Source organism: Olsenella sp. DNF00959 (assembly GCF_001553055.1).
Taxonomy (GTDB): domain Bacteria; phylum Actinomycetota; class Coriobacteriia; order Coriobacteriales; family Atopobiaceae; genus Olsenella_I; species Olsenella_I phocaeensis.
Genome location: NZ_KQ960128.1, coordinates 168876 through 225670, shown reverse-complemented (window position 1 = coordinate 225670; position 56795 = coordinate 168876). Strand labels below are relative to the sequence as shown.

Sequence of the window (56795 nt, the reverse complement as noted above, 5' to 3'; positions counted from 1 at the left end):
TTTGTAAGGGCCGGCCACGGTGGTCGGCAAGACGAAAGGAACGCACATGGGTGTCAACCTCAGCGGCCGCAGCTTCCTGAAGCTCCTCGACTTCTCCTCCGACGAGATCAGGTACCTCCTCAAGCTCTCTGCCAACTTCAAGGACATGAAGCGCGCCGGCGTGCCCCACCGCTACCTCGAGGGCAAGAACATCGTCCTCCTGTTCCAGAAGACCTCCACGCGCACCCGTTGCGCCTTCGAGGTCGGCGCCTCCGACCTCGGCATGGGCGTGACCTACCTCGATCCCAACTCCTCCCAGATGGGCCACAAGGAGTCCACCGAGGACACCGCACGCGTCCTCGGCCGCATGTTCGATGGCATCGAGTACCGTGGCTTCAGCCAGGCCCAGGTCGAGGAGATCGCCGAGAAGAGCGGCGTCCCCACCTGGAACGGCCTCACCGACGACTTCCACCCCACGCAGATGCTCGCCGACATCCTCACCGCGCAGGAGGAGTTCGGCCAGGACCTCCGCGGCCGCAAGCTGACCTTCTTCGGCGACTGCCGCAACAACGTGGCCAACTCCCTCATGGTCGTCTGCGCCAAGCTCGGCATCAACTTCTGCGCCTGCGGCCCCAAGGAGCGCATGCCGGAGGACGAGCTCGTCAAGACCTGCCGTGAGATTGCCGCCCAGAACCACAGCGAGGTCGTCCTGACCGAGGATCCCCACGAGGGCGCCAAGGACTGCGACGTCCTCTACACCGACATCTGGGTCTCGATGGGCGAGTCCTACGACCTCTTCGGCGAGCGCATCAAGATGCTGTCCCCCTACCGCGTGACCAAGGAGCTCATGGCCGAGGCTAAGCCCACCGCCATCTTCGAGCACTGCCTGCCCTCCTTCCACGACACCAACACCACCCACGGCAAGGAGGTCGCCGAGGAGTTTGGCATCACCGAGATGGAGGTCACCGACGAGGTCTTCGAGGGGCCGCAGTCCCGCGTCTTCGACGAGGCCGAGAACCGCATGCACACCATCAAGGCCGTCATGTACGCGACCCTGAAGTAGCAGCTTCGCACCTGCCTCCCCGCCAGATGGGCGGGGAGGTTTTTTTCTGGTGGGGGAGAAGGTCCCCTCCCTTACTTTTTTGCAGTCGTCCTATCAGTTTTTCTTTGCGATGCGACGTTTAGATTCACGAATATATGCAGTTTATTGATTGTGGAGCATATGTGGATACAGAAGCGTCGCTTGTCTTTCACTTTTGGTCAGAGCAAGGTCCTTACCCCGTCCAAACTGCGACTTTGTTGCCTTAAGTCCAGTAGTCCATGAGCTTGAAAGGGTGTGAAATTTGGCAAAGGGTTCTTGTTAAAGATGACTGGCAGCGTCATACCATTCGGGGACTATTGAATAACGCTCACCCTTTGTCGATTTGCCCCCACATTCAAGATTTGTACAATCTTAGGAGAACTTGCGGGATTTCTGTTCAGTTTTGGTTTCGTAAGGTTTTCTGTTCCATACGACAGGCGTCTTGGACGCCGAAAGGAGTTGCGGTCATGTCAGATTCGACAGCGCAGCCTAAGAAGAAGAGGGAGATGCTCTCGTCCTTCTCCATCATCTTCATCCTCCTGGCGGTCGTGGCCGTCATCACGGTCATCCTCTCCGGGTCGACCGACGCCGTGACCGGCGCCACCCTGGCGGACTTCGTCATGGCTCCCGTCAAGGGCTTCGGCGACGCCATTGACGTCTGCCTCTTCGTCATCGTCCTGGGAGGCTTCCTCGGCATCGTGAACAAGACCGAGGCCCTCACCACCGGCATCAACGCGCTTGTGCGCAAGATGAACGGCAACGAGCTCAAGCTCATCCCCATCCTCATGCTGCTCTTCGCCGTCCTGGGCTCCACCTACGGCTTCTGCGAGGAGACCGTCGGCTTCTACGCCCTGCTCTCCGCGACCATGATGGCCGCCGGCTATGACTCCCTGACGGGCGCAATGATGATCCTGCTCGGCGCCGGCGTCGGCTGCCTCGGCTCGACCGTCAACCCCTTCGCCACCGGCATCGCCTCCTCCGCGCTGGTCGACATGGGCATCGCCGTCGACCAGGCCGTGGTCATCGGCCTTGGCCTCGTCCTCATGCTCGTCACCTGGGCCATCGCCGTCTTCTTCGTCCTGCAGTACGCCAAGTCCGTCAAGGCCGATCCCTCCCGCACCCTCATGAGCTCCTCCGAGCTCGCCTCCGCCGAGGAGTCCTATGGCACGGGCGAGGGCGAGGCTGTCAAGGCCGAGCTCACCGGCAAGCAGAAGGGCGTCCTGGTCTTCTTCGCCGCCGCGTTCCTCGTGATGATCATCGGCTTCGTGCCCTGGGAGGACCTCGGCGTCGACGCCTTCGTGGCCGGCTCCGCCTCTCACGACGAGACCACCGAGGTCACCGCCGACGACATCGTCAAGCAGTACAGCAGCGACAAGCTCGGTGACCTGACGCTCAGCCCCGAGTCCGTCACCGGCGAGCTCAGCTCCTCCGTCACCGACAATGCCGGTTGGTCCGCCTTCCTGACCGGCACTCCGCTCGGCCAGTGGTACTTCGCCGAGTCCACCACCTGGTTCCTGCTCCTCGCCATCATCATCGGCATCGTGGGCGGCCTCTCCGAGCACGAGATCGTCAACGAGTTCATGGCCGGCGCCGGCGACATGATGTCCGTCGTCCTGATCATCGCCGTCTCCCGTGGCGTCTCCGTCCTCATGAGCTCCACCGGTCTCTCGGACTACTTCCTGAACGCCGCCGCCGAGGGCCTCTCCGGAACCTCCGGAATCGTCTTCACCATCGGCTCCTACCTGCTCTACTTCGTCCTGTCCTTCCTCATCCCCTCGACCTCCGGCATGGCGACCGTCTCCATGCCCATCATGGGGCCCCTGGCCGTCAAGCTCGGCTTCAACCCCGCGGTCATGATCATGATCTTCTCCGCCGCCTCCGGCGCGGTGAACCTGATCACCCCGACCAACGGCGCGATCATGGGTGGCCTGGCCCTCTCGCGCATCGAGTACGGCACCTGGGTCAAGTTCGCGATCAAGGTCGTCGCGACCATCGCCGTGGCCTCCATGGTCATCCTCGCCATCGCGATGCTGGCCATCCCCGCGGCCGCGTAGGTCAGACCCACATCGTGCTTCGGCTGGGAGGGCGTCCTTCGGGGCGCCCTCCCTCTTCTTGTGCGCGGGCCTCCCAGAGGCCTAAGATGCAAGAGGGGAAGCCCCGTCCTCGTGGGCGGAGGCAGGGAGGAGCTGGCATGACTGGCGAGGAGCTCTACAGGGTGGCCCTTGACAGCGCGCTCGAGCTGCCTGGGAGCGTGGCGGGCTGCTTCTCTGACGGATGGGAGGACGTGCGCGTCTGCGGCAAGTGGTTCGCCCTCCTGACCGACCACGGCGGACAGCTCGTGAACCTCAAGGCTGAGCCGGACGACGTGCTCGAGCTCACGCATGCCTACCCCTCGATCACGCCCGGCTACCACATGAACAAGAGGCACTGGGTGAGCCTGCGCGCGGGGGACGACTTGGACGACGCGCTGGTGGGGAGGCTGGTCACGGAGTCCTACCTCCTCGTGGTGTCGAAGCTTCCCCGGAGGCTGCGCCCCGTCGACCCCGCTTCGTTTCCGCGCGGGTGACCCGGGGACTCGGGCATCTAAGCACAAGCAAGCAGACCGAACGAGAGGGGACACGACATGGACAAGGAACTCTTCGACTACACGGCCCAGAAGGTGGACGAGCTGCTCGCCGCCTCGTCGAGCTCCGAGGGCACGATCAAGGCCGCACGGGCCTGGAAGGACGCCGTTGCGGGCGGACTCGACGACGTCGCGCTCGAGGCGCAGACCAAGCAGCTTCTCGACGCGCTGGACGAGCACCACACCACGATAGACGAGGTCATCTCGTTTGCCGAGGGCCCCGCGCGCGAGCTCCTCGGCGAGGAGGCGGCCTCCCAGCTCCTCGTCCACCAGCAGGAGCGCAAGGCCGAGGGCGCCCACTACTGCGACTGCGCTGCTTGCACGGCCGCCCAGGAGCTCCTGGCGCGCCACGGCCGCCCCGTCCTGTAGGCCGCCTGTTGCCCATGGCCTGACGCCCAGGCAACTGGACGACACGAGGGGTATCTCGCTCGAGCGTGCTGGGGCGGGGTACCCCTCGGTTTCTATGGCCCTTGCCGCCCTACGTGAGGCTAGGCGGGCCGAAGCTGCACCTCGGCCCCCAAGGGCTTGAGGTGGCCCCTCCGCACGAAGTAGCGGCCGTCCTCGAAGAAGACGGTGCGCCTCGCGCCTCTGCGCCCCAGCACGAGCTCCCAAGCCCGGAAGGGGCGCACCCCCGGTCGTGGCGCGGGCGAGACCTCCCTCGTGGAAGTCACCTGCAGGCTGCAGGCGTGGGGTTGGTAGGGCCAGTGGAGGGCCGTGAACTCCTGGTTCCCGTTGGTGTCCACGAAGAACGAGACCGCCACGTAGGCGCGGTCCTCCTCGTGGGGTGGCGTCACGTACACGGCTCCTGTGCCCCTCTCCACAGATACGAACATCTGTACTGCAACTGACCCTTAGGCTAGCAGCGGGGTGGGACGGGAACACCTGCACGTCGCGGGTGGGGGAGTCGCACAGAAAAAAGTCCCGCCCCGCGCCGATGTCCGAGGACTGGTGCGGGGCGGGAGGGTTGCCGGCGCGTGGGGATGCGAGGTCCTAATAGACCATGCCCATGGCCTCGCGCACCTCGTCGAGGGTCTGGTCGGCGATGGCATTGGCGCGGGCGTTGCCGTCGCGCAGCACGTCCCTCACGTAGTCCAGGTCCTGCTCGAAGGCGTGCCTTCGCTCGCGGATGGGGGCGAAGTAGTCGTTGACGGCCTGGGTCACGTACTTCTTGAGCTGGCCGGAGCCGCCCATGCCAATCTCGTCGGCTATCTCCTTGGGGTCGCGGCCCGTGCAGATGCCCGCGGTGGTGAGCAGCGCCGCCACGCCGGGGCGCGCCTCGGGGTCGAAGGTGATGTTGCGCTCCGAGTCGGTCTTGGACTTCTTGATGAGCCGCGCGGTCTCGTCCGCGCTCATGCTGAGCGAGATCGCGTTGCCATAGCTCTTGCTCATCTTGCGACCATCCAGGCCCGGGAGCAGGGGGGTGGAGGTGAGGAGTCCCGCCACGCTGGGGAACACCTTGCCATAGCGCTCGTTGAAGCGGCGGGCGATCTTGTTGGTGACCTCGATGTGGGGGAGCTGGTCGCGGCCCACAGGGACGACGTTGCCCTTGCAGAAGAGGATGTCGCAGGCCTGGTGCACGGGGTAGGTGAGGAGGAGCCCGGTGAGCGCGTGGCCCGAGGCCTCCTGCTCGGCCTTGACGGTGGGGTTGCGCTCCATCTCGGCCTCGGTCACCAGCGAGAGGAAGGGCAGCATGAGCTGGTTGGCGGCGGGGACGGCGGAGTGCGCGAAGATCATGGTCCTCTGGGGGTCGATACCGCAGGCCAGGTAGTCCATGACCATGTTGAAGACGTTGTCCTGGATGTGCTCCGTGCTGTCGCGGTCGGTGATCACCTGGTAGTCGGCGATGATGATGTTGGTGCGCACGCCCATGTCCTGCAGGCGCACGCGCTCGCGGATGGTGCCGAAGTAGTGGCCCAGGTGGAGCCTGCCGGTGGGCCGGTCGCCCGTGAGCATGTTGTAGCTCTGGGGGTGGACCTCGAGGTCCTCCTGTATCTGGTCGCTGCGCCTGAGCGCGGCCTCATAGCTTCCCTCGTTGGGCATGGGTGCTCCCTCGCGTCGTGTCTGCAAACCCCCCTATGGTACGGCAAGGCCCCAGGCCGGCGCCAGCGGGACGCGAGGGGGGCCGTCGCGTCCCGACCTGCTGCCGACGTGCGGCGGCTAGCGCATGGGCGGGCTCTCCCTGAGGGCGGCGTGTGCCTCGGGCCAGCCGGGGCACCAGCGGTCCATGAGGGCGTAGAAGCGCGCGCCATGGCTGGGCTCGAGGAGGTGGCAGAGCTCGTGGCACACGACGGCGTCGAGGCAGGCCTCGGGCCGCAGGGCCAGCTCGGCGTTGAGGGTTATGGCGCCCGTGCGCACGTTGCAGGAGCCCCAGCGGCTGCTCATCCAGCGCACGCGGAGCTGGCTGCAGCGGACGCCCATCTCCTCCTGACGTCGCTCCAGGAGGGGAAGGGCCGCCTTTACGAGCTCGTCCTTGAGCCAGGGAAGGAGGAGCTGGCGCAGCTCCTCGCCGGCGGGCCGCCAATCGGCGAGGCCAGGCTTGCCCAGGCCGTCCGGCCGAGGCGCGTGCGGACGGACGACGAGCTCGCCCGCGACCCTCTCGACCTGGGTGTGCCGTCCGGCCGCCGGCTCCACCCTGAGGGAGACCCGCTCGCCCAGGAGGTCGAGCGCGCCGCCGTCTTGCCAGTGCTCCCGCTCGGCCCTGTCCCTGAGTCCGTTGCGCTCCAGACAACCGTCCACCCAGGCCCGATGGGCACGGACAAAGCGGGCGAGCTCGTCCGCCGGCACCCGCGACGGGGCGCTCAGGCGCACGCTGCCGTCGGGCCTCACCCTGAGGTTGACGCGACGCACGTCTCCCCGGACGAGCTCGACCTCCAGCCCGTCCACCTCGAGCGTTCTGCTGGTGGACACATGCCCCCTTCGGTTTCCATGGCGCTTCGCATGCGCATCAGGTTGCGCGATGTGCCAATATTGTAGTGTTGGCAGGCGAGAGGGGAGCACCATGGCGAGCAGTTACGGCGAGGATGCCAGCAAGAGCGCTCTGAGGGAGGGCTACCTGGCGATTCGTGACCGGATTGCGCCAAGCCATCGCGAGCGCCTGGACGCTGAGATACGAGCCCACCTCCTGGCCCTTCCCACCTATGCCGAGGCGCAGCTCCTGCTCTCGTACGTTCCCTTCAGGGACGAGATAGACACCCGCCCGATCATGGAGCGCGCCTGGGCGGACGGGAAGCGCGTCGCCCTGCCGCGATGCGTGCCCGGGTCGGTGTCGCTCCAGTTCTTCGAGGTGACGAGCCTCGACGGGCTTCGCCCCGGAGCGCGCGGCGCCCTCGAGCCGCCGGCGGAGGGGGAGCCCCTCACGACCCGGCAGATGCTGGGCTCCGTCTGCCTCGTTCCCGGTCTCGTGTTCGACGCGGACGGATACCGGATCGGCTACGGCGCGGGCTACTACGACAACTTCCTCGCCGTGTACCCGGGCACGAAGGTGGGGCTCGCCCACAGCATGCAGGTGAGCGGGAACCCCCTTCCCGCAGACGAGCACGACATAGCCGTCGACGTGCTGGTGAGTGACGCCGCGGTCTGGAGCTGCCGGCGCTGGTAGGGAGGGCGCGGGAGACGCGAGCCGGGCGCGACCGAGAGGGGCGCGCCCCTTGGCCAGACCTCCTTGCCCCGGCCGTCCCGCGGCTAGCCGCGGGTGATGCCCAGGTGGTCGGCAAGGATGCGGATGGCCTCGCGATATCCCCCTATCCCCATGCCCGAGACCGTCTCGATGCAGGCGGCGCGCACGTAGGAGCGCTGGCGGAAGTCCTCGCGCTCCTCGAGCCTCGAGATGTGGACCTCGACCGCGGGGATGCCGACCGTCTTGAGCGCGTCGAGCAGGGCGATCGAGGTGTGGGTGTAGGCCGCGGGGTTGATGACGATGCCGTCCGCGCTCCCGTAGGCGTCCTGGATGGCGTCGACGAGGTCGCCCTCGTGGTTTGACTGGTAGCAGTCGCAGTGGGCGAACCCCTCCTCGCGAGCCGCGTCCGCGCAGAGCTCGAGGAGGGCGGCGAAGTCCTCCCGGCCATAGATGCCCGGCTCCCTGATGCCCAGCATGTTGATGTTGGGCCCGTTGATGACCAGGAGGTGGGGGCCGTCCTCGTCCTCGTAGCCGTCGAAGTCATCCGCCTGGGTCGCGTCGTCCATGCCGCTCAGGAGCGCCTCGATCTCATCGGCGCCCTCGGCCTGGTGGCTGTGGAAGGCCGGGTCGCTGAAGCTGGGGCGGGAGTGACGCTCGCCGACGGCAGCCTCGACCTGACGGGGGACGGGGTCCGCCGCGGGCGTGGCCACGTCGGGGTGGGAGGAGCGCCTACTGGGGGTGAAGCTCACCTGCAGGGGGCTCCCGCCATGGCTGAGGTCCGCGAAGGGGGTCTCGTAGCTCGCGGGCAGCCCGGTGAGTTCTGCGAAGGACTCGAAGACCTGGCCCACCGAGTTGGGCCCGAAGACCACCTCGATGCCGTCGCTGCCGCGTCCCACGATGCCTAGGACGCCCTCGACCTTGCAGAGCGCATTCTTGTCGACGAGGGACGGGTCCCTCACGACGAGGCGCAGGCGCGTCATGCACAGCGTGTTTGCCGTCACGTTGGGGGTGCCCCCCACGAGGTCGAGGACCTCAGACGCCGTCTCCCTGCTGGTCATGCGCGAACCTCCCTGATCCTTCGTCCGATGGCGGCAGGGCGCTCGCCGTCGGACGGTGCGACATACAGACTTTAGCCCACAAGGGAAGGGTGCCGTGGCACCTTGCGCGCGAGCGGGGCTAGGGGGCGGTGGGCGGAAGCAGCCCCAGCAGGCGGGCGACGAGGCGCGCGTCCCCCGCCGCGCTGCCAGTGCAGCGGATGGAGAGGTCCGCCCACTGGCGGTAGAGGGGGTCGCGCTCCCGGGCGAGCGCCTCGACCCCCCGCGCGCCCGAGAGGGGACGGCCCGCGCTCGAGAGCTGGTCGAGGGGGCGCTCCAGCAGCACGATGCTCGCGTTCTGGTGCAGGAGCCCGTAGTTTTGCTCCCTCGTGACGATGCCGCCCCCGCAGGCGATGACCAGGCCGGAGCGCCTTCCATAGCTGCGCGCGACCTTGGTCTCCTCCTCCCGGAACGCCTCCTCGCCCCTGAGCGAGATGAGCTCCGCGGCGGACATGCCCAGCTCGATCCTGAGGGCGTCGTCCAGGTCGACGAAGGGCCGTTCGAGGAGGCGCGCGAGCGCCCGGCCGGCCGTGGTCTTCCCCGCACCCGGCATGCCGATGAGGCAGACGTTGGCGCTCGCGCGCATGACCTCGCCCTCCACGGCGCGTGCGAGCCCCTCGTCGATCGGCCTTCCCTGGAAGAGCTCGGAGGAACGCAGCGCCTGGCCCACGAGCATGGGGAGCCCGGTGGCACAGGGCAGCCCCAGGCGCTCGGCGGCAAGGCAGATGCCCGTCCTGAGGGGGTTGTAGACGACGTCGAGCACGCCCCTGAGCCCCGGCATCCGCCCGAGCTCTCCCCCGTCCAGCGGGCTTGCGGGGCAGTCGGGATACATTCCGACGGGCGTGGCGTTCACCACGAGCGCGGCGTCTGGGTGCCTCCCGGCGAGACCGTCGTAGCGCTCCTCTCCCGTGCGCGAGACGACCACCGCCTTGGCGCCGGCGTCGGCGAGGGCGGCCTGCACGGCCTGGCTCGCACCCCCGGACCCGAGCACCAGCGCCTCGCGGCCGCCGATGACCCCCTCGGGCTCGCCTCCCAGCCGCTCCAGGCAGAAGCGTCGGAGCATCCAGGCGAAGCCGGCGAGGTCGGTGTTGTGGGCAAGGATGCGCCTGCCCCTCCTCACGAGGGTGTTTGCCACGCCCAGCCGTCGCGCCTCGGGCGTGGCGTCGTCGGCGAGCTCGAAGGCCCGTCTCTTGTAGGGGATGGTCACGTTGAGGCCCTGCCAGCCACCGAGGAGGAGGAAGTCGTCGAGCTCCTCGGGCTCCCGCTCGAAGAGCTCGTAGGAGGGGAGCCCCAGCGCCGCGTGGATCGTGGGCGACCAGCTGTGGCCGAGCCTCCTACCCAGGAGGCCGAAGCGACCGCCCGACCCGGCCGCCACCTACACCACCTCCGAGTAGCTTCCCAGGTAGCGGACCTCGTCGCAAACGTCGCCCAGGGTCAGGAGGAGCCGGCGGAGCTCGGGCGCCCCGACGGGGCACTCGACGTCGAAGTAGAACATGAACTCGAAGTCGCGGTCGGGGATGGGCCGGCTCTCGAGCTTGAGGATGTTGATGTCAAGCGCATGGAGCTTCGAGAGCACGCGGTAGAGGGAGCCGGGCTCGTGGCTCACGACCAGCATGAGGGAGCTGCGGTCCGCGCCGGGGTAGATGCGCAGGTCCCTCGTGATGCAGGCGAAGCGCGTGTAGTTGTTGTCACGGTCCTGGACGCTGCGAGCGAGCGTGTCGAGCCCATACAGCTCGGCGCAGGAGCGCGAGGCGAGGGCGGCCACGTCGTCGCGCTCCGACTCGGCGACCATCCTCGAGGCGATGGCCGTGTTCTCCACCACGTGGGTGCGGACCCCATGGAGGGACGAGAGGAAGCCCTCGCACTGGCTGAGCGCCTGCTCGTGGCTGTAGACGTCAGAGATCGACTCGAGGCCGCAGCCCGGCTTGGCGAGTAGGTTGTGGTCGATCTTGAGCCGGCAGCTCCGCACCACCTTGAAGTCATGGCGCATCATGAGGTCGTAGACCTGGTTGACCGAGCCGGCGGTGCTGTTCTCGACGGGGAGCACGCCGAACTCGCAGTAGCCCTCCTCCACGGCGCGGAAGACCGCATCGAAGCTGTCGAAGAAGCTGATGTCGGCGTGCTTGAAGAGGCGGTCGCAGGCCATCTGGGAGAAGGCTCCCTCGACGCCCTGGCAGGCGACGTAGGCGTCCTGGGGGAAGTAGCCCGGGCCGTCCTTGAGCGCGGCGTCGACGCGGTCCAGGATGGGGCCGGTGTCGTAGTTGCGCTCCCCCTGCCGCATGCGCGACGCCTCCATGAGGAGCTGCATGAGCACCTCGGCGTATGACTTCAGCTCGGGTGGCACCTCGGCCGCGGCGGAGGCGACCACCCTGCGCTCGCGCGAGCGGTCGAGGATGGGAAGGCCCCTCTCCCTCTTGTAGGCGGCCACGCCCTCGGCGCAGTCCATGCGCTCTTGGAAGAGCGCGAGCATCTGGTGGTCTATGGCGTCGATGCGCTCGCGCAGGCGGGCGAGGTCCTCCATGGTCTAGTCCCTTCCCTCGCCAAGCGAGAACTGCGCGCCCTCGGGGGGGAAGGCGAGCCATGAGTCGAGCAGCGCCAAGGCGCAGACGGCCTCGGCGACGGGCACCGCGCGCGGGGCGATGCACGGGTCGTGGCGTCCCCTCACGCCGAGGCGCGCGGGCTCGCCCGAGACGAGGTCGACGGAGTCCTGGGGGCGGCCGATGCTCGAGGTGGGCTTGACGGCGAGGCGGAAGAGCACGGCCGCCCCGGTGGAGAGGCCCCCGAGCGCCCCACCGGCGTTGTTGGTGGAGGGAACGGGCCGTCCCCCCTCGAGGCGATACGGGTCGTTGTCCTCGCTCCCGCGCAGGCGGGCGGCGCCGAAGCCCCGGCCGAACTCTATGCCTTTGACGGCGGGGATGCCGAAGGCCGCGCGCGCGATGGAGTTCTCGAGCCCGTCGAACATGGGCGAGCCCATCCCCGCGGGGAGCCCCGTGGCCACGCACTCCACCACGCCTCCCACGGAGTCGAGGCCGCGCCGCGCTGCATCGATGGCGGCGAGCATGGCCCCCTCGGCCGAGTCGTCTATCACGGGCAGCCCGCGCCTGCCCTCGAGGCGGTCCATCTGCCGCTGCAGCCTCGCGCGGGCGTCGGGGGAGTTGTCGAGCGCCTCGAAGGGCTCGTCCCTGATGCCCGCGACCTCGGCAAGGTGGGCGCGTACGCGCACCCCGCGCGTGGCGAGGGCCTGCAGGGCGATGCCGCCCGCGGCGCAGAGGGGGGCCGTGAGGCGTCCGGAGAAGTGGCCGCCTCCCGGGACGTCCTGGTTGCCGTGCCACTTTAGCTGGGCCGGCAGGTCGGCATGCCCCGGACGGGGGACGCGGCGCAGCTCGTCGTAGTCCCCCGAGCGCGTGTTGGTGTTCTCTATGACGAGGGCGAGGGGCGCCCCGCAGGTCGCGCCGTCGGCGTTGAGGCCGGACACGATGCGGGGGAGGTCGGCCTCCTTGCGCGGCGTCGCCCAGGGCCCCTGGCCAGGCGCGCGGCGGGCCATGAGGCGGCCCAGTGCGTCCATGTCGACCAAGAGCCCCGAGGGGAGCCCCTCGACCACGCAGCCGATGGCCTCGGAATGCGACTGGCCGAAGACGCTCACCCTGAGCGCGCTGCCAAAGCTCGAAGGCATCCCTCAGCCCTCCCTCTTCTCCGCAACGCCGCCCAGGGCGGCGAAGTCCTCCCAGAAGCCCGGGTACGACTTTGACACGCACTCCGCCCCGCGGATGGTGGTAGGCCCCTCCGCGGCGCTCGCGGCGACGGCGGCCATCATGGCGATGCGGTGGTCGTTGTGGCTCTCCACGACCCCGCCGCGCAGGGCGGGGGCTCCCTCGACGACCAGGTTGTCACCCTCCGTCCGAACCCGTGCGCCCATCGACCGGAGCGCGTCACCCACGCTCTCCAGGCGGTCGGACTCCTTGAGCCTGAGCCTGCCCGCGCCCGCGAAGCGCGTCTCTCCCGTCGCGTAGGCCGCGACGGCGGCGAGCGGCGGGACGAGGTCGGGTATGTCCGCCACGCCGACCGTCCTGCCCAGGAGAGCGTCGTGGCTGCAGCAGGCCTCGGAGCCCGCGCGGCGGATCCTCGCCCCCATGGCCGCCAGCGCCGCGAGCACCGCGCGGTCGCCCTGGCAGCTTCCCAGGTCGAGGCCCCTCACGCAGGTGCCGCCCCCAAGCGCCCCGGCGGCGAGCCAGAAGGCGGCGTTGGACCAGTCGCCCTCGACCGCGAGCGTCCCGGGGGAGCGCAGGCGCGAGCCGGCGGGGACGCGGAGGCTCGTGAGCGCATGCCCCCCCTCCTCGACGCGCTGCGAGAGCACGCGCACGCCGAAGGCGGAGAGGGCCTGGATGGTCATGTCCACGTAGGACCTGGACTCGAAGGGGTCCTCCACCAGCACGCAGACGCCCTCGTCGAGGAGGGGGGCCGCCATGAGGAGCCCGCTCACGTACTGGGACGAGACGTCGCCCGGGAGCCTGAACTCTCCGCCCGCCAGGCCGCCGCTCACGAGTGCGGGGAGGCGCCCCCCTCCCTCGAGCCGGGCACCGTGGGCCACCAGTTGCTCCCAGAGGGGGGAGAGGGGCCTCTCGGCCAGTCGTCCTGCCCCCACCATCCGGTAGCTGCCGCCCAGGGCGCAGGCCACGGGCAGGAGGAAGCGCAGGGTCGAGCCTGACTCGCCGCAGTCGAGGGTGGTGGGGGAGCCCGTCCCTGTGGCGGCCCGCACGGCGTCCCTCGCCAGGGGGGAGACGCGAAACCCCAATCGGGTGCGGGCGACTTTCGCCCCAAGCGCCCTCGCGCAGGTCACGGTGGCGTCGATGTCGCGCGAGCTCGTGGCGCAGTCTATATCGCTTCGACCCTCGGCGAGCGAGGCGAGGACGAGCATCCGATGCGCCACGGACTTCGACGCCACGGCGTCGACGCGCCCCTCGAGGGGACGTGGGTTTATGGTGACGTCCAAGCTCTTCTCACCTAGTCCCTTCCGCAGCCGAGCTCGATGAGCTCGCGCAGCCCGTCGAGGCCCACGGCCCTGACCTCGACCTTGCCTGGGGCGAGGGGGACGACTACGTTCACGGAGTCGGCGTGCCTCTTCTTGTCGTGCGCCGCGAAGCGCATGAGGTCGTCCGTCGGCACGTCGGTGCCCGTGGGCAGCCCGTGCGCCCGCACCGCCCCCTCGACGAGCGCGGCAAGCCCCTGCTCGCTCCAGCCCTTGCGCTCGCAGGCGCGGGCCATGCAGCAGAGGCCTGCGGCGACGGAGCTGCCATGTCCCAGGGCGAAGCCGCTCGCCGCCTCGATGGCGTGCCCGATGGTGTGTCCCAGGTTGAGCGTCTGCCTGAGGCCGCGCTCGCGCTCGTCGTCGGCGACCACGTCGCGCTTGATCCTCACGTTGCGTGCCACCAGGGCCGTCATCCTCCCGGGCTCCAGCGACTCGTTGGCGGGGTGCTCGGTCAGGTCCCGGAGCATCTGGGGGCCGTCCAGGACGGCATGCTTCACGACCTCCCCACAGGAGTCGCGCAGCAGCCCGGCGGAGAGGCTCTTGAGGCAGTCCACGTCGGCGAGGACCAGCGAGGGCTGGAGGAAGGCGCCGGCGAGGTTCTTGCCCGCCTCGAGGTCGATGGCGGTCTTGCCGCCCACGGAGGAGTCGACCATGGCGAGGAGCGAGGTGGGCACCTGCACGACCTGGCAGCCGCGCAGGTAGAGGGCGGCTGCGAGTCCCGCCATGTCGCCCGTGACGCCGCCTCCCAGCGCCACTACCACGTCGTCGCGGGTGAGCCCCAGCCCGGCGATGCCCTCGAGGAGCGCCGAGAGAGTGCGGACGTTCTTCGACGCCTCGCCTGCGGGGAAGGTGAGGAGGCCGGCCTCGTAGCCAGCAGCGCGCAGGCTCCCGAGCGCCGCCTCGGCATAGAGGGGGGCGACGTTCGAGTCCGAGACGACGCAGGCCCTTTGGCCGCCGCAGGCGGCGCGGGCGAGCCGTCCGAGCCGTCCGAGCACCCCGCTCCCCACGGTGACCTGGTAGGAGCGGGAGGGCGTGTCCACCGCTATGGAGACGGCGTCGCTCATCGCCTCTCAGCCTCCCTCTTGAGCCGGTCGCCCTCGGCGAGGAGGGCCTCGAGCCGCTCGCCGTCCCTGGCGTCCAGGGCGTCCTTGTACTGCTGCAGGCTCCGGACGATGCGGCCTATCTCCTCCGAGAGGTGGTCGGCGTCGTCGAGGAAGAGCTCCCGCCACATGGGGGCGTTGAGGCGGGCCACGCGCGTCAGGTCCTTGTAGGACCCGGCCGAGAAGCCCCTGTGGTCCTGTGCCGTGGGGCTCTTCACGTAGGCGTTGGACACCACGTGCGCCAGCTGGGAGGTGAAGGCGATCACCTCGTCGTGGTGGTCGGCCGTCGAGAGCGTGTAGGAGCCGAAGCCGCAGGGCTCGAGGAGGTCCTGGAGGCGCTCGAGCACGTCGAGGCGGGCGAAGTCGTCCATCGGCGGCGGCACCACGACCATGGGGGCGCCGCGGAACATGTTGGCCCTGCTGTGGGCGAAGCCCGAGTGCTGGGTGCCTGCCATGGGGTGGCAGCCCACGAAGGTGAAGGGGCGGCCTTCTGCGATGGCGAAGCAGCGCTCGCAGATGACGCGCTTGACGCCCACCGTGTCTATGACGATGGCCCCGGGCGAGACGAGCGCGGCCTTCTCCTGCAGCCAGTCGATGGCGGCCTGGGGGTAGCCGGCGAGCACGATGAGCTCGCAGCTTCCGATGGAGTCGTCGTCCAGGACGGCGTCGATGGTCTCGATGAGGGCGAGCTCGGTGGTGGAGCTCGTCCGGTTCCAGCCGAGCACCTCGCGCCCCGCGGCGTGCATGGCCTTGGCGAAGGAGCCGCCCATGAGGCCGAGCCCCACGACCCCCACGCGCCCGGGGACGAAGCGCGCCCCGCCCGCGCCCGTCACTCGTCCCCCTCGCCGAGGTCGGCGCAGACCGCATTGCGGATGAGGGCAATCCTCCTCATGGCGTCGCGGAACTGCGTGGGCGTGAGCGCCTGGGCCCCGTCCGACCAGGCCTTCGAGGGCTGGTCATGGACCTCTATCTCGAGGCCGTCGGCCCCTGCCGCGCAGGCGGCATAGGCGATGGGCCTCACGTAGCGAGTGTGGCCCGTGGCGTGGCTGGGGTCTCCCACCACCGGGAGGTGCGAGAGCCGGTGCAGCACGGGGATGGCGTTCACGTCGAAGGTGTTGCGGGTCCGGGTCTCGAAGCTGCGGATGCCGCGCTCGCAGAGGATCACGTTGGGGTTGCCCTCGCTCATGACGTACTCCGCGGCCATGAGGAGCTCGTCGATGGTGCCGGAGATGCCGCGCTTGAGGAGGATGGGCACCTGGGTCTTGCCCACCTCGCGCAGGAGGGGGAAGTTCTGGGAGTTGCGGGCGCCGATCTGCATGACGTCGATGCCCTTGTCCAGGAAGAGCTGGACGTCGCGGGGGTCCATCACCTCGGTCACGACGGGGAGGTCGAGCTCGCCTCCTGCCTCCATGAGGAGGTTGAGGCCCCTCTCGCCCATGCCCTGGTACGAGTAGGGGCTGGTGCGGGGCTTGTAGGCGCCGCCGCGCAGGAGCCCCGCGCCGGCCGACTTGACGGCGCGGGCGATGTCCATGAGGTTCGCGCCCTCGACTGAGCAGGGGCCGGCGATGACCTGGAAGTTGCCCCCGCCCAGGAGCACCCCGTGGCCGCAGTCGACGACCGTGTCGGCGGGGTGGAACTTGCGGTTCGCCTTCTTGAAGGGCTCGGACACGCGCCTGACCTGATCGATGATGTCCATCGACTCGAGGAGGAAGGGGTCGATCCGCGTCGTGTCGCCGATGATCCCCACGATCGTCTCGTTCTCTCCGTGCGAGACGTTGGTCCTGAAGCCGCGGTCCTCTATCCAGCTCACGAAGTGGTCGAGCTGCTCGGGGGTGGCGCTTTCCTTGACGATTGCAATCATGTGCGGGCCTTTCCGGGCCAGGGCCCAGCGAGTTTTTCATCGATGCTACTACAGCGGGCCGATGGCCCCGGCGCCTTATCCAAAGCGTTACACCGGCGGGGGAGGCGGGCCTGTGGAGCTTTTGGTCTTGCGCGCGCATCCGCCTGCTTGGTCTATACTTCCGTGCCATGGCCCCGTAGCTCAGTGGATCAGAGCGTTCGCCTCCGGAGCGAAAGGCCGTGGGTTCGAGCCCCACCGGGGTCACCAAGCAAGCTCGAAGGGCCGATGGCGCAAGCCGGCGGCCTTTTTCATGCCCAGAGCCTTGGGACAAGCCGTCCGGGAGGTCGAGTGACGACGAACCAGAGCAACGGGGTGCCCCGCGCGGGCGCCGGTGCGGAGCGGGGGCTGAGCTGGGAGGAGGCCCGTCGGCTCGAGGCGCAAGGCAAGTCCAACGCCGGCACCGCCGTCCGCACGAGGTCCGTGCGGCAGATCGTGACGGAGCACCTCCTCACCACCTTCAACTGCATCAACCTGATCATGGCCCTGCTCGTCGCCGTCACGTGTGAGTGGCGCAACCTGCTCTTCATGGGCGTCGTGCTGTCCAACCTCGCCATCGGCATCCTGCAGGAGCTCAGGGCAAAGCGCATGGTCGACCACCTCTCAATCCTCACCGACCAGCCCGCAAGGATCCTGCGCGACGGCGAGGAGGCCAGGGTTCCCAGGGAGGGAATCGTGCTCGGTGACGTCGTCCTCGTCTCTCACGGGGACCAGGTCCCCGCAGACTCGACCGTGCTCTGGGGCGCGGCGAGCGTCGACGAGTCGCTGCTCACGGGCGAGAGCCGCCTCGTTCCCAAGGCGGCGGGCGACGAGCTCGTCGGCGGCAGCTTCGTCGTCTCGGGCTCCCTCGGGGCGCGCGTGCGCGTCGTGGGGGCGGAGGGCTTCGCCGCGCGGCTCGCCCGCGAGGCATGCCACGCGGGCCCCGCCCGCTCCGAGATAGTAGACTCGATCGACCTCATCGTGCGCTGCGCGACGACCGTGCTCGTGCCCATGGGAATCCTGCTCTTCGCGCGGATGTACCTCCTCGGCGAATCGAGCCTCGACGAGGCCATCCTCTCCACCATCGCGGCGGTCAACGGCATGATCCCCCAAGGGCTCGTCCTGCTCGTCTCGAGCGTCATGGCCATCGCGGCGACGCGGCTCGCCCGGCGCGAGGTGCTCGTCCAGCGCTCCCGCTGCGTTGAGACCCTCGCGCGCGTGGACACCCTCTGCCTCGACAAGACGGGGACGCTCACCACCGGCTCGATGGAGCTGGCGCGCGTCGCCGGCGCGCCAGGCGTCCCGGAGGGGCTCGCAAGGCGCGCCGCCGCTGCGGTCGCCCGCTCGAACTCTGGCGACCAGAACGCGACCAGCGCTGCCGTCTGCGCCTGGGCGGACGCCGAGAGGGTCGCGGAGGAGCAAGTCGCGCGCTCGGTCCCCTTCGACTCGTCCCGCAAGCTCTCGGGCTGCGTCCTCAAGGGCGGCGAGGCCTTCGTGTTGGGCGCGGCCCCCTTCGTGCTCGGCCGGGAGCGCGCTGCCGCGCTCGATGACGTGCGGGCCGACCCCATGGAGCGCGTGCTCGTCGTGTGCTCTTGCGACGGCTTCGACGTGCGGGGGCTTCCCGTCGGCGAGCCGCGCCTCCTGGGTCAGGTCGTCCTGCGCGACGAGCTCAGGCCCTCCGCGGCCGACACCATGTCCTACTTCGCCGCGCAGGGGGTCGAGCTGATCGTCATCTCGGGAGACGATGCGGCGACCGCCTCCGCCATCGCTGCGAGGGCGGGAGTGCCCCGGGCGGGGGCCGCCGTGGACGCCTCTGGCCTCGGCGACGAGGCGCTCGCGCGCAGCGTGCGGTCGGGGCGGGTCTTCGGCCGCGTCACGCCGGAGCAGAAGCGCACGCTGGTGCGCGCCCTCCAGGCGGAGGGCGGGACCGTCGCGATGACGGGCGACGGCGTCAACGACATCCTCGCCCTGCGCGCGGCGGACTGCTCCGTTTCCTTCGCCTGCGCCTCCGACGCCGCTCGAAACGTCTCTGACCTCGTCCTCGCGGATGACGACTTCTCTCACATGCCCGAGGTGGTGGCCGAGGGCAGGCGCTCCATCAACAACCTCCAGCGCTCCGCGTCGCTCTTCCTCGTGAAGACGGTCTTCTCCACCGTCGTGGCGGCGCTCTGCGTGGTGCTCCCGCCGTACCCCTTCATACCCGTGCAGATGTCGCTCGTCTCCACGGCGGTCATCGGCATCCCCTCCTTCGTGCTCGCCCTCGAGTCCAACCACGACCGCGTCTCGGGCCGCTTCCTCGACAACGTGCTCAGGAGGTCGCTGCCCGCCGCGGCGGTCATCTCGCTGGGCCTCCTCGTCGCGCTCCTCTCGCGCGGCATAGACCAGATGAGCTTCTCCGAGTCCTCGGCCATGTGCATGGCCATCGTCAGCGTGGTGGGCTTCGCGCTGGTCTGGCGCATCTGCCATCCGCTCAACGGGCTGAGGGTCGCGCTCCTCGCGTTGGTCGTCGTCGTGGTCGCGGGCGGAAGCCTCGCGTTTCCGGACTTTTACAGGCTTTCTCCGCCAAGTCCTGCCATGCTTATAGTGTTGGGCGCGATTTCGCTGGCGTCATGGAGGCTCTTCGGCCGGCTCTTCGAGCGCTCGTGCTCGGACGGCCGCGTGGCGGGGGCGGTCGTGCGCCTGATGGACAGGATGACTGGAGGCAGCTCTCATGGGTTTGCAGAAGATTGACGCAGCCGCGTTCGAGGCGGCGGTGGCGGAGGCTCGCGTGCCGAAGGCGCTGGCGGCTGGTGGCGTGGAGCGCAGCTACATCGACGTCTCGGGGATCCCCGGCGCGCGCCAGATTCCCCGCGCCCTGGTCGTCCTCCTCGAGAACTGCGTGAGGAGGGCCGCGAGCGACGAGGACGCCGTGAGGCTCGCGCGTCGCGTGGTCGAGGCGGGCCTTGCCGGCACCCAGGGCGAGGAGATTGACTTCATGCCCTCCCGCGTGCTCTTCCAGGACTTCACCGGCGTGCCGGTCTTCGTCGACTTCGCCGCCATGCGCGACGCCATGGCCGAGCGCGGGGGAGACCCCGCCGCCGTGAGCCCGCAGATTCCCTGCACCCTGGTCGTGGACCACTCCGTCATCGCCGACCACACGGGCGCGGAGGGGTGCGTCGCCCAGAACCAGGAGCTCGAGGCACGGCGCAACCACGAGCGCTTCTCCTTCCTCAAGTGGGCCGCCGGCTCCTTCGACAACGTCCGCATCGTCCCGCCCGGACGCGGCATCTGCCACCAGCTCAACATCGAACGCTTCTGCGAAGTCGTCTCGCGCGACGCCCAGGCGCCGGCGGGGTCGCAGATGGCCTGCTTCGACACGCTCGTCGGCACGGACTCGCACACCACGACCGCGAACGGGCTCGGCGTCCTCGGTTGGGGGGTGGGTGGCATCGAGGCGGAGGCCGCCGCGCTCGGCCAGCCCATCTCGATGCTGGTCCCTCCCGTGGTCGAGCTCAGGCTGCGGGGCCACCTCCCGGACGGGGTGAGCGGCATGGACCTCGCCCTCACCGTGGCGCAGCGCCTGCGCGCCGAGGGCGTCGTGGGCTGCCTCGTGGAGGTGACGGGGGAGGGCGCGGCGACCCTCAGCGCCACGCAGCGTGCCTGCGTGGCCAACATGACCCCCGAGTACGGCGCCACGACGACCCTCTTCCCCGTGGACGAGGCGGCCATGGACTACCTCGTCCTCACCGGCCGCGACGAGGGCGAGCTCGCCTTCGCACGGGCCTTCCTGGAGCGGGAGGGCGTCTTCGGCGGCTCCGAGGGCAGGCGCTACTCCCGCAGCGTCGAGCTCGACCTGACTGAGGTCGAGCTGAGCCTTGCCGGTCCCTCCCGCCCGCACGACCGTCTGGTGCCCTCCGAGCTGCGCACGCGCTTCCGTGCCTCGCTGGCGGAGCACGGCCGCGAACCGGGCCTGGCCAGGAAGGTGACCGTGGGCGACCGCGAGTTCGAGCTCGGGCACGGGACCATGGCGATCGCCGCCATCACCAGCTGCACCACCGCGACCGACCCGGCGATGATGGTCGCCGCGGGCATACTTGCGCGCAAGGCGAGGGGGAGGGGGCTCTCCGCCAAGCCCTGGGTCAAGCGGATCCTGGCGCCGGGCAGCCACGCCACGACGCTTTTGCTCGAGCGCGCGCAGCTCCTCGCCCCCCTTGCCGAGCTCGGCTTCGCCACCTGCGGGTACGGCTGCATGAGCTGCATCGGCAACTCGGGCGACATCCTGCCCGGGCTGCATGCCGTCGCGGACGAGCTGGAGCTCGCGAGCGTGCTCTCGGGCAACCGTAACTTCGAGGGGCGCATCTCTCCCGACGTCGCCCAGAACTACCTCTGCCAGCCCGCCCTCGTCGTCGCCTACGCGCTCGTGGGCAGCGTGGACGTCGACCTCTCGCGCGAGCCCGTGGCCGTCGGCCCCGACGGGCCGGTCATGCTCTCCGAGCTCCTTCCCACCCAGGCCGAGATAGACAACGCCCTGGCCTCCGCCCTCGACGGGAGCCTCTTCGCGGAGGGGGGCCGCCGCCTCTTCGAGGGCGACGCCTCCTGGGCGCGCATCGACTCCGGCTCGTCCGACACCTTCCCCTGGGACCCGGACTCCACCTACGTCCGGAGGGCCCCCTACTTCGACGCGGACCAGCGCGGCGGCACGCCCGCCATCAGGGGCGCGCGCTGCCTCGCCCTGCTCGGCGACTTCGTGACCACCGACCACATCTCTCCCGCCGGCTCCATCGCGCCGGATTCTCCCGCCGCCCGCTATCTGGGCGAGAGGGGCGTGGCCCCCGAGGACTTCAACAGCTACGGGAGCCGTCGGGGCAACCATGAGGTCATGATGCGCGGGACCTTCGCCAACGTCAGGCTGAGGAACGCCCTCGCGGGCGGGAGGAGCGGAGGCTGGACTCGCGACCTGCTCGACGGCGAGGTCAAGAGCATATACGACGCCTCCTGCCACTACAGGGCCCAGGGCGTGCCCCTGGTCGTCCTCGCAGGCAAGCTCTATGGCTCCGGCTCCAGCCGCGACTGGGCGGGCAAGGGTCCGGCCCTCCTGGGCGTGCGTGCGGTGCTGGCGCAGAGCTTCGAGCGCATCCACCGCTCCAACCTGGTGCAGATGGGCGTGCTGCCCCTCCAGTTCCATGAGGGGGAGGGCGTCGCGGAGCTCGGCCTGGACGGCAGCGAGTCGTTCGACGTCGAGGCGATCGACTTCTCCCGGGGGCTCCCCAACGAGCGCGACTGCGAGGTGGTGGCGCGTCGGGCGGACGGCAGCGAGCTGCGCTTCTCCTGCGTCGCGAGGGTCGACACCCCGCTCGAGGCGCGCTTCATGACTGCCGGTGGCATACTGCCCTACGTCCTCGACAGCCTCTCGTAGGCCGCCTCGCCCGGAAGAGCCAAGGAGTTCCGCCATGATCTGTCCCAACTGCGGGTCCAACGTGCCTGACGGCTCGGCGGTCTGTCCCGCCTGCAGGGCCGACCTCGGCATGACGGTCTCGATGCCGCGCCAGGAGGGCCGCTGGTGTCCCAACTGCGGGGCGCTCGTGGGCGAGGGGGACGAGGTCTGCCCCTCCTGCGGGATGCCGCAGGAGCCGGCGTGTGGCGACGGCGCGAGGGCGGTGGACGGGCTCGCCCCCCGTGAGGCCCGCGGCGAGGAGTCCCCTCTGGGCGAGACCCACTCCATACCCCGCATAGAGAGCGCCATCCCCTCGGAGGAGGAGCTCGCCCTGCCCTCCGCCCAGATGGACCGACTCCCCAGGCTGCGCGTGCTCGTGCTCGCCGTGGCATGCGCCCTAGTCGTGGTGGGCGGGGGAGTGGTGCTGATAACGCATCCCTGGGACCCCGCTGCCAACGACATCCGCGCCAAGGAGGACGCAGACACCTCCATGGCCGGCTTCCCCGGCCTGGTCAAGCAGCTCCAGGGGCAGGACGCGGGGAGTGGCTCGGCTAGCGGCTCCATAGAGAGCGGGGACGAGCGCACCCTGAGGCTGCTTGGTGACGCCTGGGGGCAGCTCGGGGAGCTCTCGGAGAGGCTCGACCAGAGCCAGGACGAGCTCGTCTCGGGCTACGCGAGCTCGTCATCGGACGAGCTCCTGGCCGGAAAGGCCCGCGCCGACCAGCTCTCCATCGACATCAGCAACCTCATATCGTCCCTGTCCGAGATAGACGTGACCTCGGGGACCTACGCCGAGGACAAGCAGAACCTCACCACCTTGGGCAACTGGCTTCGCAACCGCATGGACGCAGTGTCGTCCGGCTGGGCGAAGGCTGTCTCGTTCCAGGACCCCTCCCAGCACGCGGACGAGATCCTCTCGACCGTGAGCGCCGACGGGGGCTCGCCGGCCGAGTCCTTCAAGGCACTCTTCGACCAGGGCTATGCCCAGTGGGAGCCCAAGGAACGCCCGTCGCGCCCCTGACCGCGCTTCTCTGCCGAATGTGTGAAAGGGACCCCCTGCTGGTAGAATCAGCAGATGGTCCGCACGCTCCGTCGAGCCCGACCAAAGCCCGAATCATCTGCGTCCCAGGAGGTTGAAGCCATGGGATTCTTCTCTGACCCGCTCTATACGCCCAGCTACGAGCTCGAGGGGGGCGAGGTCGCCGTCCTCACCACCAGCAAGGGCACGATTCGCGTCGCCCTCGACGGCGAGGGGGCGCCCGTCCACGTCGCCAACTTCTGCGAGCTCGCCAGCTCGGGCTTCTACGATGGCCTCAAGTTCCATCGCTACGTGCCGGGCTTCGTGATTCAGGGCGGCTGCCCCAACACCCGCGACATGACCCCCGAGCAGGTCGCCTCGGGCATGCCCGGCCCCTCCGGCATGCCCGGGACCGGCGGACCCGGCTACCGCATCCGCCAGGAGTACAGCACCAACCCCCGCAACAGCCACGTCGACGGCGCCCTCGCCATGGCGCGTTCCCAGGACCCCGACTCCGCAGGCTCGCAGTTCTACTTCTGCCTGGGCGCGCAGCACATGCTCGACTCGGGATACACTGTGTTCGGCACGACTCTGGAGGGCATGGACGTCATCTCGGCCCTCCGAGCGGGTGACGTGATCGAGTCGGTGCGCATCGAGGTCGAGGACAACTAGGCGCCTTGCGCGCGGCGATAAGGAGCGAAACGTGAACCAGCAGGCTTTCGAGGCAGGGAAGAGCGCCTACAAGCAGGGCAACCTCGTGGAGGCCCTCGCCCAACTCTCTTCGGCCAAGGGACCAGGCGAGGTCTCCGGGACCATCGACCACCTCAGGGGCAACTGCCTCATGCGCCTCGGGCGCTATGCGGAGGCGGCCCAGGCCTACGCGGACGCCCTGGGCGACGCCTCGTACGGCCATGCCGGCGCACTCGCCTGCAACAGGGGCCGCGCCCTCCTCGCCGCGAACCGCCCCCAGGAGGCCGTGGCCTCCCTCACCCTGGCAACCCAGGACGAGCAGTACTCGACCCCCTACAAGGCCTACGTGGCCCTGGGCAACGCCTACAAGCGCCTGGGCAACGTCCGCGAGGCCGGCGTCGCGTACCGCAGCGCCGCCATTGACGAGGCCAACCCCGACCCCTCCTCGAGCCTGCGCGAGCTGGGCGGCTGCTTCATGCAGATGGGCCGTGCGGTCGACGCGGTCGAGGCCTATCGCACCGCGCTTGACTTCTCGACCCCGCTCGCGAGCCAGAGCGCCATCTACGGCGACCTGGGTCTTGCCTACGTGGCGGCCAACCGCATGGCGGAGGCGGTCGACGCCTTCGGGCATGCCACGGCAGACGGCTCCCACACCCTGAGCCCCGAGGCCAACGCCGCCTTCGAGGCCGCGAAGCGCGCCGTCGCGGCCATCGCCGGCAGCGGCCCCTCCGAGACGGACGCCTTCCTCGCGGCCGCGGGCTATGGCAGCGCCGGCTACGACCCCCTCGACCCGACGGGCTCCAGCGGCGAGTTCATGCCCTCGCCCGAGGACACCGGCTTCTTCTCGGTCAGCGAAGAGGACCTGGTGCAGCAGGAGCGCAAGGTGCGCCGCAAGCGCAGGCACCCCTTCCTCCGCTTCCTGCTTGCCCTCCTCGTCGTCGCCCTCATCCTCTGCGCCGGCGGTGGCTACGCGTACTGGCGCGGCTACGGCTGGCCCACCCAGGAGTCCGTGGTGAAGGAGCTCTTCTCCACGGGCGTGACGGGCGGCGACGTGGCGTCGTACCTCTCCGGCTCGGTCTCGGACGAGGCACGTGCCCAGATCAAGGCCGTGCTGCCGGGTTCCGTGAGCTCGCTCAGCATAGACGGGGTGGACCAGTCCATGGCCGCCTCCAAGGTCCTCGCCACCGCCACGCTCCCCGCGGGCGGCCAGCAGAGCTACACCGTCGAGCTCGTGCGCGACGGCATCGGCTGGAAGGTGAGCGGCGTGAGCGCGTCCTACGCCTCCCAGCGGGGGACGGCTGCCACCACCAGCGCCTCGAGCGACGCCGCGGCCACGGCTGCAGGTTCTGCGGGCGAGCCCGCGACGAGCGGTGACGCTGCGGGGACCTCCACCGGCAGCATCGCGACCGACTAGCGTCACCTTGGGACCGTCACGGTAACCATTCGATAGGAACAGGAAGACAATGCCGATTCTCGACTCACTCTTCGGCGAATATGACGGCGACCTCGCCATCGACCTCGGCACGGCCAACACCCTGGTGGCGGCACGCGGGCAGGGCATCGTCCTGAACGAGCCCTCCGTCGTCGCCATCGACCAGAGCGCCGACCGCGTCCTGGCCGTGGGCGCCGACGCGAAGCGCATGATCGGCCGCACCCCCGGCTCCATCATCGCCGAGCGCCCCCTCAAGGACGGCGTCATCGCCGACTTCGACGTCACCGAGGTCATGCTGCGCTACTTCATCGAGAAGGCGCGCGGCACGCGTCGCTATCCCTGGTCGCCCAGGCCCCGCGTGGTCGTCTGCGTCCCCTCCGGCGTCACGTCCGTGGAGAAGCGCGCCGTCTTCGAGGCCACGATCTCTGCCGGCGCGCGCCAGGCCTACCTCATCGAGGAGCCCATGGCTGCCGCGATCGGCGCGGACCTCCCCATCGAGGACCCGACGGGCTCCATGGTCGTGGACATCGGCGGCGGCACCACGGAGGTCGCCGTGATCGCCATGGGCGGCATCGTCGTCTCGCAGTCCATCCGCACCGCCGGTGACGAGTTCGACCAGACGATCCTCGAGCACGTCCGCGACGCCTACAACCTCTCGATCGGCGAGCGCACTGCGGAGGACATCAAGATCAAGGTCGGCTCCGCCGCGCCCCTGGCGGAGGAGCTTGACGTCGAGGTCAACGGACGGGACGTCATGAGCGGCCTGCCCAAGACCGTGCGCATCGAGTCCGAGGAGATCCGCCGCGCCCTGGACAAGCCCCTCGACGAGGTGACCAAGGCCGTCAAGGACGCCCTCGACGTCACCCCGCCCGACCTCGCCAGCGACCTCATGTACTACGGCGTCCTCCTCACGGGCGGCGGCGGCCTGCTCCGTGGGCTCGACCAGCGCCTGCGCGACGAGACGGGCGTGCCCGTCAACGTGAGCCCGACTGCGCTCGAGAACGTCGTCAACGGTTGCGCGAAGGTCCTCGAGGCCAATGCGCTCTCGGGCGGCTTCGTCCAGAGCGCGGGGCTGTAGGCGACCATGCAGCTCAAGGGGGGCGGCCTGAAGGGCGCGCCCGGCATACGGCGAAACGAGCCCGAGTCCGGCATGCGTCTCATGGTGGCGCTCGTCGCCCTCTCGCTGGTCATGTTCACGGTGAGCGCGCGCGAGTCGGGCGGCGGCTTCTTCACCACCCTGCGCGGCGGCTTCTCGACCATCGCCATGCCCATCCGCTACCTCGGCTCCGCCGTCACCGTGCCCTTCCAGGGCCTGGGCAACGTGTTCGCCAACCTCACCGCGGACCAGGCGACCCTCCAGGAGCTCCGCGAGCAGAACGAGCAGCTCACCACCCGCAACGCCGAGCTCGAGGAGGCGGAGAAGACCGCGACGCGCCTCCAGGACCTCCTCGCCCTCAAGAGCAGCTACAAGCTGCAGTCGACGGCGGCCCGCATCATCGCGGGGTCCACGGACTCCTGGAGCCGCACGGTGACCATCGACAAGGGCAGCGCGTCCGGGCTCGCCGTGGGCATGCCTGTGACCAACTCCTCCGGCGCCATAGGGCAGATCATCGAGTGCGGGGCGACCTCCTCGACGGTCCGCCTCGTCAGCGACGAGAACTCGTCCGTCTCGGCCATGGTTCAGTCGAGCAGGGCCCAGGGCATACTCAGGGGCTCTCCCGACGGGTCCCTCCGCCTCACCCTCATCGCTACCGACCAGACCGTCGCCGTGGGGGACACCGTCGTCACGAGCGGCCTCGGCGGCGTGTTTCCCAAGGGGCTCCCCCTGGGGAAGGTCATAAGCGTCAACAAGACGGAGGGAGCCCTCTACTACGAGATCGCGGTGGAGGGGACCGGTGCCGCGGAGGGCTTCGAGGAGGTCCTCGTCGTCACCTCGCTCACCGAGGACCAGGAGGCGACGGCGGAGGACATCAAGGCCGCGGACGAGCAGGACAGCTCGGCCACGGCTGTGGCGGCCGAGAAGGCCGGCTCGGCCAAGGACGGTGACGCCGGCACCTCGGCCGATGGCTCGGACGCGGCGTCGAGCGACGGGGAGTGAGGGGGCGAGCATGCAGGTAAACGACAGCAACAGGAACCGCAGGAGCATCGCCCTGCTCGCGCTGGGGTGCCTCGTCCTCCAGCTCGCGCTGGCACCCAACCTCGCCCTCGGCAACGGGCGCATCAACTTCGCCCTCGTGTTCGCGGCCTACATGGCACTGACGATCGGGGGGCGCACCGGCGTCGCCTGCGGCTTCCTCGCGGGCCTCGCCTTCGACCTCTGCACCACCGGACCCGTGGGGCTCATGTCCCTCCTGCTCACCGTGGCCTCCTTCGCCATGGGCATGGAGGAGCGGAACCGCCTCGCGGAGGACCCCTCGGGTTCGGTCGTCCTCTTCCTGCTCGCTGCCGCGGCCACCACCCTCGCCTACCACCTGGCCATGTTCCTCGTCGGGCAGGCGAGCTCGCTCTTCGACGTGCTGTTCCTGAGGACCCTTCCCACGCTCCTCCTGAGCGCCGTCGCCTTCCTGCCCTTCGCCTACGTGGGCTCGCGCTCCAGCGGCTCGCCCCTCTCGCTCGGTGGCGGCTCGCGCGGCCTCCACGGCCGCAAGGGCAAGGGCGGCGGCCGCTTCGACCTCGGAAGCCTGTAGGCGCCACCTTGAGTCCCATCCTCGTCGTCATAGTCATCCTGTCTCTGGTCCTGGTGGCCCTCCTCGTCAGCTTCTTCCTCGTGGGTAGGGGAGAGGCGCGCTTCACCTTCGACATCGGCGGAGCCTCGCCCAAGGCCTCGGGCGGCTCGGACACCTCCTCCGAGACGGGCTTCAAGACCCGCTTCTTCGGGCTCGGCGTCTTCTCGGGGTCCATCATCGCGGTCCTCCTCGCCCGGCTCTGGTCGATGCAGCTCATATCGAGCGACGACTACGCCTCCCAGGCGGAGTCGAACCGCACGCGCACCATCTCGGTCGCCGCCCCGCGCGGGCGCATCCTCGACCGCAACGGCGAGGAGCTCGTCACCAACCGGGCGAGCCTCACCGTGGTCGCGAAGGGCGACGTGGCGGACGACGACGTCGAGGTCCGCCTGCTCGCCAACCTCATCGGCATGCCCGCCATGGCGGTGAGGCGCAAGATCCAGAACAGCTCCGCCGGCGCCCAGAACCTCAGGACGGTCGCGGTGGACGTCTCGCGCCGCGTGGTCGCCTACATCGACGAGCATCCCTACCTCTTCGAGGGCGTGAGCGTCGAGCAGCGCACCCAGCGCCTCTATCCCAAGGGGAGCCTCGCCGCCCACGTCCTGGGCTACACGGGCTCCATCACCGCCGAGCAGGCGGAGCAGCTCGACTCCAACGCCACCGAGGGCTCGATAGACTACGAGCTTGGCGACACGGTGGGGCAGGCGGGCGTGGAGTACCAGTACGAGTCGGTGCTCCAGGGCGTCAAGGGCGAGCAGAAGGTCTACGTCGACGCGGACGGCAAAGTCCTCTCGTACTCGAGCGCCGTCGAGGCGCGGAGTGGCTCGGACGTCATCCTCACCCTGGACGCGGGCGTCCAGCAGGTCGCCGAGGAGTCCCTCGCGCGCAACATCAAGGCGCGGCGTGACGCGGGGTGCTCCGAGTGCTACGGCGGCTGCGCCATCGCCATGGACGTCACCAACGGAGAGATCATCGCCCTGGCCAGCGAGCCGACCTTCTCGCCCAACGTCTTCGTGGGCGGCATCTCGACCGACGACTGGGACAAGCTCTCGTCCGAGACCTCCTACAACCCGCTCGTCAACCGCGCCATCGCGGGGCAGTACCCCTCCGCCTCGACCATCAAGCCCCTCTCGACCTTCGCCGCGCTCGACTACGGCATCGCCACCATGGGCTCGCACTTCAACTGCGAGGGCTACTGGACGGGGTTCGGCAAAGACTACGGCCAGTACTGCTGGAACCACGACGGCCACGGCGACATGACGCTCCAGACGGGCATCACCTATTCCTGTGACGTCGTGTTCTACGAGATCGGCAAGGGCTTCTTCTACTCCAACGACAAGAACGGGCTCCAAGACACGTTCAGGAAGTGGGGCCTGGGCTCGAACGAGGGCATAGACCTGCCCGGCGAGACGGCGGGGCGCGTTCCCGACGCCGACTGGAAGTGGGAGTACTATAGCTACGCCGACGACGATGCGCGCTCCTGGCAGGGCGGAGACAACACCAACCTCGTCATCGGCCAGGGCGACCTCCTGGTGACCCCGCTGCAGATGCTCTGCGCCTATGCCGGCGTTTCCACGCGCGGCAAGGTCTGGCAGCCGCACGTTCTCAAGGCGGTCAAGTCCTCGGTGGGCACCGGCTCGGTGGTCGACTACAAGCCCAGCGTGCTGCGCGAGGTGCAGGAGGACCCCTCCTACATGGACCTCGTGCATGCCGGCCTCGTGGGGGTCATCTACGAGGAGTCCGAGGCCCAGGCCTCGCACTTCACCAACCTCTCGCACAAGGTGGCCGGCAAGACGGGGACGGCCGAGACCTCGCGCTCCAACCCCACCGGCTGGTTCGTCGCCTACGCGCCGGCCGACGACCCCAAGTACGTCGTCGCCTCGCTCATCGAGTACGGAGGCTACGGCTCGGAGGGCGCCATGTACGTGGTCCGCGACATCCTGGGCCAGATCTACGGGGAGCCCGACTCCTCGACCGCCGTCGACTCGTCCGGCGTGCGCTAGGGAGGAGGAAGGATGCCCCAGCCGCTTTCCGCACAGCAGCCCCAGGGCCTCTTGGCCCAGCTCCAGGCCCTCATACCCCGTGGCATGCGCCAGCCGGTGAGGGGAGGTCGGTTCTACCTGCCGCAGCTCCTCTCGGCCCTCGCCCTGGTGGCCTTTGGTGCGGTGGTGATCTGGTCGGCGTCCCTCACCATCGCCAACGCGTCGTTCGCGCGGCACCTCGTCGGCATCGCCATCGGCCTCTTGGGGGCCTACGGCATGTACCGCTATGACTACCGCGCCCTCGCAAACATGTCGAAGGCCCTGCTCGTCGCCGACGTCATCCTCATGCTCATGCCCAGCGTCCCCGGCCTCGGCGTGTCCGCCCTGGGCATGACGGGATGGGTCAAGGTCCCCCTCATCCCCCTGCGCTTTCAGCCCTCCGAGCCGGCGAAGCTGGTCACCATCTTCCTCATGGCCTCCCTCGGCGCGGAGTACAACGGCAAAATCGAGTCCCTGCGAGACTACCTCAAGCTCTGCGGGATACTGACCATCCCCTTCGTGCTCATCCTCACCCAGCCCGACCTCGGGACGGGCCTCATCATCCTGGTCACGGGCGCGTCGGTGATCATCTGCTCCGGTGCCCGCCGCACTTGGGTCATCGCCACCATCGCGGGCATCGTGGCCATGGCGTCGCTCGTGGTCGCCACCTCGATGACGCCAGGACTCCCGCACGTCCTGAAGGACTACCAGCTCAACAGACTCATAGTGTTCGTGGACTCGTCGGTCGACCCCTCCGGCAACGGCTACAACCTCCAACAGGCGAAGATCGCCGTCGGGTCGGGGGGCCTCCTGGGCAAGGGCGTCGGCAACGCCAGCCAGGCCGCCGGGGGCTTCCTCCCCGAGGCCCACACGGACTTCGTCTTCGCCCTCCTCGCCGAGGAGTTCGGCTTCGTGGGGTCGGTCGCCCTCCTGGCCCTCTTCGGCGTCACGATCCTCTCCACCATCCTCCTCGCCCAGAAGGTCGAGAACCCCTTCGGCAAGCTCATCCTGGCGGGCGTGGCCACCATGTGGTCGTTCCAGCTGCTGCAGAACGTGGGCATGTGCATCGGCATCATGCCCATCACGGGCATCCCCCTGCCCTTCATCAGCTTTGGCTCGTCCTCCATGGTCTCCCAGCTCGTCTCGGTGGGCATGGTGCAGTCCGTGTGGCACCATCGGACCAAGGTGAGCTAGCCTTCCGGAGGGGTCGACTCGTCGGGGCACTTGGCAGTACGTCAAATTCCGAGCACGGGAGCGTGGGCATGGCGGGCAAGAAGCGGGTCAGCGTCGGCGACGTCGCCGACATCCTGGGGGCGGGCAGGCAGAGCGAGCGCAAGCGCTCGGAGGGCGTGCGCGTCGGCGTCGTGGTCGCCCGCGACGCCCCGCCGTCCGTGGTCTCCTGCGTGCGCAGCCGCTTCGTCCCGGAGCTTCCCGGCGGCCACGTGGAGGTCCTTCCCCTGGGGGAGGAGCCTGCCCCCGGGACCGACTGCGCCCTCGTGCTCGCCGGCGCGGACGCCCCTGCGGCGCTCGCCGCCGCCAGGCGCATCGCGGGGCGCGGCGTGCCCGTCGCGATCGCCGTGGAGTCGGTGCTCGACCGGGCCGAGGGGGCCATGGAGCCGACGGACCTCGTGAGCTACGTAGCGGGCGCCAACGACGACGCCCTGGGCGACGCCATCGCCGCGTGGGCCGTCGGGGCCTGCGGGGAGAAGGGCATCGCCCTCGCCGCCAACTTCCCCTTCTGTCGCGCTGCCAAGGTGAGGGAGCTCGTGCGCGCCTGCGCCCTGGGCAACGCCGCCGTCGGGGCGGTGGGGATCCTCCCCGGCGCCGACCTCCCGGTGATGACGGCGAGCCAGGCCAAGCTCGCCCTGGACATCGCCGCCGCCTGCGGCCGTCCCCTGCGCCTCGAGCGTGTGGCCGACCTCGCGGGCGTCCTGGGGGCGGGCTTCCTCTACCGCGCCATCGCGCGAGCCCTCGTGGGGCTCGTCCCCGGCATGGGCTGGGCCCTCAAGGCCGGCGTGGGGTACGCGGGCACCGTCGCCACGGCACGGGCGATGGAGCTTCGCCTGGGCGCCCGGGAGCTCCCTCCCTCCTCCGCCCGCGCTCGCGTCGGCCAGGCGTTGGAGGGGCTCCGCGACATCGCGCGCGAGCGCCTCTCACGTCCCGCGCGGGCCGGCGTCGTCGACGGCGATGCCGAAGACCGTTACCTGACCCTCCGACAGGGGCGCGCATGAGACTTCCCAGACAGGACCTCTACCACCGCATCGAGCCCCTGCTCGCACGCGTGGAGAAGCCGACCCGCTACCTCGATCACGAGTGGGGCGCCTGCGAGGACCAGGAGGGCCCCTTCCACGCCTGTCTGATCTATCCGGACGTGTACGAGGTGGGGCAGCCCAACCTGGGGCTCGCGATCCTCTATCGTTGCCTCAACGCCCAGGAGGGCATGTCGTGCGAGAGGTCCTACCTCCCCTGGGTTGACATGTCCGCCCTCATGCGCGAGTCGGGAGTTCCCCTGCTCTCCCTGGAGTCCTCCGCGCCCGTCGCCTCCTTCGACGTGGTGGGCTTCACGCTCGCCCACGAGATGGCCTGCACCAACATCGTCGAGGCGCTCGACCTCGCGGGCGTGGCGGTCAGGGCAGCGGAGCGGGACGAGGACGACCCCGTCGTCATCGCCGGCGGGCCCTCGGTCTGGAACTGCGAGCCCGTCTCGCCCATGTTCGACGCGATCATCCTGGGCGACGGCGAGGACGCCATCGTCGAGGTCTGCGCCTGCGTGCGAGACTGCCGGGCGCGAGGCCTCGCCAGGAGGGAACTGCTGCTCGAGCTCTCCCGCATCCCCGGCGTGTACGTGCCGTCGCTCTATGACGTCGTTGTGGACGAGGGCTCGACGCGCTGGGGCTACGCCGTCCCCAAGCCCGGGAGCGGCGCGCCCCAGGTGGTCACCAAACGCTGCGTCGCCGACTTCGCGGCGACCGACCCCCTTCCGCAGACCATCGTCCCCTACATGGGCATCGTCCAGGATCGCCTTGCCGTCGAGGTGCTCAGGGGCTGCGCACGGGGCTGCCGCTTCTGCCAGGCGGGCATGACCTACCGCCCCGTGCGCGAGCGGCCCCGGGCGCAGGTCGTCGAGGCCGCCGAGAGGGGGCTTGCGATGACGGGCTATGACGAGGTCTCCCTGACCTCCCTCTCCACCACCGACCACTCCGGCTGCGCGGCGATCCTTCACCAGCTGAACGCAGACCTCGCCGGCAGCGGCGTGCGCGTCTCGATCCCCTCGCAGCGACTCGACTCCTTCGGCGTCGAGATGGCGGCGGAGGTGGGTGGCACCCGGAGGGGAGGGCTCACCTTCGCCCCCGAGGCAGGCAGCCAGCGCCTGCGCGACGTCATCAACAAGAACGTGAGCGAGGAGGACATCGAGCTCGCCGCCCGCAACGCCTTCGAGGCCGGCTGGAGGCGGATGAAGCTCTACTTCATGATGGGGCTTCCCACCGAGACCGACGAGGACGTCGTGGGCATAGCCTCCGTCGCCCAGCGCGTCCTCGACATCGGTCGCGAGGTGGTGGGCAGGGGCTACAAGAGCGGGGTCTCGGTCTCCATCTCGGTCGCGGTATTCGTCCCCAAGGCGCACACGCCCTTCCAATGGTCCGCGCAGCTCGGCCGTGACGAGGTGATCCGCCGCCAGCGGCTCCTCCTCGCCTCCACGCACGACAGGGACATCAAGGTCTCGTACCACGACGCCGACGTCTCCCTCGTGGAGGCGGTTCTCTCGAAGATGGGACGCGCCGGCTTCGACCTGGTCATGGCCGCCTGGAGGCATGGCTGCCGCTTCGACGCGTGGACCGACCAGTTCGACTTCCAGCGCTGGCTCGACGCGGGTCGGGAGGTCGGCGTCTCGCTCGAGGGCGTCGCCTCGGCCCCGATGTCGCTCGACCAGCGCCTGCCATGGGACCACACCTCTCCTGCCGTCTCGAAGGGCTTCCTCAAGAGGGAGTGGAGGCGCGCCGCCGCGGGCGTCACCACGGCCGACTGCACCATGGAGAGCTGCACGGGTTGTGGGGTCTGTCCCACGTTGGCGGTCTCGAACCGCATCGAGGGGGTCCGCGATGGCAAGTAGGGCAGAGCAGCACAGGCTGCGCGTCCGCTACGGCAAGGACGGCCGCCTCGCCTACCTGGGCCACCTGGAGGTCCTGGCGACGATCAACCGCTCCGTCAGGCGCTCCGGCCTGCCCTTTGCCGTGGGCAACGGCTTCGCGCGTCGCATCCGGCTGCAGTTCTCGCAGGCGCTGCCGGTGGGGGCGTCGTCAAGGGGCGAGTACTTCGACCTCTTGCTCACGGATCGCGTGGGGGAGGGGGAGGCGCTCACGGCGCTGCGTGCCGCGACCCCCGCCGGCCTCGCCCCGCAGGCGCTCTGCTACGTGCCGCACCGGCTTCCCGCGCTCGAGGCATGGCTGTCCGACTCGCTCTGGAGGGTGGAGCTCCTGGGGGAGGCGGTGCCGGCGCAGCTCGGCGACGCGATTGTCGAGCTGCGGTCCAGGGGGAGCCTCGAGTACCTCAGGGGGGAGAGGCGCAAGGTCGTCGACCTTGGCAGCGCCCTCAGGGACTGGGATGTCGACGCGGGCGGCCGCGAGCTCGCCATCGTCACGCATGCGACCAACGAGGCGTCGCTCAGGCCTGCCGTCCTGCTCGACGCCGCCTTCCGCCTCATGGGGCTCCGCCCTCCCTCGCTCAGGGTCTCCCGGGAGGCCCAGTGGCACGTGGGCGACGACGGCTCGAAGCTGGACGCGCTGGGCCCCTGGGAGTAGGCATTGCAGGCGTGGCCCTCTCGCCCCGCTCCGCCATCCATACGCCAACGCGTTCTCTGCATGTTGCCCACGCGCCAACGCACGCGCTGCAAGTCCCGCACGCTCTTGCGCACAGGCGGGCCGCTGCCCAACTGGGCAAACGCAAGCACGGCCGTGCGTTGGAGCGTGCCTGCCGGAGAAGGCGTGCGAAACGGCGTGCGCGATGGGGTGGCGGCGCCTCGGGGCTGGACGCGCCGGGTCCCGGGGAGTAAGCTTCGCGCAGGCGGGGGCCGCTGTCGTGGTTGGCGTGTGAACCCATACTTTCTGTTGACCGAGCAGGTATTCGCTAGTAAAATGTACGACTGTTGCACTAGGACCAGTATGAAGGGCTAACACATGTACGCAATCGTTACCACTGGTGGCAAGCAGTATAAGGTTGCCAAGGGCGACATCATCGATGTCGAGAAGCTTGACGCGCAGCCTGGCGACAAGGTCGAGCTGGATGTCCTCATGATCAATGACGGCACCAAGACCATCGTTGACGCTGCCACCCTCGAGGGCCAGAAGGTCACCGCCGAGGTCGTCGACCAGTTCAAGGACAAGAAGGTCATCGTCTTCAAGCTCCACAAGCGCAAGCGCTACCACCGCACCAAGGGTCACCGCCAGAACCTCACCAAGCTCCAGGTCGTCGCCATCCCCGGCGAGGCCGGCGAGGCTGCCAAGTCGGCCTCCACTGAGGAGTAGCCACCCCGGCACACAGTTTCTCTCCCTTGACTAGATAGGCAGGTATCACAATGGCTCACAAGAAGGGTCTGGGCTCTTCCAGGAACGGTCGCGACTCCCACGCGCAGCGACTCGGCACCAAGATCTATGGCGGCCAGGCCATCAAGACTGGCCAGATCATCGTCCGCCAGCGCGGCACCCACATCACCCCCGGCGAGAACGTCGGTCGCGGCAAGGACGACACCCTGTTCGCGCTCGCCGACGGCACCGTCGAGTTCACCAAGGGCGCGAAGCACTACGTGCACGTCCGCACCGCCTAGCACCGCATCCCTCGGGACCCTTCGGGGTCCCTTCTTTGTTTCGGCATTGAAACGGCATCGCAGCCGTGTGTCCCCGCGCGCAAGGGCTGCGATAGGGTTGCATCCAGCAGTCCAGACCAAGCGATGGGAGGAAGCCATGTCCAGCAGCAAGCAGAGCGTCGTTCGCAGGAACTGGTGGTGGCAGGCCCTCGTCTCGTCCGGTCGACTCTGAGTCGCGTCACTGCCGCATAGCAACCGAGCAGGGACCCCCGGGTTGACCGGGGGTCCCTTTTTCCGTTCCAGCAAAGAAGCAAAGTCAGAAGGAGAGAACACCATGTCCACTCAGAACCCCGAGGTCAGGACCGTACGCCCCATCGCCAGTGGGGCTGGTCTCGACATCTCCTCCCTCATGCTTCTCGCCACGCTCCTCGCCGCCGCGTTCATCCTCAACATGACCCTGGGCAACGCCCTTGCAATCGTCGGCATCAAGCCCCAGTTCATCATCGCTGCCTACTGCCTCGCCATCGTCGCTACCAGGCCCAGCCACCCCCAGGCGGTCGTGCTCGGGCTGCTCTCGGCCGTCGTGTGCCAGGTCACGACCTCCATCCCCGGCCTCAACTTCGTGACGGAGTCGATGGGCGCGCTCGCCATGTCCTTGCTCGCGGGCAGCGCGCTTTCCAAGGGCAGAGCGATGCCCCTCATCGCAGCCTTCGTCGCCACGCTCGTCTCGGGACTGCTGTTTGCTACGCTGGGCAACGTGGTCATGGGGGCGAGCATGGCGACCACCCTCGTCAAGCTCCCCATCGTCGTGGGCACCGCCGCCTTCAACGCCATCGTCGTCCAGCTCCTCGCTCCCGTCGTCACGCGCGCGTCGCACCGCCGGTAGCCGCGCGGAACCAGGCCATCCCAACAAGAGAAAGGCTCACGAGACCATGCCAGAGAACAACAACGCACCCCGCACCTTCGTCAGCAGCGCACAGGACAAGGCCGGCAAGCTCGACGTGGCGTCCCTCGTCCTCCTCGCCGTCCTCATGGCGGCGGGCTTCGTGCTCAACATCACCGTGGGCAAGGCGCTCGCGATCACGGGCATCCAGCCGGAGTTCGTCATCTCTGCCTACTGCCTCGCCATCCTCATCCTGAGGCCCAGCCTTCCCCAGTCGGTGCTCATCGGCGTCCTGGCGGCCACCGTCATCCAGCTCACGACGTCCGTCCCCGGCCTCGAGTACCTCTGCGACATCCCTGGCGGTGCCATCATGTTCCTGTTCGCGCAGGCCGTGGCGCGACGTGGGTCCGCGGGCGTCCTTCCCCTCGTGGGTGCCTTCGTGACCACCACGGTCTCCGGCCTCATCTTCGCCACGGTCGCAACTGTCGTCGTGCTGGGTGCGGCGCCCTCGTCCGTCGTCGCCATGCTTCCCGTCGTGTTCGGCACCGCGCTTGCGAACTGCGTCATCGTGCAGGTACTGTATCTCCCGCTCAAGAAGGCGGCCAAGCGCTAGTCGCCCGATCGTCACCATCGCCCGAGCGCCCGCCAGCGCCCGGGCGCAGTCATGCAGGCGAAGCCGGCTCTGGAGGTAGCGTGTCTCAGCAAGGTCCCACAAATCCCCTCGTCAGCCTGGACAGGGTCTCGTTCACCTACGAGGGGGGAGGCTCCCCGGCGGTGGACGACCTCTGCCTGGACATCGCCCCGGGCGACTTCCTGGGCGTCATCGGGCCCTCCGGCGCGGGCAAGACCACCCTCTGCTCGGTCCTCTCCGGTGCCGTTCCGCATCACTTCGCCGGCGAGTTCAGGGGGGTGGCGACGGTCTGCGGGATGGACAGCTGCGAAGTGGGGCTCACCGACGTCTCGCGCAAGGTGGGCTCCGTCCTGCAGGACATCGACGCCCAGATGGTCGCCTCGAGCGTCGAGGACGAGATGCTCTATGGCCTCGAGAACTTCGGCGTGCCCCACGATCAGATTCCCGGCCGCATAGGCGAGGCGCTCGCCACCTGCGGCATCTCCGGGCTCCTCCACCGAGAGGTCGCCACGCTCTCGGGCGGCCAGAAGCAGAAGCTCGCCATCGCAGCCATCCTGGCCATACGTCCCTCGGTGATGGTGCTCGACGAGCCCACCGCGGCCCTTGACCCCGCCTCCTCCCTCATGGTGTTCCAGACCCTGCGCGAGCTCAACCGGCGCGAGGGCATCACCGTCGTGGTTGTCGAGCAGAAGGTGGCCCTGCTCTGCGAGTTCTGTCGTCACGTCGCCGTCCTCAGGGAGGGGAGGCTCGCCCTCCTCGGCACGCCGCGCGAGGTCTTCTCCCACTCCGAGGAGCTCAGGAGCATGGGGGTCGACAGCCCGCGCGTCACGCGCGTGTCCAACCTCCTGAGGAGCCGCGGACTCGCCCGCGAGGGGGACGTGAGCCTCACGGTGGGCGAGGCGGCGGCGCTCGTCTCGCGCGTGGTGGGGGAGAGGGGCTCCCTGGCGTGGGCGGCCACTCGGCCTCCCCTGCGCCTTGAGGGGGGTCGCAGGCACGGCGAGCCCACGGCCCTCGAGCTCGCGAGCGACCCCATGCTCACGTTCGACCACGTCGGCTTCAGCTACCCGGGTGGGACGGCGTCCGTCGAGGACGTCTCGCTCGAGCTGCGTCCGGGGGAGCTCGTGGCCGTGGTGGGGCAGAACGGTGCCGGCAAGACGACCGTGACCAAGCTCATGAACGGCCTCCTCAAGCCCTCCTCCGGACGCGTTACCATCGCCGGGCTCGACACCTCCCGTGCCCGCACCAGCCAGATCGCGCAGCACGTCTCGACCCTCTTCCAGGACCCCGACCGCCAGATCTGCAAGGAGACGGTGGTCGAGGAGGTCGCCTTCAGCCTCCAGCTCCTCGGAACGCCCGACGCCGAGGCGCTCTCCCGCGCGCGCGACTGTGTCGAGCACTTCGGGCTTCCCGCCGAGGCCGCCCCGTTCTCGCTGGGACGTGGGCAGAGGCAGATCGTCGCCCTGGCCTCCGTTGTTGTCACCAACCCCGAGGTGCTCATCCTGGACGAACCCACGAGCGGGCTCGACTACCGCGAGTGCATGACCGTCATGGAGGCGGTCGAGGTGGCCCGCTCGAGGGGCTGCGCGGTGGCCATGGTCTGCCATGACATGGAGGTCGTCTCCGACTTCGCGACCCGGGTCGTGGTCATGGCGGACGGGCGGGTGCTCGCCGACGGCCTCCCGGGCGAGGTCTTCGCCGACGAGGGCCTGCTCGCGCGCGCGTGCGTCGCGGCCCCGCAGGTGACCCAGCTCGCCCGCAGGCTCTCGGCCGACGTCTCTCGCGGGTACGAGGGCGTCACCGAGGTCCATGACATCGTCGCCGTGACGGAAGGGCTGGTGGGCTAGATGGCGTCCGTGCTGGACTACTCCGAGGGCACGACCCTGCTGCATCGCGCGAACCCCGTGACCAAGGTTGTCCTCGCCGTCTGCGTCTGCGTGGCGACCTTCCTGGCGCAAGGCTACGGCATGCTCCTCGGGGTGCTGCTCTTCCTGGTCGTCCTGGGGGCCTACGCGGGCATCCTGAGGCGCACCCTCGCGCTCCTCGCCGGCTTCCTCTCGCTCGGCGCGCTCATGCTCCTCGTGCAGACCGTGGTGGTGCGCTCCGGCACCCCGCTCTTCCTCTGGGTCACCGACCAGGGCCTCGACCGCGGTGCGCACGTGGCCCTGCGCCTGGTCGCCTTCGCCCTCCCGCTGGTCATGATGCTCTCGCTCACGAGGCTCACCGACCTCGCCAATGCCACCGTCGAGGTCCTGCACGTGCCCTACCGCTATGCCTTCACCATCACCACGGCCCTGCGCTTCGTGCCGATCTTCTCCCAGCAGATGGCCAAGATCGTGGAGGCCCAGACCGCGCGCGGCGTGGACTTCGACACGCCCAACCCCCTCCGCAGGCTCCGCCTCATGCTCCCGCTCGCGGCCCCCCTGCTCATCTCCTCGGTCGCCCGCGCGGACGACACGGCGCTCGCCGCGGAGGAGAGGGGCTTCTACCTCAGGGGCAGGGAGTCCTCCTACAAGCGCTATCCCTTCTCGGCCGTGGACCTCGCCTGCCTGCTTCCCGGCGTGGCGCTCGTGGCGTTGGGTGCGCTCTTCTAGCGTCCCCACGTCCCGATGCTCTACCATGGCATGACCTTACGAAAGAGAGAACCATGCCCACCAACACCTTCACGGACCTCTGCCGCATCAACGTCAAGGGCGGCGACGGCGGTGCCGGCTGCATGTCGTTCCGCCGCGAGGCCTTCGTCCCCAAGGGAGGGCCCGACGGCGGCGACGGCGGCAACGGCGGGAGCGTCGTCCTCGTCACCGACCCGCAGCTCTCCTCGCTCATCGACTATCGCTACAAGCACCACTTCAAGGCCGAGAGGGGCACGCACGGCCAGGGTGCCCGGCGCCACGGCCGCGCGGGCGAGGACCTCGTCCTGCGCGTCCCCCTGGGCACCGTCGTGCGCGAGCTCGACCCCCAGACCATGGAGCCCGCCTACGAGATCGCCGACCTCACCCAGCCCAGCCAGCGCGTGGTCGTCGCTCCCGGCGGCGCGGGCGGCAGGGGCAACATACACTTCGTGACCTCGGTGCGCAGGGCGCCCGCCTTCGCCGAGAAGGGCGAGCCCGCGCTCGACCACTGGATCGAGCTCGAGATGAAGCTCATGGCGGACGCCGCCCTCGTGGGCATGCCGTCGGTGGGCAAGAGCTCGCTCATCGCCCGGCTCTCCGCCGCCCGTCCCAAGATCGCGGACTACCCCTTCACCACGCTGGTCCCCAACCTGGGCGTCGTGAGGGCCAGGAACGGGGCCTCCTTCGTTGTCGCCGACGTGCCGGGGCTCATCGAGGGGGCCTCCGAAGGCCGCGGCCTCGGCCACGAGTTCCTGCGGCACATCGAGCGCACGGCGCTCATCCTGCACGTCGTCGACCTCACGGGCGGCTACGAGGGGCGTGACCCCCTCGAGGACTACCGCACCATCAACTCCGAGCTCGCCGCCTATGCGCAGGAGCTCGCGTCCCGGTCGCAGATCGTCCTCGCCAACAAGTGCGACATGCCGGGGACGGAGGACGCCCTGGCGCGCGTGAGGGAGGCGGCCCAGGCCGACGGCCACGCGTTCTTCGCCGTGTCGGCCGTGACGGGCGAGGGACTCGAGGACTTCACCACCGCGTGCGCGGCGGAGGTGGCCGAGCTCAGGAGCAGGATCGAGCCTACGGCCATCCTCCCCGACTTCAACGAGGCCGTGGAACGCGAGCGCCAGCGCCGCGACCGGGCGGTCCAGATTCGCATGGAGTCCCGCGGCATCTGGCGCGTCTCGGGCGGGCTGGTCGAGCGCATGGTGGTCCAAACCGACTGGGACAACGACGAGGCCATCGCATACCTCCAGCACCGCTTCGACCGCATGGGCCTCGACGCCAAGCTCGCGGCGGCGGGCTGCCAGGCCGGGGACGAGGTGCGCATACTGGGCTTCGCCTTCGACTACGAGGGAGAGGGCGCGCAGGACGCGTACGACGAGCTCGAAGAGGAGCTCGCGGCCTCGGACGAGGAGGGCGAGTAGGGGTGGCGGACCTTCCCACGCGCGTCGTCTTCAAGCTGGGCTCGTCTACCCTGGTCGCCGGTGACGGCAGCCCCGACCTGGGGCTCATCGCCTCCGTCTGCGACCAGGTGGCCGAACTCGTCGCGCGCGGCGTAGGGGTGGTCATCGTCTCGTCCGGCGCGGTCGCCGCGGGCATGGGGAGGCTGGGCCTCTCCGAGCGCCCGCACGACATCCCCGGGCTCCAGGCCTGCGCCTCGGCGGGGCAGGCCGCCCTCACGGAGGCCTATGCCGTCGAGCTCGCGCGCCATGGCGTCGCCTGCGGCCAGGTCCTCCTGACCCGTCGCGACGTGACCGACCGCGACGGCTACCTCAACGCGCGGAACACCCTCCAGCGCCTGCTCGAGCTGGGTGCCGTTCCTGTGGTGAACGAGAACGACACGGTGTCGGTGGCGGAGTTCGCCTTCGGCGACAACGACACCCTGGGCGCCATCGTGTCCACGCTCGTCTCGGCGGACCTCTACGTGATCCTCTCTGACGTGGACGGGCTCTACACCGCGAATCCCCAGGAGGACCCCGACGCGCGGCTGGTCCCCCTGGTGCGCGAGCTCACGCCGGAGATAGCCGCCATGGCGGGCGGCTCCACGAGCTCCGTGGGCACGGGCGGGATGGCCGCCAAGCTCCGGGCCGCCCGGGCCTCCATGGCGGCGGGAATCCCCCTCGTGATTTGCCGCGGACGCGAGGGCGGCGTGCTTCTGCGCGCGGCCTGCGAGGACGGCGTGGGGACGCGCTTCGAGCCCGTGGAGGGCAGCCACGAGGGCGCTCGCAAGCTCTGGATCGGGCTTGCCGAGGTCGTGCGCGGGACCCTGGTCCTCGACGACGGCGCGCGCAGGGCGGTCGTCGAGTCCGGCGCGTCCGTGCTTCCCGTGGGGGTCCTGAGGGCCGAGGGCGAGTTCGCGGCGGGCGACGTCGTCAACGTCGTCGGCGCGGACGGCAGCCTCGTGGGAAGGGGCGTGAGCCGCTACTCCTCCGACGAGATGGCCCGCGTGCACGGGCTCCGGCTCGACGTGATCGCGCGCTTCATGCCCGAGAGGGGCGGCCAGCCCGCCGTCCACCGTGACGAGCTCCTCGTGCTCTAGGAGGGACGCATGCAGCAGACACCCAGCCCCCGCGGCCTCGAGCCGCTGCCCTTCGAACATCTGCAGCCAGGCGAGGTCGAGCGGATAGCCGAGGACGTCATCCGCAAGGGGGACCTCCCCATCCTGGGCCAGGACCCCACGCGCACTTACCGCATCGGGATCATGGGCGGCACCTTCGACCCCATCCACAACGGGCACCTCGTCGCCGCGGAGCAGGCCTTCGACGATCTGGGCCTGGACGTGGTCGTCTTCATGCCGGCGGGACGTCCCGCCTTCAAGCAGGACCGGTCGGTCACCTCGGGGGAGGACCGATACGCCATGACCCTGCTCGCCACCTCCGACAACCCCCACTTCGTGGCCAGCCGCTTCGAGGTCGACCGCGAAGGGGTCACCTACACGGCAGACACCCTCGAGCGCATGCGCGCCATCTACCCGGACAACGTGGAGCTCCACTTCATCACCGGTGCCGACGCCATCGCAGAGATCGTCACATGGCGTGACGCGGGGAGGATAGCCCACCTCGCCAAGCTCGTGGGCGCCACCCGTCCCGGCTACGACCTGAGCCGCGCCCAGAGCGCGATCGCCGAGTCGGGATTCGACTTCGACGTGACCTACCTCGAGGTCCCCGCGCTCGCCATATCGTCCAGCTACCTGCGCGAACGTGTGCGCGGCGGGCAGAGCCTGCGCTACCTCACCCCCGACCCCGTGACGGGTTACATCCACAAGCACAAGCTCTATGGGGTCAGGCCCACGCGCTACGGCTCCGTGGCGGGAGGCGACGACCTTGGGTACTGAGCCGCTCGGCACCTGCGCGGACTACGACGAGGGGCAGGCGTCCTGCCTCGAGCGCCTCGAGGGCGACCTCCGCGCCCGCATGGCCGTGGCAAGGCCCCGCCGCCTGGAGCACTCGCTCTCGGTGGCTCGCTGCGCCGAGTCGCTGGCGCTCTCCTACGGGGTGGACCCCTTCCTGGCGCGCGCCGCGGGGACCCTGCACGACTGGGACAAGGTCCTCACCGACGAGGAGCTCCTCTCCGCGGCGAGGGACCTGGGCATCGACCTTGGGGTCGACCTGCACCTCGTCCTCCCGCTCCTGCACGGGCTCACGGCGGCCCGCGAGCTGCCCGGGCTCTATCCCGAGCTCCCCCCGGAGGTGTTCCGTGCCATAGGGCTCCACACCCTGGGCTCCGCGGAGATGAGCCCGCTCGACATGGTCGTCTTCGTCGCGGACGGCATCGAGCCGCTCCGTCCCGCAAGTCCCGGCATACAGGCCACGCGAGACCTGGTCTCGTCTCGCGCCCCGCTTGGGGAGGTCTACTGGAGCGCGTTCGCCGGCGGGGTGGAATACGTCATCAAGACGCGCAGGTACCTGTATCCGGGTACCATCGAGGTATACAACGCACTGGCACTGGCGCACGAGCGCCGGGGCCGATGACCCAGAAGGGAAGGCAACGAATGCCCGCAACCCCGCTCGAGCTCGCCCGCATCGCCGCCACCGCCGCAGACGAGAGGAAGGCCAGCGACATCGTCCTCCTGGACCTCTCGTCCGTGTCCGACGTCTGCGACTACTTCCTCGTGTGCAGCGCGTCAAGCAAGCCCCAGGTCGACGCCGTGGTCGACCACATCGAGGAAAAGCTCCAGGTGAACTGTCACGCCAAGCCCCTCTCGGTCGAGGGAAAGGCCTCCGGCAGCTGGGTGCTCCTCGACTTCGGCTCCCTCGTGGTCCACGTGTTCAGGCCCGAGACCCGCGACTTCTATCGCCTCGAGCGCCTGTGGGGTGACGCGCCCCGCGTCACGCTGGGCCTCGAGGGCGAGGCCGCGACGGAGGGGACGTCCGAGGCGGCCGACGCGGTCGCGCCGTCGGGCGAGTAGGGGAGGGGTCGGCCCCGCTACGCCCCTCCGCCGTTCATGGGCAGCGTGTCCGAATCCCTGCCCTCGAGCCTGAGATTCCTGCCATAGGCGATGGCTGACTTGCCGAAGCGCCTCCTGACCTCGTCCGTGGCAAGCGAAAGGGCCCTCAGGTCGCGCTCGTCGCCCTTCTCGTCCGTGAAGAGCGAGAGCTGCTCCGCGGCCCCCTCGCCGAAGTCGCTCGCGCCGACGCCGACGAGCCTTATCCCGAGTCCCGGGGACCAGAGCCCGGAGAGGAGCCCGCGCGCGCAGGCGGCAAGCCTCCTCTCGTCGTCCGTGGGCCTTGGCAGCGCCCTCTGCGCCGTTCGTGCGTGGAGGTAGTCGAACTTCAGCTTGAGGGTGACCGTCGAGGCGCGGAGCCCCCGCTTGCGCAGCCGCTCTCCCACGAGGGCAGAGACCTGGCCTATGGCGGCATCCACCTCCTCCCTCGTGAGAAGGTCGTGCGAGAAGGTCCGCTCGTTCGAGACGGACTTGGCCTCCTCGGGCCGCGCCGTCTCTCTGACGGGGCTTCCCTCCATCCCCCTCGCCCTTCTCACGAGCTGGGGGCCCACGCTTCCCAGGGCGCGCCGCATCTCTGCCTCGTCGCGCAGGGCGAGGTCGCCGAGCGTCCTCACGTCGAGCTCCTGGAGCCTGCGCTCGGTCGCGGGGCCTATCCCGCTCATGGCCCTCACGGGAAGCGGTGCGAGGAAGGCGGCCTCCGCGCCGGGCGGCACGACGGTGAGCCCGCGCGGCTTCTGGCGCTCGGAGGCGATCTTCGCCACGGTCTTGCTCGTTCCCAGGCCGATCGAACAGGTGATGCCCAGCTTTCGCACGCGCAGCTGGATGCGGCGGCAGATGTCGAGGGGGCTCTCGCGCGACCATCGCCCTGGGGTCACGTCGAAGAACGCCTCGTCGATCGACACCTGCTCCACGAGGGGGGTCTCGTCCTGGACGATTCCCATGACCGCCCGCGAGAGCTCGCGATAGCGGTCGAAGCGGCCCGGGGTCCAGATCGCGCCGGGGCAGAGCCGGCGCGCCTGCCAGGACGGCATGGCCGAGTGGACGCCGAAGCGACGGGCCTCGTAGGATGCCGTCGAGACGACGCCCCTGCGCTCGGGGGAGCCCCCGACGATGACGGGGAGCCCCCTCCAGTCGGGATGGTCGAGCTGCTCCACGGAGGCGAAGAACGCGTCGAGGTCCAGCAGCCCCACGGCAGGCCCCTGCCAGGGGAGGCCCAAGGATCGGTCCTGCTCCCTCCCGCTTCCCTCCGCCATGCGCCGGCCTCCCCTAGAAGGTGACCGTGAAGGTGGTTCCGGACGCCTCGTCGCTCTCAGCGGCTATGCCGCCGCCGCATGCCTCGGCGACCCCCTTCGCGATGGCGAGGCCCAGCCCGAAGCCGCCCTCGTCCCCGTTGGTCCTGCTCCGCGCCCGCTCGCTGCGGTAGAAGCGGTCGAAGATGTGGGGGAGGTCCTCCCTGGCTATGGGGGCTCCCTGGTTGTTCACGCTGAGCTGCACATGCCTTGAGCTGCGTCGCAGTCGCACGCGCACGACGCTCTGGGTACGGGCGTACTTGCAGGCGTTGTCTATCAGGATCTTGGCCAGGCGCTCAAGCCACTCGGGGTCGCCCTTGACCTTGAGGCCCGGCTCTATCGAGGTCTCGATGGAGCAGCCGCGCTCGAAGGCGACGGGGTCAAACTCGAGCGCCGCGGACTCCACGAGGTTCGAGAAGTCCACCTCCTCCGAGGAGAGCGCCGAGCCCAGCCCGTCCGTGCCCTCCTCCGCCTTGGCGAGCTCGAGCAGGTCGTTCACGAGGTTCTTCATGTGCTGCGCCTCGTCGACGGTGCTCTCGACCCACCGCGCGTCGTCCTCGGGGATGCGGTCGTCCCGGGCAAGGATCTGCGAGTTGGCCAGAATGACGGAGAGCGGCGTCTTGAGCTCGTGCGACGCGTCGGCCACGAAGCGCCTCTGTTGCTCCCATGCCCTCGCTATGGGCGAAATGGCCCAGTTCGAGAGGAAGGATGCCACGGCGAAGAGGATAGAGAGGCTTGCCGCCATGACCACGATGGCGTTGAGCAGGAGGCTCGTGAGGGCGCGGTCGGCGATGGTGGTGTCCACGATGGCGATGCGGATGTTCCCCTGGTCGGTGACGGCGCTCTTCCACACGACGTGGAGGTCCCCGATGCGCTCGCTCGTCACACCCTGGGTCAGGGCGTCGTCGATGACGCGGGCGAGGACGGGGCCGCTGATGTATGCCGGCGACTCGCTCGTCTGGAGGATGACGCCCTTCTCGGACACCTCGACCACGACCGTGAGCATGCCGCCCACGCGCGCACCCTCCGAGCCTATGACGGGCAGGGGGCTGAGGCTCCCCTCGAGCCCACGGTTGAGGGACTCCTTCACGAGGTTGGCCTGGGTCGTGAAGGAGGAGTAGTACATGAGACCAAGGACGCTCGCGAGGACGGTCCCCACGAGCGTCATCACGATCACCATGAACTTGCGCTTGAGCCTCTCGAGCACGGCTCCCACCTACTCCCTGGGCAGGTCAAACTCCTCGAGTCGATATCCCAGCATGCGCAGGGTGGTGATTTGGACCTTCGAGTGGATGTGGCCCAGCTTCTTGCGCAGGAACGAGATGTAGGCCTCGACGGAGTTCTCCGACGCCTCGCCGTCGGTGCCCCAGACGCGCACCAGCAGGTCCTGCTTCGAGACGACGCGGGCGGTGGAGCCCATCAGCATCTTCAGGACCTCGAACTCCTTGCCCGAGAGGTGGACGGAGTTGTCGTTGCAGCTGAGGTCATGGGTCGCGAGGTCCAGCGTGAGGTCCGCGAAGCTGACCTCGTCGATTACGACGTCGCCCTGGCGACGGGTGAGCGCGCGCAGGCGGGCGAGGAGCTCGGCGTCCTCGAAGGGCTTGGTCATGTAGTCGTCCGCGCCGGCGTCCAGGGCCTCGACCTTGTCGGAGGTCGAGGTGCGGGCGGTGAGCATGAGGACGGGCACGGAGTTCCCCTCGTGGCGCAGCTCGTGGACGATTTGGACCCCGTCCTTGCCAGGGAGCATGACGTCCATGACGACCGCGTCGTACATGCCGCTGAGCGCGGACGAGAGGCCGGCGTTCCCGTCGTACGCGGCCTCGGCGTTGAAGCCGCCGCCCTTCAGGATCTGGACGATGGCGTCGGCTAGGTTGCGCTCGTCTTCCACAACCAGAATGTTCATGGGATTCTCCATCTTTCGGGCACAGAGGCTATTGTTCGTTTTGGGGGACAAATACCATCCGATGGTACGTTAAGGACCTTAAGGGCCACTTAACGCAGGCCCAGAACGAAACACAATCGCCTGGGAGCGGGGTGCAGTTCACAGAAACTGCACCTTGCGCCCCTTGGGCGCTGTCGTATCATATTGCCTGCTTTTGTGTGGCTATGCGGTGCATTCATTCAACTACCACGGCGCCGCTCGTCTGAAGGAGTTCTACTTTGGCAGTCAAGATTCGTCTCGCTCGTCACGGTGCCAAGAAGCACCCGTTCTATCGCGTCGTCGTCGCCGACGGCCGCATGCCCCGCGACGGCCGTTACATCGAGCTCGTTGGTCGCTACAACCCTCTGACCTCCCCCAAGACCATCGACCTCGACCTCGAGAAGATCGACGAGTGGGTTGCCAAGGGTGCCCAGCCCACCAACGCCGTCTCCCACCTCATCGACGTCGCCCGCTCCGGCGAGCCTGCGCCCGAGAAGAAGCAGAAGCTCTCCAAGAAGGCCGCCGCCAAGGCTGCCGCCGCAGCCACCGAGGCCGAGTAGGCATCGTGTCCGAGGAAGTCAGCGAAGTCGTCGAGTCCGAGGACGTCCCGGGGCAGGTCGCTTCCGACAGGGTCGCCGACCTCGTCGAGTACATCGTCTGCGGGCTCGTGACCAACGAGGACGCGGTGTCCCTCGACGTGACCGACAGCGAGGGCTCGGCCCTCATCGAGGTCAGCTGCGCCGAGGAGGACGCAGGCCGCATCATCGGCAGGAGGGGACGCACCATCAAGGCCATCCGCACGCTCGCCCGCGCGCTCGGCTCCAGGGTGGGCACCTCCGTCGAGGTCGAGGTTCTGGGATAGGCCTTGCACCCGCGCTACAGGGCCATAGCCCGTGTGGAGAAGACGCACGGCAAGAGGGGGGAGGTCGTGACGGTTTCCGTTCACGGCCTTCCTCCTCTGCTGCGCGAGGGGCTCGAGACCTTCGTCGTGCCTCCGGCGCTCAAGGGCCCGCGCGAGGTCCGCGTGCTCTCCGCCGACGAGGGTCGCCGCGGCCAGCTCGTCTCCCTCGAGGGGGTGGGCGACATCGACTCCGCCTCCAGGCTCGTGGGCAAGCTCCTCCTCGCCCGTGTGGGGGACCTCCCCGAGGGCTATGCCCTCCACGACGCGGACGCGCTCGTCGGGCGGCCCGTCCGCGACGTCAGATGGGGTCGCCTGGGCTCCGTCGTCGAGCTCATGAGGGGGCCGGCCAACGACGTGTGGGTCATCGACGGCGGGCCGCATGGGGAGGTCCTGCTCCCGGTGGTGGATTCCGTCGTCAGCGAGCTCCCGCCCGAGGGGGAGATATTGGTCGACGCGCCCGAAGGCCTGCTGGGGGAGGTGGGGAATTGAGGTTCGAGACGCTCTCGGTCTTCCCGGACCTGTTCGCCCCCTACCTCGAGACCTCCATCATGGGGCGCGCCCAGGCGAGGGGCATCTTCGAGTTCGAGTCGTATGACCTGCGCGATTGGACGCACGACCGCCATCGCACGGTAGACGACGCGCCGTTCGGTGGCGGCCAGGGCATGCTCATGAAGCCTGCCCCGATCTTCGAGGCGGTCCGCGACATCAGCAAGAGGCACCCGGCCCGCCCTCACGTGGTCTTCTTCACCCCCTGCGGCAGGCGCTACGACGAGTCGGTCGCCGAGCGCCTCTCGCACGAGGAGAGGGTGCTTCTGGTCTGCGGGCGCTACGAGGGGATGGACGAGCGGGCCTACGAGCTCGCGGACGAGCGCATCTCTCTGGGCGACTACGTCCTCACCGGCGGCGAGCTCGCGGCGCTCGTCGTGATCGACTCGGTCGTGAGGCTCCTTCCCGGTGCGCTGGGCGACGAGATGAGCGCCCGGGACGAGTCCTTCTCTGACGGACTGCTCGAGTACGCCCAGTACACCCGCCCGTCGGAGTATGAGGGCAGGGGGGTGCCCGAGGTCCTCCTCTCGGGAGACCACGCTGCCGTCGCCGCCTGGAGGCGCAGGAACGCGGTCGAGCGCACGGCCCTCTGGAGGCCCGACCTGCTTGACGGGGCCGAGCTCACCGAAGAGGAGCGCGCCCTCGCCCGCGCCGTCATCGAGTCCTCTGGGGAAGGAGGAGCCAAATGAGCGACGACACGCCGCATCGCATGCCCTTCGCCCTCGAGCTAGTGCTCTGCGTCGTCGTGGGCCTGGGCATCGCGTTCCTCGTCCGCAGCTACGTGGCGGAGTACTACCTGGTGCCCTCGGGCTCCATGCTCGAGACCATCCACGAGGGGGACTGCCTCCTGGGAGAGAAGCTGAGCCTGCGCGCGAGCGCGCCCAAGGCGGGCGACGTCGTCACCTTCGACGACCCCGACGATGCGGGCACGACCCTCATCAAGCGCGTGGTTGCCGTGGGAGGGCAGACGGTCGAGCTTCGCGACGGGGTCGTCTACGTGGACGGCCGCGCCCTCGACGAACCCTACGTGATGGGCAAGCCGAGCTACCCCCTCCAGCAGCACTCGCGGCTGCTGGACGCGGACATCAGCTACCCCTACGTCGTCCCCGAGGGCAGCATATGGGTCATGGGGGACAACCGCACCAATTCGCTCGACTCGCGCTACTTCGGCGCGGTGAGCGTGGAAAGCGTCACCTCGAGGGGCCTCTTCATCTACTGGCCCCTCACGGACGCGCGCTGGCTCTAGGGTCGGCAGCGCACGACATCGATGGGAGAGGCAAAAGGCATGAGCGAGAAGGCGTTGACCTTCCAGGACATGATCCTGGCTCTTGAGCACTACTGGGCGGAGAAGGGCTGCACGGTCATGCAGCCGTACGACAGCGAGGTTGGCGCGGGCACCTTCCACACCGCGACCACGCTGCGCTCGCTGGGCCCCGGCTCCTGGAGGACCTGCTACCCCCAGCCCTGCCGCCGTCCCGCCGACGGGCGCTACGGTAAGAACCCCAACCGCATGCAGCACTACTACCAGTTCCAGGTGCTCATGAAGCCCTCTCCCGCAGATTCCCAGGAGCTCTACCTGGGGTCGCTGAGCGCGATCGGCCTCGACCCCAGCAGGCATGACGTCCGCTTCGTCGAGGACGACTGGGAGAGCCCGACCCTGGGTGCCTGGGGCCTGGGATGGGAGGTCTGGCTCAATGGCATGGAGGTGACCCAGTTCACCTACTTCCAGCAGGTTGGAGGCATCGAGGTTGATCCCGTCCCGGTCGAGATAACCTATGGCCTCGAGCGCATCGCCATGTACGCCCAGGGCGTCAACTCGGTGTACGACCTGGTGTGGAGCTACCTCCCCGACGGAACCCCCATGACCTACGGCGACGTCTTCCTCGAGAACGAGCGCGAGTTCAGCGCGTACAACTTCGAGGTCGCCAACGTCGAGATGATGCGCCAGAAGTTCGACGACTACGAGGCCGAGTGTCACTCCTGCCTCGAGGCGAGGCTCCCGCTTCCCGCATACGACTGCGTGATGAAGTGCAGCCATGCCTTCAACCTCCTCGACAGCCGTGGCGCGCTCTCGGCCGTCGAGCGCGCAAACTACATCCTGCGCGTCCGCACCGTCGCCAAGGCCTGCTGCGAGGCCTACCTCGAAGAGGTCGCCGGAAAGGACGCAAACGCACAGAAGGGGGAGGTGGCCTAGATGGCACAGACGCGTGACTTCCTGCTCGAGATCGGCTGCGAGGAGATGCCCTCCGCGCCCCTCATCAACGCGACCCGCCAGCTCGGGGTGCTCGTGAGCAAGGGGCTCGACGAGGCGGGGCTCGCCCATGGCGAGGTCCGTCCCTGCTCCACCCCGCGCAGGCTCAGCGTGATCGTCCGCGACGTCGCCGCCCAGACCGAGGAGGTCCACGAGGTCAAGCGCGGCCCTGCGGCCAACATCGCCTTCGACTCCGACGGCGCTCCTACGAAGGCGGCGCAGGGCTTCGCGCGCAAGCTGGGGCTTGCCGCCGAGCAGCTCGCGCGGCGCGTGGACGCGGACGGCCGCGAGTACGTATTTGCCGAGAAGAGCATCCCCTCCCGCCCCGCGTCGCCCATCCTCTCGGAGCTCTCCGAGCGCGTCATCGGCTCCCTCGAGTGGCCCAACTACCGCAGCCAGCGCTGGGGCAGCGAGCACGCGAGCTTCGTGAGGCCCATCCGCTGGATCTGCTGCCTCTTCGGAGAGGACGTCGTCCCCGTGAGCTACGCCGACGTGACGAGCTCGAACACCACGCGCGGGCACAGGGTCCTGGGTCCCGGCGAGCACGTCGTGCCAAACCCCGCCCAGTACGAGTCCGTCCTCGAGTCCGCCGGCGTCCTCCTCGAGGAGCGCAGGCGCGCGGTCATCATGGAGGGCGTGCGCCGGGTTGAGGAGGAGCGCGGCGGGGCCCACGTCGACACGCCCAGGAAGGTCCTCGACGAGGTCGTCAACCTCTGCGAGTGGCCCACCGTGCTCGTGGGCACCTTTGACGAGGAGTTCCTCCGCGTCCCCCACGAGATCATCTGCGAGTCCATGCTCACGAACCAGCGCTACTTCCCGATCTACGACGTCGCGGGCGAGCTTACCCGCGAGTTCGTCGTCGTCTCCAACACGGCGCCCGAGAACTCCGGGCGCGTCGTGGACGGCAACGAGCGCGTGGTCCGCGCCAGGCTGGACGACGCGAAGTTCTTCTACGAGGAGGACCTGAAGCGCCCGCTCGAGGACTACGTGGAGCGACTCTCCAGCGTCGTCTTCCAGGAGAGGCTGGGAACCGTGCTCCAGAAGGCCGGCCGCATGGAGGCGCTGGCCCCCGAGGTCGCCCGCGAGGCCGGTCTGGACGACAGGCACGCCGCGCTCGCCGGGCGCGCCGCGCGCCTGGCCAAGGCCGACCTCGTCACGCAGGCCGTGGTCGAGTTCACAAGCCAGCAGGGTGTCATGGGCGGCTACTACGCCCAGGCGGCGGGGGAGGACGCTGAGGTGGCGGACGCCGTCCGCGAGCACTACCGTCCACGCTTCGCCGGGGACGAGCTCCCCTCGGGTGAGGTCGGCAAGGCCGTCGCCGTGGCGGACAAGCTCGACACCATCTGCGGCATCTTCGCCATAGACGAGCCACCCACCGGCTCCTCCGACCCCTTCGCGGTGCGGCGCGCCGCCATCGGCGTCATCGCGCTCCTCCGCACGCTCCCCGAGGTGTCGCTGCGCCGCCTCATCGGTCTCTCCCTTGACGCATACCTGGCGCAGGGGCTCGACTTCGACGCCTCGTCGGTCGCCGGCAAGGTGGCGGACTTCTTCGCAGGTCGCCTTGCCACCATCGCCCGCGACGACGGCGTCTCGGTCGACGTCATCGAGGCCATCTCGTCCGTGGGCGTCATCGACCCCGCCGAGTTCCTCGCCCGTGCGCATGCCCTCGAGGACGCCCGCGCCAAGCAGCCCGAGCTCTTCGACGACCTCGCCACCGCCTACGCCCGCGCCGCCCACCTCGGCGACGCCAGCCTCGGGAGCGAGGTGGACCGCTCCCTCCTCGGGGAGGCGGAGCTGCGCCTCCTCTCTGCCTGCGAGGATGGTGGGCGAAATGTGGAGGAGTGCCTCTCGCGGAAGGACTTCGAGGGCGCCTGCAAGGCTCTCGCCGAGCTAAGGGAGCCAATCGACCGATTCTTTGATGACGTCCTCGTCATGGACGAGGACACTCTGGTAAGAGAGAATAGGCTGCGCCTTCTTAACCGCTTCGCCGGCGTCTTCTCCGACGTGGCCAACGTCGGCGCACTCTCTCGCAGGAAGTAGGCAAGGCCCCGCCCCGGCGGAGGTCGAGGCGGGGTGCTAGAGGGCCCCATAGACAGGGAGGCAGGCCCATGGCCGAAGACAGATTCGACGACCCGCTGGTGTTCGAGGACGTCACGCCCATCGTGTTCGTCATATCGGACGCGCGTGGCAAGACCGCCGCGGGCGTGGTCGAGGCGGCGGCAGACCAGTTTGGTGACGACGCCGTCATCATCAAGACGCTCGGCAACGTGAACTCCGCAGAGATGGTGAGCGACTACCTCAACAGGAACCTCGACGAGGACGTGCCCATCGCGGTGTTCCACACGATCGTGGACCGCAACCTCCGCCGCGACATCCGTCGCGAGCTCGACAAGAGGGGCATCCCCTCCATCGACCTCCTGGGTCCCGCGATCACCGTCATCTCCACCCTGACGGGGGAGGAGCCGCACTATCAGGCGGGCCGTCGTTCCAGGACCGAGGTTCACGAGGCGTAGCAAAAACTGGTCCCTAGTATAGGGCAAAGCATGCTCGTCTAATTGTCCAATCTACGGAAGGCTGATTTGCCCCGATGATTGGACGAGGTATACCTTGCATGTTTTGGTCGATAAAATAAGTCAGAGTTAGTGAGGGCACCTGCCGTTTGCACGCGCAGGTGTTCTTTTGGAAGGGGCCGGGACCTCTCGCGCCCAAGGAAGACCTTGAAGGAGTGCTATGGCTGAGAAGCATGTGTATCGCTTCGGCACGGACGAGAACGGCAACAACGTCACCGAAGTCGCCGGCAACACCGTCGAAGAGGCGAAGTGGATCACGGGCGGCAAGGGCGCCAACCTCGCCGAGATGGCCAACATCGGCCTGCCCGTCCCTCCGGGATTCTCGATCACCTGCCAGACCTGCGTCGCCTACTCTGAGAACAACGTCTGGCCCGAGGGCGTCCTGGACGAGATCGACGAGTATCGTCGCGACCTCGAGAAGCGCATGGGCAAGAAGCTGGGCGACAAGGAGGACCCGCTGCTGGTCTCCGTCCGCTCCGGCGCGCCCTTCTCCATGCCCGGCATGATGGACACCGTCCTGAACCTGGGCCTCAACGACGACTCCGTCGAGGGCCTCATCAAGCAGACCCAGAACGAGCGCTTCGCGTGGGATTCCTACCGCCGCTTCGTCCAGATGTTCTCCAACGTCGTCATGGGCGTCGACGGCCAGCTCTTCGAGGACGCCATCAGCGCCAAGAAGGCCGAGAAGGGCGTCAAGCTCGACACCGACCTCGACGCGGCCGACCTCAAGGACCTCACTGAGACCTTCAAGGCGATCTTCGCCAAGAACGTAGACTCGCAGGCCCACCCCGAGGTCGCCCCTGACGGCGTCGCCTCCTTCCCCCAGGACCCCTATCTGCAGCTGCGCCTTGCGGAGCAGGCCGTCTTCGGCTCCTGGAACACCGAGCGCGCCATCCTCTACCGCAAGCAGAACAAGATCGACGACAGCCTGGGCACCGCGGTCAACGTCCAGGTCATGGTCTTCGGCAACAAGGGCGAGACCTCTGCCACCGGCGTGGCCTTCACCCGCAACCCCGCCGACGGCACCAACGAGCGCTACGGCGACTTCCTGGTCAACGCCCAGGGCGAGGACGTCGTGGCGGGCATCCGCAACACCGAGCCCATCGCCGACCTGGTCAAGATTCCCGCGCTCAAGGAGGCCGGCGAGCAGCTCTTCCACGTGTTCGAGATCCTCGAGGACCACTACGCGGACATGATGGACATCGAGTTCACCATCGAGCAGGGCAAGCTCTGGATGCTCCAGACCCGCGTCGGCAAGCGCACCGCGCTCTCTGCCCTCAAGGTCGCCATGCAGATGGTCGACGAGGGCCGCATCACCAAGGAGCAGGCGCTCCTGCGCGTCGCGCCCGACCAGCTCGACCAGCTCCTGCACCCCCAGTTCGACCCCAAGGCGAAGGTCGACGTCGTCGCCAAGGGCATGAACGCCAGCCCCGGTGCCGCCGTGGGCGCAGTCGTCTTCTCCTCTGACGCCGCCGTCCACTATGCCAACATCGAGAAGCCCTGCATCCTGGTGCGCTGGGAGACCACTCCCGACGACCTCAAGGGCATGGTCGCCGCCGAGGGCATCCTCACCTCGCATGGCGGAAAGACCTCCCACGCGGCCGTCATCGCCCGTGGCATGGGCGCTCCCTGCGTCTGCGGCGCCGAGGCGCTGAAGATCGACGCCAAGGCCAAGGAGGTCGCGATCTCCGGCACCGACATCGTGCTGCACGAGGGCGACATCATCTCCATCAACGGCACCACGGGCGACATCATCGTCGGCGCCGTGCCCCTGACCCGTCCCGAGCTCACCGGCGACCTCGAGACCATCCTCGAGTGGGCCGACGAGGTCCGTCGCGACGCGTCTCGCGGCCGCATCTTCGGCGTGCGCACCAACGCCGACAACCCCGAGGACGCCCAGCTCTCCGTCGACTTCGGCGCCGAGGGCATCGGCCTCGACCGCACCGAGCACATGTTCCTGGGCGATCGCAAGCAGATCATCCAGTCCTTCATCCTCGCTGACACGGACGGCCAGAAGCAGCAGGCCCTCGGCCAGCTCCTCAAGGTCCAGACCGGCGACTTCGAGGGCATGTTCAAGGCCATGGACGGCAAGGCCGTCATCGTCCGCTTGCTCGACCCGCCCCTGCACGAGTTCCTCGACGACCCCCGCGAGCTCGCCGTCGAGATCGCGCACGCCGAGGGCCGCGGCGAGAACGAGGTCCAGCTCAAGGCCATGCGCGCCCGCCTCTCCCGCCTGGACTCCTTCCAGGAGGCCAACCCCATGCTCGGCCTGCGCGGCTGCCGCCTCGGCATCGTGTACCCCGAGCTCAACGACATGCAGGTCCGCGCCATCGCCGGTGCCGCCGCCAAGCTCAAGAAGCAGGGCCTGAACCCCAAGCCCGAGATCATGGTTCCCCTGATCTCCAGCGTCGAGGAGCTCAAGCTCGTCCGCGGCCAGATTGAGTCCGTCGTCAAGGCGGTCTCCGAGGCCGAGGGCGTCGAGCTCAGCATCCCCATCGGCTGCATGATCGAGCTCCCGCGCGCCGCCGTCACCGCCGACGAGATCGGCCAGTACGCCGACTTCTTCAGCTTCGGCACCAACGACCTCACGCAGACCACCTTCGGCTTCTCGCGCGACGACGTCGAGAGCGCCTTCATCCCCCAGTACCTCAACAAGAAGATCCTGCGCTCCAACCCCTTCGAGACCCTCGACACGGGCGTCGCGAAGCTGGTCGAGATGGGCGTCAAGGGCGGCCACAAGGCCAACGAGACCATCATCTGCGGCGTTTGCGGCGAGACCGGTGGCGACCCCGAGTCCATCCAGATGTACTACGACCTCGGCCTCGACTACGTGTCCTGCTCGCCCTACCGCGTGCCCATCGCACGCCTTGCCGGCGCCCAGGCCAAGATCAAGTCGAACGGCGGTCCCGCCAAGCTCGCCTAGGAGCAAGCGTGGCGTCACAGTCCTGACGCGAGGGAGGGGGCCGACGTGCCCCCTCCCTCGTCGTTTGCGGGCGGGCAGAGCAAGGAGGCTTTCCCATGGGAGCTGTCATACGTCGCAGGGACCTTGAGGCCCGCGAGCACGAGTTGCTGAGTCCCCATGCGAGCTTCAGCGACGAGAGCCTCGGCAGGGCGCGTCCCGAAGAGGCGGACCCCCTCAGGACCTGCTACCAATGCGACCGCGACAGGGTCCTGCACAGCAAGAGCTTCAGGCGCCTGGCCAACAAGACGCAGGCGTTCCTGGCGCCCGAGGGCGACCACTACCGCACGCGCCTC

The 56795-nt window shown here is 69.0% G+C and carries 53 protein-coding genes and 1 tRNA gene (1 of these 54 only partly in view); 40 read left to right on the top strand and 14 right to left on the bottom strand.

What is annotated here, in order from left to right:
• Positions 1 to 46: 46 nt before the first annotated feature.
• From argF to HMPREF1868_RS05935, 4 genes are all read left to right on the top strand, one after another.
• A complete protein-coding gene (gene argF / locus HMPREF1868_RS05950) occupies positions 47 to 1042 on the top strand; it encodes an ornithine carbamoyltransferase (protein WP_062531252.1) in 996 nt (331 codons plus the stop codon).
• 485 nt (positions 1043 to 1527) lie between these two features.
• Entirely contained in the window at positions 1528 to 3114 is a 1587-nt protein-coding gene (locus HMPREF1868_RS05945) for a YfcC family protein (protein ID WP_062531250.1), read from the top strand.
• A gap of 137 nt (positions 3115 to 3251) precedes the next feature.
• On the top strand, positions 3252 to 3626 hold the full coding sequence (locus HMPREF1868_RS05940; protein WP_062531249.1) for an MmcQ/YjbR family DNA-binding protein: 375 nt from the start codon (positions 3252 to 3254) through the stop codon (positions 3624 to 3626).
• A 57-nt stretch (positions 3627 to 3683) separates the two neighbouring features.
• A complete protein-coding gene (locus tag HMPREF1868_RS05935; protein WP_062531247.1) occupies positions 3684 to 4052 on the top strand; it encodes a hypothetical protein in 369 nt (122 codons plus the stop codon).
• Between the two features lie 119 nt (positions 4053 to 4171).
• Here HMPREF1868_RS05935 and HMPREF1868_RS05930 read toward each other — a convergent pair whose 3' ends face one another.
• The 3 genes from HMPREF1868_RS05930 to HMPREF1868_RS05920 all read right to left on the bottom strand — a co-directional run bounded on the left by HMPREF1868_RS05930 (position 4172) and on the right by HMPREF1868_RS05920 (position 6590).
• Positions 4172 to 4477, bottom strand: a complete 306-nt coding sequence (locus HMPREF1868_RS05930; protein WP_009279135.1) for a hypothetical protein — start codon at positions 4475 to 4477, stop codon at positions 4172 to 4174.
• Between the two features lie 196 nt (positions 4478 to 4673).
• On the bottom strand, positions 4674 to 5723 hold the full coding sequence (gene trpS / locus HMPREF1868_RS05925) for a tryptophan--tRNA ligase (RefSeq protein WP_062531245.1): 1050 nt from the start codon (positions 5721 to 5723) through the stop codon (positions 4674 to 4676).
• A 117-nt stretch (positions 5724 to 5840) separates the two neighbouring features.
• Positions 5841 to 6590, bottom strand: coding sequence for a M48 family metallopeptidase (locus HMPREF1868_RS05920; protein WP_062531243.1), 750 nt, complete (start codon positions 6588 to 6590; stop codon positions 5841 to 5843).
• 91 nt (positions 6591 to 6681) lie between these two features.
• Between HMPREF1868_RS05920 and HMPREF1868_RS05915 the strand changes: the two genes are divergently transcribed.
• On the top strand, positions 6682 to 7281 hold the full coding sequence (locus tag HMPREF1868_RS05915) for a 5-formyltetrahydrofolate cyclo-ligase (RefSeq protein WP_062531241.1): 600 nt from the start codon (positions 6682 to 6684) through the stop codon (positions 7279 to 7281).
• 83 nt (positions 7282 to 7364) lie between these two features.
• On the opposite strand, the gene HMPREF1868_RS09595 is transcribed toward HMPREF1868_RS05915, so the two are convergent.
• The 8 genes from HMPREF1868_RS09595 to aroF all read right to left on the bottom strand — a co-directional run bounded on the left by HMPREF1868_RS09595 (position 7365) and on the right by aroF (position 16380).
• Entirely contained in the window at positions 7365 to 8357 is a 993-nt protein-coding gene (locus tag HMPREF1868_RS09595) for a type II 3-dehydroquinate dehydratase (RefSeq protein WP_082719562.1), read from the bottom strand.
• 118 nt (positions 8358 to 8475) lie between these two features.
• Positions 8476 to 9768: a shikimate kinase gene (locus tag HMPREF1868_RS05905; protein ID WP_062531239.1), complete on the bottom strand. Its 1293-nt coding sequence runs from the start codon at positions 9766 to 9768 to the stop codon at positions 8476 to 8478.
• Positions 9769 to 10914 carry a bifunctional chorismate mutase/prephenate dehydratase gene (locus tag HMPREF1868_RS05900; RefSeq protein WP_009279141.1) on the bottom strand — a complete coding sequence of 382 codons (1146 nt, stop codon included), beginning with the start codon at positions 10912 to 10914 and terminating at the stop codon, positions 9769 to 9771. It lies immediately after the preceding gene.
• Between the two features lie 3 nt (positions 10915 to 10917).
• Entirely contained in the window at positions 10918 to 12066 is a 1149-nt protein-coding gene (aroC, locus tag HMPREF1868_RS05895; RefSeq protein ID WP_062531237.1) for a chorismate synthase, read from the bottom strand.
• Between the two features lie 3 nt (positions 12067 to 12069).
• Positions 12070 to 13383, bottom strand: coding sequence for a 3-phosphoshikimate 1-carboxyvinyltransferase (gene aroA / locus HMPREF1868_RS05890; RefSeq protein WP_062531235.1), 1314 nt, complete (start codon positions 13381 to 13383; stop codon positions 12070 to 12072).
• Between the two features lie 11 nt (positions 13384 to 13394).
• Positions 13395 to 14483 carry a 3-dehydroquinate synthase gene (locus tag HMPREF1868_RS05885; RefSeq protein WP_009279144.1) on the bottom strand — a complete coding sequence of 363 codons (1089 nt, stop codon included), beginning with the start codon at positions 14481 to 14483 and terminating at the stop codon, positions 13395 to 13397.
• A complete protein-coding gene (locus tag HMPREF1868_RS05880; RefSeq protein ID WP_062531234.1) occupies positions 14480 to 15352 on the bottom strand; it encodes a prephenate dehydrogenase in 873 nt (290 codons plus the stop codon). The genes HMPREF1868_RS05885 and HMPREF1868_RS05880 overlap by 4 nt, the downstream gene beginning before the upstream one ends.
• A complete protein-coding gene (gene aroF, locus HMPREF1868_RS05875) occupies positions 15349 to 16380 on the bottom strand; it encodes a 3-deoxy-7-phosphoheptulonate synthase (protein ID WP_062531232.1) in 1032 nt (343 codons plus the stop codon). Before aroF ends, HMPREF1868_RS05880 begins: the two co-directional genes overlap by 4 nt.
• A 169-nt stretch (positions 16381 to 16549) precedes the next feature.
• Between aroF and HMPREF1868_RS05870 the strand changes: the two genes are divergently transcribed.
• The 25 genes from HMPREF1868_RS05870 to rsfS all read left to right on the top strand — a co-directional run bounded on the left by HMPREF1868_RS05870 (position 16550) and on the right by rsfS (position 44026).
• Positions 16550 to 16626: transfer RNA gene (locus HMPREF1868_RS05870), tRNA-Arg, on the top strand.
• A gap of 81 nt (positions 16627 to 16707) precedes the next feature.
• A complete protein-coding gene (locus HMPREF1868_RS05865; RefSeq protein WP_197414963.1) occupies positions 16708 to 19125 on the top strand; it encodes an HAD-IC family P-type ATPase in 2418 nt (805 codons plus the stop codon).
• The gene (gene acnA, locus HMPREF1868_RS05860) at positions 19106 to 21790 is read left to right on the top strand and encodes an aconitate hydratase AcnA (RefSeq protein ID WP_197414962.1); all 2685 of its coding nucleotides are present in this window, start codon (positions 19106 to 19108) and stop codon (positions 21788 to 21790) included. Before HMPREF1868_RS05865 ends, acnA begins: the two co-directional genes overlap by 20 nt.
• A 34-nt stretch (positions 21791 to 21824) precedes the next feature.
• On the top strand, positions 21825 to 22829 hold the full coding sequence (locus HMPREF1868_RS05855; protein ID WP_062531229.1) for a zinc ribbon domain-containing protein: 1005 nt from the start codon (positions 21825 to 21827) through the stop codon (positions 22827 to 22829).
• A gap of 120 nt (positions 22830 to 22949) precedes the next feature.
• Positions 22950 to 23498: a peptidylprolyl isomerase gene (locus HMPREF1868_RS05850; RefSeq protein ID WP_009279150.1), complete on the top strand. Its 549-nt coding sequence runs from the start codon at positions 22950 to 22952 to the stop codon at positions 23496 to 23498.
• A gap of 31 nt (positions 23499 to 23529) precedes the next feature.
• Complete coding sequence (locus tag HMPREF1868_RS05845; RefSeq protein WP_062531226.1) at positions 23530 to 24930, top strand: tetratricopeptide repeat protein; 1401 nt, start codon at positions 23530 to 23532, stop codon at positions 24928 to 24930.
• A gap of 49 nt (positions 24931 to 24979) precedes the next feature.
• On the top strand, positions 24980 to 26026 hold the full coding sequence (locus tag HMPREF1868_RS05840) for a rod shape-determining protein (RefSeq protein ID WP_009279152.1): 1047 nt from the start codon (positions 24980 to 24982) through the stop codon (positions 26024 to 26026).
• Between the two features lie 6 nt (positions 26027 to 26032).
• Complete coding sequence (gene mreC / locus HMPREF1868_RS05835) at positions 26033 to 27046, top strand: rod shape-determining protein MreC (protein ID WP_082719560.1); 1014 nt, start codon at positions 26033 to 26035, stop codon at positions 27044 to 27046.
• Between the two features lie 10 nt (positions 27047 to 27056).
• Positions 27057 to 27635: a rod shape-determining protein MreD gene (gene mreD, locus HMPREF1868_RS05830; protein ID WP_062531225.1), complete on the top strand. Its 579-nt coding sequence runs from the start codon at positions 27057 to 27059 to the stop codon at positions 27633 to 27635.
• Between the two features lie 8 nt (positions 27636 to 27643).
• A complete protein-coding gene (gene mrdA, locus HMPREF1868_RS05825) occupies positions 27644 to 29677 on the top strand; it encodes a penicillin-binding protein 2 (RefSeq protein WP_062531223.1) in 2034 nt (677 codons plus the stop codon).
• A gap of 12 nt (positions 29678 to 29689) precedes the next feature.
• Entirely contained in the window at positions 29690 to 30889 is a 1200-nt protein-coding gene (locus HMPREF1868_RS05820; RefSeq protein ID WP_009279156.1) for an FtsW/RodA/SpoVE family cell cycle protein, read from the top strand.
• A 68-nt stretch (positions 30890 to 30957) separates the two neighbouring features.
• Entirely contained in the window at positions 30958 to 31926 is a 969-nt protein-coding gene (locus tag HMPREF1868_RS05815) for a hypothetical protein (protein ID WP_062531221.1), read from the top strand.
• Entirely contained in the window at positions 31923 to 33806 is a 1884-nt protein-coding gene (locus HMPREF1868_RS05810; RefSeq protein WP_062531219.1) for a TIGR03960 family B12-binding radical SAM protein, read from the top strand. Before HMPREF1868_RS05815 ends, HMPREF1868_RS05810 begins: the two co-directional genes overlap by 4 nt.
• Positions 33796 to 34494 carry a TIGR03936 family radical SAM-associated protein gene (locus HMPREF1868_RS05805; protein WP_062531217.1) on the top strand — a complete coding sequence of 233 codons (699 nt, stop codon included), beginning with the start codon at positions 33796 to 33798 and terminating at the stop codon, positions 34492 to 34494. Before HMPREF1868_RS05810 ends, HMPREF1868_RS05805 begins: the two co-directional genes overlap by 11 nt.
• Positions 34495 to 34869: 375 nt before the next feature.
• Entirely contained in the window at positions 34870 to 35217 is a 348-nt protein-coding gene (gene rplU, locus HMPREF1868_RS05800) for a 50S ribosomal protein L21 (protein ID WP_009279160.1), read from the top strand.
• 50 nt (positions 35218 to 35267) lie between these two features.
• Complete coding sequence (rpmA, locus tag HMPREF1868_RS05795) at positions 35268 to 35516, top strand: 50S ribosomal protein L27 (protein WP_009279161.1); 249 nt, start codon at positions 35268 to 35270, stop codon at positions 35514 to 35516.
• A gap of 313 nt (positions 35517 to 35829) precedes the next feature.
• Positions 35830 to 36381 (top strand): hypothetical protein, encoded by a 552-nt coding sequence (locus HMPREF1868_RS05790; protein WP_062531215.1) that lies wholly within the window; start codon positions 35830 to 35832, stop codon positions 36379 to 36381.
• Positions 36382 to 36427: 46 nt separating this feature from the next.
• On the top strand, positions 36428 to 36991 hold the full coding sequence (locus tag HMPREF1868_RS05785; protein WP_062531213.1) for a hypothetical protein: 564 nt from the start codon (positions 36428 to 36430) through the stop codon (positions 36989 to 36991).
• An 80-nt stretch (positions 36992 to 37071) separates the two neighbouring features.
• A complete protein-coding gene (locus HMPREF1868_RS05780; RefSeq protein WP_062531211.1) occupies positions 37072 to 38853 on the top strand; it encodes an ABC transporter ATP-binding protein in 1782 nt (593 codons plus the stop codon).
• Entirely contained in the window at positions 38854 to 39600 is a 747-nt protein-coding gene (locus HMPREF1868_RS05775; RefSeq protein WP_062531208.1) for an energy-coupling factor transporter transmembrane component T family protein, read from the top strand.
• Positions 39601 to 39653: 53 nt separating this feature from the next.
• The gene (gene obgE, locus HMPREF1868_RS05770) at positions 39654 to 41042 is read left to right on the top strand and encodes a GTPase ObgE (RefSeq protein ID WP_062531206.1); all 1389 of its coding nucleotides are present in this window, start codon (positions 39654 to 39656) and stop codon (positions 41040 to 41042) included.
• Positions 41043 to 41044: 2 nt separating this feature from the next.
• On the top strand, positions 41045 to 42157 hold the full coding sequence (gene proB / locus HMPREF1868_RS05765; protein ID WP_062531204.1) for a glutamate 5-kinase: 1113 nt from the start codon (positions 41045 to 41047) through the stop codon (positions 42155 to 42157).
• A gap of 9 nt (positions 42158 to 42166) precedes the next feature.
• The gene (nadD, locus tag HMPREF1868_RS05760; RefSeq protein ID WP_231782270.1) at positions 42167 to 42952 is read left to right on the top strand and encodes a nicotinate-nucleotide adenylyltransferase; all 786 of its coding nucleotides are present in this window, start codon (positions 42167 to 42169) and stop codon (positions 42950 to 42952) included.
• Complete coding sequence (yqeK, locus tag HMPREF1868_RS05755; RefSeq protein WP_062531203.1) at positions 42942 to 43589, top strand: bis(5'-nucleosyl)-tetraphosphatase (symmetrical) YqeK; 648 nt, start codon at positions 42942 to 42944, stop codon at positions 43587 to 43589. The genes nadD and yqeK overlap by 11 nt, the downstream gene beginning before the upstream one ends.
• A gap of 20 nt (positions 43590 to 43609) precedes the next feature.
• Positions 43610 to 44026: a ribosome silencing factor gene (gene rsfS / locus HMPREF1868_RS05750; RefSeq protein ID WP_062531201.1), complete on the top strand. Its 417-nt coding sequence runs from the start codon at positions 43610 to 43612 to the stop codon at positions 44024 to 44026.
• Between the two features lie 17 nt (positions 44027 to 44043).
• On the opposite strand, the gene dinB is transcribed toward rsfS, so the two are convergent.
• The 3 genes from dinB to HMPREF1868_RS05735 are packed head-to-tail and all read right to left on the bottom strand — an operon-like array spanning position 44044 to position 47254.
• The gene (dinB, locus tag HMPREF1868_RS05745) at positions 44044 to 45315 is read right to left on the bottom strand and encodes a DNA polymerase IV (RefSeq protein ID WP_062531199.1); all 1272 of its coding nucleotides are present in this window, start codon (positions 45313 to 45315) and stop codon (positions 44044 to 44046) included.
• Between the two features lie 13 nt (positions 45316 to 45328).
• Complete coding sequence (locus HMPREF1868_RS05740) at positions 45329 to 46558, bottom strand: sensor histidine kinase (protein ID WP_062531430.1); 1230 nt, start codon at positions 46556 to 46558, stop codon at positions 45329 to 45331.
• Between the two features lie 9 nt (positions 46559 to 46567).
• Positions 46568 to 47254 (bottom strand): response regulator transcription factor, encoded by a 687-nt coding sequence (locus HMPREF1868_RS05735; protein WP_062531197.1) that lies wholly within the window; start codon positions 47252 to 47254, stop codon positions 46568 to 46570.
• Between the two features lie 257 nt (positions 47255 to 47511).
• On the opposite strand from HMPREF1868_RS05735, the gene rpsP reads away from it, so the two are divergent.
• From rpsP to HMPREF1868_RS05685, 10 genes are all read left to right on the top strand, one after another.
• Positions 47512 to 47832: a 30S ribosomal protein S16 gene (gene rpsP, locus HMPREF1868_RS05730; protein WP_009279174.1), complete on the top strand. Its 321-nt coding sequence runs from the start codon at positions 47512 to 47514 to the stop codon at positions 47830 to 47832.
• A gap of 5 nt (positions 47833 to 47837) precedes the next feature.
• Complete coding sequence (locus HMPREF1868_RS05725) at positions 47838 to 48134, top strand: KH domain-containing protein (RefSeq protein ID WP_009279175.1); 297 nt, start codon at positions 47838 to 47840, stop codon at positions 48132 to 48134.
• A gap of 33 nt (positions 48135 to 48167) precedes the next feature.
• Positions 48168 to 48662 carry a ribosome maturation factor RimM gene (locus HMPREF1868_RS05720; RefSeq protein WP_255353947.1) on the top strand — a complete coding sequence of 165 codons (495 nt, stop codon included), beginning with the start codon at positions 48168 to 48170 and terminating at the stop codon, positions 48660 to 48662.
• Positions 48659 to 49408 carry a tRNA (guanosine(37)-N1)-methyltransferase TrmD gene (gene trmD, locus HMPREF1868_RS05715; RefSeq protein WP_009279177.1) on the top strand — a complete coding sequence of 250 codons (750 nt, stop codon included), beginning with the start codon at positions 48659 to 48661 and terminating at the stop codon, positions 49406 to 49408. The genes HMPREF1868_RS05720 and trmD overlap by 4 nt, the downstream gene beginning before the upstream one ends.
• Positions 49405 to 49965, top strand: a complete 561-nt coding sequence (gene lepB / locus HMPREF1868_RS05710; protein WP_062531194.1) for a signal peptidase I — start codon at positions 49405 to 49407, stop codon at positions 49963 to 49965. The genes trmD and lepB overlap by 4 nt, the downstream gene beginning before the upstream one ends.
• Positions 49966 to 50004: 39 nt before the next feature.
• Positions 50005 to 50913 carry a glycine--tRNA ligase subunit alpha gene (locus HMPREF1868_RS05705; RefSeq protein ID WP_062531192.1) on the top strand — a complete coding sequence of 303 codons (909 nt, stop codon included), beginning with the start codon at positions 50005 to 50007 and terminating at the stop codon, positions 50911 to 50913.
• A complete protein-coding gene (gene glyS, locus HMPREF1868_RS05700) occupies positions 50914 to 53010 on the top strand; it encodes a glycine--tRNA ligase subunit beta (protein ID WP_062531190.1) in 2097 nt (698 codons plus the stop codon).
• A gap of 68 nt (positions 53011 to 53078) precedes the next feature.
• Entirely contained in the window at positions 53079 to 53483 is a 405-nt protein-coding gene (locus HMPREF1868_RS05695; protein WP_009279181.1) for a kinase/pyrophosphorylase, read from the top strand.
• A 217-nt stretch (positions 53484 to 53700) separates the two neighbouring features.
• A complete protein-coding gene (gene ppdK, locus HMPREF1868_RS05690; protein WP_062531188.1) occupies positions 53701 to 56463 on the top strand; it encodes a pyruvate, phosphate dikinase in 2763 nt (920 codons plus the stop codon).
• Between the two features lie 95 nt (positions 56464 to 56558).
• Positions 56559 to 56795: the beginning of a deoxyguanosinetriphosphate triphosphohydrolase gene (locus HMPREF1868_RS05685; RefSeq protein ID WP_062531186.1), read on the top strand. Its footprint extends 831 nt past the window's final position; 237 of the gene's 1068 nt are visible here — the first part of the coding sequence; the start codon lies at positions 56559 to 56561; the stop codon falls past the right edge of the window.

Bases quoted from the DNA above. Each gene is read 5' to 3' on its own strand.
- argF (WP_062531252.1), top strand. From the start codon at position 47: ATGGGTGTCAACCTCAGCGGCCGCAGCTTCCTGAAGCTCCTCGACTTC.
- HMPREF1868_RS05945 (WP_062531250.1), top strand. From the start codon at position 1,528: ATGTCAGATTCGACAGCGCAGCCTAAGAAGAAGAGGGAGATGCTCTCG.
- HMPREF1868_RS05940 (WP_062531249.1), top strand. From the start codon at position 3,252: ATGACTGGCGAGGAGCTCTACAGGGTGGCCCTTGACAGCGCGCTCGAG.
- HMPREF1868_RS05935 (WP_062531247.1), top strand. From the start codon at position 3,684: ATGGACAAGGAACTCTTCGACTACACGGCCCAGAAGGTGGACGAGCTG.
- trpS (WP_062531245.1), bottom strand. From the start codon at position 5,723: ATGCCCAACGAGGGAAGCTATGAGGCCGCGCTCAGGCGCAGCGACCAG.
- HMPREF1868_RS05915 (WP_062531241.1), top strand. From the start codon at position 6,682: ATGGCGAGCAGTTACGGCGAGGATGCCAGCAAGAGCGCTCTGAGGGAG.
- HMPREF1868_RS09595 (WP_082719562.1), bottom strand. From the start codon at position 8,357: ATGACCAGCAGGGAGACGGCGTCTGAGGTCCTCGACCTCGTGGGGGGC.
- HMPREF1868_RS05900 (WP_009279141.1), bottom strand. From the start codon at position 10,914: ATGGAGGACCTCGCCCGCCTGCGCGAGCGCATCGACGCCATAGACCAC.
- aroC (WP_062531237.1), bottom strand. From the start codon at position 12,066: ATGCCTTCGAGCTTTGGCAGCGCGCTCAGGGTGAGCGTCTTCGGCCAG.
- HMPREF1868_RS05885 (WP_009279144.1), bottom strand. From the start codon at position 14,483: ATGAGCGACGCCGTCTCCATAGCGGTGGACACGCCCTCCCGCTCCTAC.
- aroF (WP_062531232.1), bottom strand. From the start codon at position 16,380: ATGATTGCAATCGTCAAGGAAAGCGCCACCCCCGAGCAGCTCGACCAC.
- acnA (WP_197414962.1), top strand. From the start codon at position 19,106: ATGGGTTTGCAGAAGATTGACGCAGCCGCGTTCGAGGCGGCGGTGGCG.
- HMPREF1868_RS05855 (WP_062531229.1), top strand. From the start codon at position 21,825: ATGATCTGTCCCAACTGCGGGTCCAACGTGCCTGACGGCTCGGCGGTC.
- HMPREF1868_RS05850 (WP_009279150.1), top strand. From the start codon at position 22,950: ATGGGATTCTTCTCTGACCCGCTCTATACGCCCAGCTACGAGCTCGAG.
- HMPREF1868_RS05840 (WP_009279152.1), top strand. From the start codon at position 24,980: ATGCCGATTCTCGACTCACTCTTCGGCGAATATGACGGCGACCTCGCC.
- mreC (WP_082719560.1), top strand. From the start codon at position 26,033: ATGCAGCTCAAGGGGGGCGGCCTGAAGGGCGCGCCCGGCATACGGCGA.
- mreD (WP_062531225.1), top strand. From the start codon at position 27,057: ATGCAGGTAAACGACAGCAACAGGAACCGCAGGAGCATCGCCCTGCTC.
- HMPREF1868_RS05820 (WP_009279156.1), top strand. From the start codon at position 29,690: ATGCCCCAGCCGCTTTCCGCACAGCAGCCCCAGGGCCTCTTGGCCCAG.
- HMPREF1868_RS05815 (WP_062531221.1), top strand. From the start codon at position 30,958: ATGGCGGGCAAGAAGCGGGTCAGCGTCGGCGACGTCGCCGACATCCTG.
- HMPREF1868_RS05810 (WP_062531219.1), top strand. From the start codon at position 31,923: ATGAGACTTCCCAGACAGGACCTCTACCACCGCATCGAGCCCCTGCTC.
- HMPREF1868_RS05805 (WP_062531217.1), top strand. From the start codon at position 33,796: ATGGCAAGTAGGGCAGAGCAGCACAGGCTGCGCGTCCGCTACGGCAAG.
- rplU (WP_009279160.1), top strand. From the start codon at position 34,870: ATGTACGCAATCGTTACCACTGGTGGCAAGCAGTATAAGGTTGCCAAG.
- rpmA (WP_009279161.1), top strand. From the start codon at position 35,268: ATGGCTCACAAGAAGGGTCTGGGCTCTTCCAGGAACGGTCGCGACTCC.
- HMPREF1868_RS05790 (WP_062531215.1), top strand. From the start codon at position 35,830: ATGTCCACTCAGAACCCCGAGGTCAGGACCGTACGCCCCATCGCCAGT.
- HMPREF1868_RS05785 (WP_062531213.1), top strand. From the start codon at position 36,428: ATGCCAGAGAACAACAACGCACCCCGCACCTTCGTCAGCAGCGCACAG.
- HMPREF1868_RS05775 (WP_062531208.1), top strand. From the start codon at position 38,854: ATGGCGTCCGTGCTGGACTACTCCGAGGGCACGACCCTGCTGCATCGC.
- obgE (WP_062531206.1), top strand. From the start codon at position 39,654: ATGCCCACCAACACCTTCACGGACCTCTGCCGCATCAACGTCAAGGGC.
- nadD (WP_231782270.1), top strand. From the start codon at position 42,167: ATGCAGCAGACACCCAGCCCCCGCGGCCTCGAGCCGCTGCCCTTCGAA.
- rsfS (WP_062531201.1), top strand. From the start codon at position 43,610: ATGCCCGCAACCCCGCTCGAGCTCGCCCGCATCGCCGCCACCGCCGCA.
- dinB (WP_062531199.1), bottom strand. From the start codon at position 45,315: ATGGCGGAGGGAAGCGGGAGGGAGCAGGACCGATCCTTGGGCCTCCCC.
- HMPREF1868_RS05735 (WP_062531197.1), bottom strand. From the start codon at position 47,254: ATGAACATTCTGGTTGTGGAAGACGAGCGCAACCTAGCCGACGCCATC.
- lepB (WP_062531194.1), top strand. From the start codon at position 49,405: ATGAGCGACGACACGCCGCATCGCATGCCCTTCGCCCTCGAGCTAGTG.
- HMPREF1868_RS05705 (WP_062531192.1), top strand. From the start codon at position 50,005: ATGAGCGAGAAGGCGTTGACCTTCCAGGACATGATCCTGGCTCTTGAG.
- glyS (WP_062531190.1), top strand. From the start codon at position 50,914: ATGGCACAGACGCGTGACTTCCTGCTCGAGATCGGCTGCGAGGAGATG.
- HMPREF1868_RS05695 (WP_009279181.1), top strand. From the start codon at position 53,079: ATGGCCGAAGACAGATTCGACGACCCGCTGGTGTTCGAGGACGTCACG.
- ppdK (WP_062531188.1), top strand. From the start codon at position 53,701: ATGGCTGAGAAGCATGTGTATCGCTTCGGCACGGACGAGAACGGCAAC.